This is a genomic window from Micromonospora sp. M42, from assembly GCF_000568915.1.
Classification (GTDB): domain Bacteria; phylum Actinomycetota; class Actinomycetes; order Mycobacteriales; family Micromonosporaceae; genus Micromonospora; species Micromonospora chalcea.
Genome location: NZ_KK037233.1, coordinates 5,137,333 through 5,178,465 on the forward strand (window position 1 = coordinate 5,137,333; position 41,133 = coordinate 5,178,465).

General features: G+C 73.1%; 37 protein-coding genes and 3 pseudogenes. 22 read left to right on the top strand and 18 right to left on the bottom strand.

What is annotated here, in order from left to right; genetic code table 11:
* Both MCBG_RS23740 and MCBG_RS34335 read right to left on the bottom strand, forming a co-directional pair.
* Window positions 1-184 (bottom strand): annotated as a pseudogene (locus MCBG_RS23740) (hypothetical protein); the annotation flags it as partial.
* A complete protein-coding gene (locus MCBG_RS34335; protein ID WP_223201309.1) occupies window positions 181-366 on the bottom strand; it encodes a hypothetical protein in 186 nt (61 codons plus the stop codon). The gene MCBG_RS34335 and the pseudogene MCBG_RS23740, both read right to left, overlap by 4 nt.
* Before the next feature lie 338 nt (window positions 367-704).
* On the opposite strand from MCBG_RS34335, the gene MCBG_RS23750 reads away from it, so the two are divergent.
* From MCBG_RS23750 to tsaE, 4 genes are all read left to right on the top strand, one after another.
* A complete protein-coding gene (locus MCBG_RS23750) occupies window positions 705-2,174 on the top strand; it encodes an NAD(P)H-hydrate dehydratase (protein WP_043328303.1) in 1,470 nt (489 codons plus the stop codon).
* 85 nt (window positions 2,175-2,259) lie between these two features.
* A complete protein-coding gene (gene alr / locus MCBG_RS23755; RefSeq protein WP_043328305.1) occupies window positions 2,260-3,378 on the top strand; it encodes an alanine racemase in 1,119 nt (372 codons plus the stop codon).
* Window positions 3,375-4,460, top strand: a complete 1,086-nt coding sequence (locus MCBG_RS23760; protein WP_043328307.1) for an alpha/beta fold hydrolase — start codon at window positions 3,375-3,377, stop codon at window positions 4,458-4,460. The genes alr and MCBG_RS23760 overlap by 4 nt, the downstream gene beginning before the upstream one ends.
* Window positions 4,457-4,939 carry a tRNA (adenosine(37)-N6)-threonylcarbamoyltransferase complex ATPase subunit type 1 TsaE gene (gene tsaE / locus MCBG_RS23765; RefSeq protein ID WP_043328309.1) on the top strand — a complete coding sequence of 161 codons (483 nt, stop codon included), beginning with the start codon at window positions 4,457-4,459 and terminating at the stop codon, window positions 4,937-4,939. Before MCBG_RS23760 ends, tsaE begins: the two co-directional genes overlap by 4 nt.
* A 1-nt stretch (window position 4,940) precedes the next feature.
* On the opposite strand, the gene MCBG_RS23770 is transcribed toward tsaE, so the two are convergent.
* Entirely contained in the window at window positions 4,941-6,311 is a 1,371-nt protein-coding gene (locus tag MCBG_RS23770; protein WP_043328311.1) for a lipase family protein, read from the bottom strand.
* A gap of 181 nt (window positions 6,312-6,492) precedes the next feature.
* Between MCBG_RS23770 and ung the strand changes: the two genes are divergently transcribed.
* Entirely contained in the window at window positions 6,493-7,191 is a 699-nt protein-coding gene (ung, locus tag MCBG_RS23775; protein WP_043328313.1) for a uracil-DNA glycosylase, read from the top strand.
* Here the strand turns inward: ung and MCBG_RS23780 are convergent.
* Entirely contained in the window at window positions 7,180-7,905 is a 726-nt protein-coding gene (locus tag MCBG_RS23780; RefSeq protein WP_043328314.1) for a helix-turn-helix domain-containing protein, read from the bottom strand. The genes ung and MCBG_RS23780 overlap by 12 nt on opposite strands.
* A 171-nt stretch (window positions 7,906-8,076) precedes the next feature.
* Between MCBG_RS23780 and tsaB the strand changes: the two are divergent.
* The 4 genes and pseudogenes from tsaB to MCBG_RS23800 form a co-directional block, all read left to right on the top strand.
* A pseudogene (gene tsaB / locus MCBG_RS23785) lies at window positions 8,077-8,548 on the top strand (tRNA (adenosine(37)-N6)-threonylcarbamoyltransferase complex dimerization subunit type 1 TsaB); the annotation flags it as partial.
* Between the two features lie 283 nt (window positions 8,549-8,831).
* Window positions 8,832-9,236, top strand: coding sequence for a ribosomal protein S18-alanine N-acetyltransferase (gene rimI, locus MCBG_RS23790; protein WP_043328316.1), 405 nt, complete (start codon window positions 8,832-8,834; stop codon window positions 9,234-9,236).
* A 5-nt stretch (window positions 9,237-9,241) separates the two neighbouring features.
* The gene (gene tsaD / locus MCBG_RS23795; RefSeq protein WP_030501550.1) at window positions 9,242-10,288 is read left to right on the top strand and encodes a tRNA (adenosine(37)-N6)-threonylcarbamoyltransferase complex transferase subunit TsaD; all 1,047 of its coding nucleotides are present in this window, start codon (window positions 9,242-9,244) and stop codon (window positions 10,286-10,288) included.
* A gap of 17 nt (window positions 10,289-10,305) precedes the next feature.
* Window positions 10,306-10,560 (top strand): hypothetical protein, encoded by a 255-nt coding sequence (locus tag MCBG_RS23800; RefSeq protein ID WP_030501549.1) that lies wholly within the window; start codon window positions 10,306-10,308, stop codon window positions 10,558-10,560.
* 13 nt (window positions 10,561-10,573) lie between these two features.
* Here MCBG_RS23800 and MCBG_RS23805 read toward each other — a convergent pair whose 3' ends face one another.
* From MCBG_RS23805 to MCBG_RS23835, 7 genes are all read right to left on the bottom strand, one after another.
* Window positions 10,574-11,311, bottom strand: coding sequence for a DUF4142 domain-containing protein (locus MCBG_RS23805; RefSeq protein WP_043328319.1), 738 nt, complete (start codon window positions 11,309-11,311; stop codon window positions 10,574-10,576).
* A gap of 98 nt (window positions 11,312-11,409) precedes the next feature.
* Window positions 11,410-12,585 (bottom strand): ROK family protein, encoded by a 1,176-nt coding sequence (locus MCBG_RS23810; RefSeq protein ID WP_030501547.1) that lies wholly within the window; start codon window positions 12,583-12,585, stop codon window positions 11,410-11,412.
* Between the two features lie 31 nt (window positions 12,586-12,616).
* Window positions 12,617-13,876 (bottom strand): sugar ABC transporter permease, encoded by a 1,260-nt coding sequence (locus MCBG_RS23815; protein ID WP_043328321.1) that lies wholly within the window; start codon window positions 13,874-13,876, stop codon window positions 12,617-12,619.
* Window positions 13,873-14,685, bottom strand: coding sequence for an ATP-binding cassette domain-containing protein (locus tag MCBG_RS23820; protein ID WP_043328323.1), 813 nt, complete (start codon window positions 14,683-14,685; stop codon window positions 13,873-13,875). Before MCBG_RS23820 ends, MCBG_RS23815 begins: the two co-directional genes overlap by 4 nt.
* Window positions 14,686-14,788: 103 nt before the next feature.
* Window positions 14,789-15,892 carry a sugar ABC transporter substrate-binding protein gene (locus tag MCBG_RS23825; RefSeq protein WP_043328325.1) on the bottom strand — a complete coding sequence of 368 codons (1,104 nt, stop codon included), beginning with the start codon at window positions 15,890-15,892 and terminating at the stop codon, window positions 14,789-14,791.
* Window positions 15,893-16,096: 204 nt separating this feature from the next.
* Entirely contained in the window at window positions 16,097-16,576 is a 480-nt protein-coding gene (gene ybaK, locus MCBG_RS23830) for a Cys-tRNA(Pro) deacylase (RefSeq protein WP_043328327.1), read from the bottom strand.
* 54 nt (window positions 16,577-16,630) lie between these two features.
* Window positions 16,631-17,863, bottom strand: a complete 1,233-nt coding sequence (locus MCBG_RS23835; protein ID WP_043328329.1) for a THUMP-like domain-containing protein — start codon at window positions 17,861-17,863, stop codon at window positions 16,631-16,633.
* A gap of 256 nt (window positions 17,864-18,119) precedes the next feature.
* On the opposite strand from MCBG_RS23835, the gene groES reads away from it, so the two are divergent.
* From groES to MCBG_RS35325, 3 genes and pseudogenes are all read left to right on the top strand, one after another.
* Window positions 18,120-18,434, top strand: a complete 315-nt coding sequence (gene groES / locus MCBG_RS23840; RefSeq protein ID WP_018222648.1) for a co-chaperone GroES — start codon at window positions 18,120-18,122, stop codon at window positions 18,432-18,434.
* A gap of 70 nt (window positions 18,435-18,504) precedes the next feature.
* Window positions 18,505-20,148 carry a chaperonin GroEL gene (gene groL, locus MCBG_RS23845; protein ID WP_043328331.1) on the top strand — a complete coding sequence of 548 codons (1,644 nt, stop codon included), beginning with the start codon at window positions 18,505-18,507 and terminating at the stop codon, window positions 20,146-20,148.
* A gap of 123 nt (window positions 20,149-20,271) precedes the next feature.
* Window positions 20,272-22,023, top strand: a pseudogene (locus MCBG_RS35325) (molybdopterin-dependent oxidoreductase).
* A 347-nt stretch (window positions 22,024-22,370) separates the two neighbouring features.
* Here MCBG_RS35325 and MCBG_RS23855 read toward each other — a convergent pair.
* A complete protein-coding gene (locus MCBG_RS23855; RefSeq protein ID WP_013288543.1) occupies window positions 22,371-22,754 on the bottom strand; it encodes a WhiB family transcriptional regulator in 384 nt (127 codons plus the stop codon).
* A gap of 252 nt (window positions 22,755-23,006) precedes the next feature.
* Between MCBG_RS23855 and MCBG_RS23860 the strand changes: the two genes are divergently transcribed.
* Window positions 23,007-23,819: a helix-turn-helix transcriptional regulator gene (locus MCBG_RS23860; protein WP_043328333.1), complete on the top strand. Its 813-nt coding sequence runs from the start codon at window positions 23,007-23,009 to the stop codon at window positions 23,817-23,819.
* Between the two features lie 12 nt (window positions 23,820-23,831).
* Here the strand turns inward: MCBG_RS23860 and MCBG_RS23865 are convergent, their stop codons facing one another.
* The gene (locus tag MCBG_RS23865) at window positions 23,832-24,236 is read right to left on the bottom strand and encodes a DUF5319 domain-containing protein (protein WP_043328334.1); all 405 of its coding nucleotides are present in this window, start codon (window positions 24,234-24,236) and stop codon (window positions 23,832-23,834) included.
* Between the two features lie 197 nt (window positions 24,237-24,433).
* Between MCBG_RS23865 and guaB the strand changes: the two genes are divergently transcribed.
* From guaB to MCBG_RS23885, 4 genes are all read left to right on the top strand, one after another.
* On the top strand, window positions 24,434-25,996 hold the full coding sequence (gene guaB, locus MCBG_RS23870) for an IMP dehydrogenase (protein ID WP_043328336.1): 1,563 nt from the start codon (window positions 24,434-24,436) through the stop codon (window positions 25,994-25,996).
* 30 nt (window positions 25,997-26,026) lie between these two features.
* Window positions 26,027-27,145, top strand: coding sequence for a GuaB3 family IMP dehydrogenase-related protein (locus MCBG_RS23875; RefSeq protein ID WP_043328337.1), 1,119 nt, complete (start codon window positions 26,027-26,029; stop codon window positions 27,143-27,145).
* Between the two features lie 98 nt (window positions 27,146-27,243).
* Window positions 27,244-28,638: a M1 family metallopeptidase gene (locus tag MCBG_RS23880; protein WP_043328338.1), complete on the top strand. Its 1,395-nt coding sequence runs from the start codon at window positions 27,244-27,246 to the stop codon at window positions 28,636-28,638.
* A gap of 89 nt (window positions 28,639-28,727) precedes the next feature.
* Window positions 28,728-30,185, top strand: coding sequence for a M1 family metallopeptidase (locus MCBG_RS23885; protein WP_043328339.1), 1,458 nt, complete (start codon window positions 28,728-28,730; stop codon window positions 30,183-30,185).
* 4 nt (window positions 30,186-30,189) lie between these two features.
* Here MCBG_RS23885 and MCBG_RS23890 read toward each other — a convergent pair whose 3' ends face one another.
* The gene (locus tag MCBG_RS23890) at window positions 30,190-31,290 is read right to left on the bottom strand and encodes an LCP family protein (protein ID WP_043328340.1); all 1,101 of its coding nucleotides are present in this window, start codon (window positions 31,288-31,290) and stop codon (window positions 30,190-30,192) included.
* Between the two features lie 140 nt (window positions 31,291-31,430).
* On the opposite strand from MCBG_RS23890, the gene MCBG_RS23895 reads away from it, so the two are divergent.
* The gene (locus tag MCBG_RS23895; protein ID WP_043328341.1) at window positions 31,431-33,113 is read left to right on the top strand and encodes an FAD-dependent oxidoreductase; all 1,683 of its coding nucleotides are present in this window, start codon (window positions 31,431-31,433) and stop codon (window positions 33,111-33,113) included.
* A gap of 119 nt (window positions 33,114-33,232) precedes the next feature.
* A complete protein-coding gene (guaA, locus tag MCBG_RS23900; RefSeq protein ID WP_043328342.1) occupies window positions 33,233-34,789 on the top strand; it encodes a glutamine-hydrolyzing GMP synthase in 1,557 nt (518 codons plus the stop codon).
* Between the two features lie 6 nt (window positions 34,790-34,795).
* Here the strand turns inward: guaA and MCBG_RS23905 are convergent, their stop codons facing one another.
* Window positions 34,796-35,107: a PspC domain-containing protein gene (locus MCBG_RS23905; protein ID WP_043328343.1), complete on the bottom strand. Its 312-nt coding sequence runs from the start codon at window positions 35,105-35,107 to the stop codon at window positions 34,796-34,798.
* 144 nt (window positions 35,108-35,251) lie between these two features.
* On the opposite strand from MCBG_RS23905, the gene MCBG_RS23910 reads away from it, so the two are divergent.
* The 3 genes from MCBG_RS23910 to MCBG_RS23920 all read left to right on the top strand — a co-directional run bounded on the left by MCBG_RS23910 (window position 35,252) and on the right by MCBG_RS23920 (window position 38,503).
* Window positions 35,252-36,199 carry an NUDIX domain-containing protein gene (locus MCBG_RS23910; protein ID WP_043328344.1) on the top strand — a complete coding sequence of 316 codons (948 nt, stop codon included), beginning with the start codon at window positions 35,252-35,254 and terminating at the stop codon, window positions 36,197-36,199.
* A 131-nt stretch (window positions 36,200-36,330) separates the two neighbouring features.
* Window positions 36,331-37,242, top strand: coding sequence for an NUDIX hydrolase (locus MCBG_RS23915; protein WP_043330938.1), 912 nt, complete (start codon window positions 36,331-36,333; stop codon window positions 37,240-37,242).
* A gap of 346 nt (window positions 37,243-37,588) precedes the next feature.
* Window positions 37,589-38,503, top strand: coding sequence for a CDP-alcohol phosphatidyltransferase family protein (locus MCBG_RS23920; RefSeq protein WP_043328345.1), 915 nt, complete (start codon window positions 37,589-37,591; stop codon window positions 38,501-38,503).
* Window positions 38,504-38,560: 57 nt separating this feature from the next.
* On the opposite strand, the gene MCBG_RS23925 is transcribed toward MCBG_RS23920, so the two are convergent.
* From MCBG_RS23925 to MCBG_RS23935, 3 genes are all read right to left on the bottom strand, one after another.
* Complete coding sequence (locus MCBG_RS23925; RefSeq protein WP_043330939.1) at window positions 38,561-39,808, bottom strand: phosphatidylserine decarboxylase; 1,248 nt, start codon at window positions 39,806-39,808, stop codon at window positions 38,561-38,563.
* A 159-nt stretch (window positions 39,809-39,967) separates the two neighbouring features.
* Entirely contained in the window at window positions 39,968-40,369 is a 402-nt protein-coding gene (locus MCBG_RS23930) for a hypothetical protein (protein ID WP_043328346.1), read from the bottom strand.
* Window positions 40,366-41,133 (bottom strand): LiaF domain-containing protein (locus MCBG_RS23935; protein WP_223201310.1); only part of this gene is annotated, 768 nt, incomplete at its 5' end. The genes MCBG_RS23935 and MCBG_RS23930, both read right to left, overlap by 4 nt.

The window sequence follows — 41,133 nt, forward strand, 5'->3', positions numbered from 1 at the left end:
CGATCCGGGCGGTCAGCGCGTCGGCGCGACGGCGCACCGGCCCGGCGAGCCCTCGCCAGGCCACCCCGGCCGTGGACCAGGCGCCCGGATCGGCCCGCCAGAGCTGCGCGTACCCGACGTCCGCCGGGCCCTCGCCGGGCCCTCCGGAGCTCGGATCGGGCCGCCCGGGAGCGCCGCCGGTCACCGGAGCACCCCGCTGAGGCGGCGCGCGGCGCGCTCGTCCACCGCCTCGTAGCCGTCCGCCCCGCGGCGCAACGCCCCGGCGGTGTCGGCCACCCGGGCGCCGAGCGCGCCGGACCAGCGCCGTACCGCGGACTCCAGGTCGGCCAGCGCCGCCCCGGCCCGCCAGCCGTCCGGCGCCGCCACCAGCAGCGCCTCCGGCGCCGCCCCCCGGCCCGGTGGCCAGCCGGTACGCGTCGTCGGCCAGCTCCCGTGCGACCGCGCGCAGCAGCTCCGGGTCGACGTCGAACGGTTTCTCCACCACGTGACCTCCCCACGTTGCCCGACGCCACCCACCGGCCCCGGACACCGGGACGCTAGGCCGCCCGGCGACCCGGCCGCCGACCCCTGTGGACAACGGCCGGGGTTTTCCACAGGGCGTTTCCGTCAGCCGGTCCCGGGTTCGTACCGCCGGTAGGGTGAGGCCGTGACCGGGGCAGCGGCGGGCGGGCGCTGAGCCGGCGCGACGAACGGGACGGGGTGGCATGAGACCGGTATGGCGCGTCGCGGACGTTCGCGCGGCGGAGGCGGGCCTGATGGCCACCCTTCCGCCCGGGGCGCTGATGCAGCGGGCCGCGGCCGGGCTGGCCCGGCGCTGCGCCCTGCTGCTCGGTGACCGGGGCGGGGTCTACGGCGCCCGGGTGCTGCTGCTGATCGGCTCCGGCGACAACGGCGGTGACGCGCTCTTCGCGGGCGCGCACCTGGCCCGCCGGGGCGCTGCGGTGGCCGCGCTGCTGCTGAGCCCCGGGCGGGCGCACGCGGAAGGGCTGGCGGCCCTGCGTGCCGCCGGCGGGCGCGTCGTCGACCGGCCGCCCGCCGGAGCCGACCTGGTGCTCGACGGGATCGTGGGCATCGGCGGCACCGGCGGGCTGAGGGAGACCGCCGAGCAGTTGGCCGCGAGCCTGACCGGGCAGCGCGGGCGCGACGGTGGGCCCGCTACGGTGGTCGCTGTCGATGTGCCGAGCGGCGTCGCCGTCGACACCGGCCACGTCCCGCTGACCGACGCCGGGCGGCCCCGCGCGGTCCGCGCCGACGTGACGGTGGCGTTCGGCGCGCTCAAACCGGCGCTGGTCGTCGGCCCGGCCGCCGAGCTGGCCGGCGAGGTCGAGCTGGTCGACATCGGGCTGACGCCGTGGCTGCGCGGCACCCCGGCGCTCCAGGTGATCGAGCAGACGGACGTGGTCGGCTGGTGGCCGGAGCTGGGCGCGTCGTCGGAGAAGTACACCAGGGGTGTGGTCGGCGTGGCCACCGGCTCGGCCACCTACCCCGGCGCCGCGGTGCTCTCGGTCGCCGGGGCGCTCGCCGGCCCGACCGGCCTGGTCCGCTACGCCGGGAGCGCCAAGGGCGAGGTGCTGCACCAGCACCCGTCGGTGATCGCCACCGGCCGGGTCGCGGACGCGGGCCGGGTGCAGGCGTGGGTGTGCGGCTCCGGCCTCGGTACGGGCGAGGAGTCCGCCGCCGAGCTGCGCGCGGTGCTTGCCGCGCCGGTGCCGGTGGTGCTCGACGCGGACGCGCTGACGCTGCTCGTCGACGGCAAGCTGGCCGACCGGCTGCGCGGCCGGGACGCGCCGATCGTGGTGACGCCGCACGACCGGGAGTACGCCCGGCTCTGCGGCGAGATGCCGGGGGAGGACCGGGTCGCCGCCGCGCTGCGGCTGGCCGCCTGGATGAACGCGGTGGTGCTGCTCAAGGGTGACCACACGATCATCGGCACGCCCGACGGCCGCGCGTACGTGAATCCGACCGGCACGCCGGTGCTGGCCACCGGCGGCACCGGCGACGTGCTGGCCGGGCTGCTCGGTTCGCTGCTCGCCGCCGGGCTGGCCCCGGAGCGGGCGGCCGCCGCGGCGGCGTACCTGCACGGGCTGGCCGGCCGGGAGGCGGCGCGCGGCGGTCCGGTCACCGCGCCCGACGTGGCGGCGGCGTTGCGTCCGGTACTGGCCCGGCTGGGCTGATCCGGGCGGCGACGCCCGGGTGGCGACGGGCACCGCCCGCACGGCTCAGGGCGCTGATGATCACTGACGGAAGTAGGCTGGGGACATGTGGCAGTCGGAGGTGCGCGTCGACCTGGACGCGATCCGGGAGAACGTGACCCGGCTCAAGGCCGGCACCAGCGCCGAGCTGATGGCGGTGGTCAAGGGCGACGGCTACGGCCACGGCATGGTGCCCGCCGCCCGCGCGGCGCTCGACGCGGGGGCGGACCAGCTCGGCGTCTGCACGCTGGACGAGGCGCTGCGGCTGCGCCAGGACGGCATCACCGCGCCGGTGCTGGCCTGGCTGCTCACACCCGGGCTGCCGCTGCACGACGGGATCACCGTCGGCGTCGACCTCGGCTGCGCCAGCCTCACCCAGCTCGACGAGATGATCGAGGCGAGCCGCCGGGCGGACCGCCCGGCCCGGCTGCACCTCAAGATCGACACCGGGTTGGCGCGGGGCGGCGCCACCGTCGCCGACTGGCCGGCGCTGCTGGAGGCCGCCGCGAAGGCCCAGGCCGACGGCCTGGTCGAGGTGGTCGGCGTGTGGAGCCACTTCGTGTACGCGGACTCGCCCGGCCACCCCACCACCGACCGCCAGCTCGCCGTCTTCCACGAGGGGCTGGAGATGGTGACGCGCGCCGGTCTGCGCCCTCGGTACCGCCACCTGGCCAACTCGGCCGCCACGCTGACCCGGCCGGACACGCACTTCGACCTGGTCCGGCCCGGCATCGCGGTCTACGGTCTGTCGCCGGTCGCGGGCGAGCAGTTCGGCCTGCGCCCGGCGATGACCGCCCGCGCCCGGGTGATGCTGACCAAGCGGGTCGCGGCCGGCACCGGCGTCTCCTACGGGCACACCTACCTCACCGAGCAGGAGACCAACCTGGCGGTGGTGCCGCTCGGCTACGCCGACGGTGTGCCCCGGCACGCCTCCAACACCGGCCCGGTGCACCTCGCCGGCAAGCGCCGGAACATTTCCGGCCGGGTCTGCATGGACCAGTTCGTGGTCGACTGCGGCGACGACGAGGTGGCCGCCGGTGACATGGTGACGCTGTTCGGCGACGGCGCGGACGGCGGGCCCACAGCCGACGACTGGGCCGAGGCGGTCGGCACCATCAACTACGAGATCGTGACCCGTTTCGGCGGCGTGCGGGTGCCCCGGTTCTACGACGGCGAGCGCGCATGAGTCTCCGGTTGCCGCGTCCGCGTACCGCCGCCGGCAAGGTCGCCGGGCTGGTCGGCGCCGCCGTCGGGGTGGCCGCCGCCGGGCTCGCGGCGGGCGTGGTCAGCGAGCGGGTGCTGGTCCGCCGGCTCAAGAACGACCCCACCGACAGGTACGCCGACGAGGTCTTCGGCGAGCAGCGCTACGACCAGGCGTACCGGCTGGAGATGCCGGACGGCACCGACATCCACGTGGAGGTGGTCGAGCCGACCCGCCCGGTCGCCGGGCACCCGACTGTGGTGCTGGTGCACGGGTTCTGCCTGGACATGGGCACGTTCCACTTCCAGCGCAAGCGGCTCGCCGAGCGCGGCGACTACCGGGTGGTCGCGTACGACCAGCCGGGGCACGGCCGTTCCGGCCGGCTGGAGAGCGGCGAGTACGACCTGACCGCGCTGGGCCACACGCTGCGCCGGGTGCTCGACGAGGTGGCCCCGGAGGGCCCGCTGGTGCTGGTCGGGCACTCGATGGGCGGCATGACGATCATGGCGCTGGCCGAGCTGTACCCGGAGATGTTCGGTGACCGCGTGGTCGGCACCGTGCTGATGGCGACCTCGGGCGGTCTGGCGGCGGAGACGAAGCTGGTGGCGCCCGCGCTGCTCGGCCGCGTCGGCTCGCCGGTGCTCTACATGATGAGCAACGCCACCCGGTACGGCGGCACGGTGATCGACCGGGCGCGCCGGTCGACCTCGAACGTGGCCTGGCTGCTCACCCGCAAGTACGGCTTCGGCACCTCGGCGCCGAGCCCGGCCCTGGTGTCGTACGTCGAGATGATGAACTCGCGCACCTCGGCCGACACGGTCACCCGCTACCTGCGGACGATCGCCACCCACTCCCGGTTCCCGGCGCTGGCCGCGCTGGCCGGCACGCCGGTGCTGGTGATCGTGGGGGACAAGGACATGATCACGCCGGTGACACACTCCGAGGAGATCGTCCGGCGGCTGCCGCACGCCGAGTTCGTGAAGATCGACGACAGCGGGCACGTGGTGATGCTGGAGCACGCCGACGAGGTGAACGCGGCTCTGGAGAGGTTCCTGGATTCGCTATGACAGTGGTCGTGGAGCTGAAGACGGTCGACGACACCCACGAGTTCGGGCGTCGGCTGGCCGGGGTGCTGCGCGCGGGTGACCTGCTGCTGCTCAGTGGCCCGCTCGGGGCCGGCAAGACCGCGCTGACCCAGGGCATCGGCGCCGGCCTGGGCGTACGCGGCGACATCACCTCGCCCACCTTCGTCATCGCCCGGGTGCACCGCCCCGACCCGGATCGGGGCGGCCGGGTGACGCTCGTGCACGCCGACGCGTACCGCCTGGGTGAGGCCGCCGACCCGCGGGCGGAGATCGACGACCTCGACCTGGACGCCTCGGTGGACGAGGCGGTGACAGTGGTGGAGTGGGGCGAGGGAATGGTCGAGCAGCTGGTCGACGCGCACCTGCGGGTACGCATCGACCGCCGCGACGACGACACCCGGGCGGTCACGCTGGAACCGGTCGGTGGCGACTGGGCCGCCCGGGTCGCCGAACTGTCCTGAGTCAGGGCTGAAGGGGCATCGTCCAGCAGTTGGAGTAGGCGGTCCGCCCGGCGAGCCGGTCGCTCATCCAGGCCACCGCGTCGCCCTGGTCGGTGATGAGCGGCACCAGGTGGTTGGTGAGGATCTTGTCGCCGAGGTTGGGCAGGCTGATCGCCTGGTAGGTCACGTTGCCGCCCCTGCGGCACCAGTCGACAGCCAGTTGACGGGCCTGCCGGTGGGGCACGATGTCGTCCTGGATGCCTGTTGCCACACGTACCGGGCCGGTGGGCTTGAGCGTGCCGATGCGCTGCCGGTCGAGGACGGCCTGGGCCTCGGGCGAGGCGGCGATGACGGCGGTGAGGGAGCGGCCGCCGGTGATCCACTTGCTGCTCCTGGTGAACGCGTACCGGAGGATCGCGTCGCCGACGCACATGGTCGAGGTGTCCTTCAGCGCCGCCCGGCCGGTGTCGTTGACGGCGGCCTCGATGACGTCCCGCAGCGCCGGGTCGGACTGGGCGAAGCCGTTCAGCGACCACCCCAGCGCCCCCACCAGCGCGCTGCCGTCGATGCCGCCGATGACCGCGGTGAGGTCGGCGGGCGGCGCGCCGACGTAGGTGCCGGCGAGCGGCACGTCGGGCGCGTAGGTGGACTGGAGTTCGGCGGCCGCGGCGCTGGCGCCCCCGCCCTGGCTGTAGCCGTAGAGACCGACGCGGGACTGGGCGGTGACCGATGCTCCGGGTACGGCGCGGGCGGCGCGGGCCGCGTCGAGCAGGGCGCGTCCCCCGTCGAGGCGGTTGACGTAGGTGTGCAGCCGGTCGGTCGTGCCCAGGCCGACGTAGTCGGTGACGACGACGGCCGCGCCGGTGGCGAGCAAACGATAGATCGCCAGGGCCTCGTAGCCGACGGACAGGGTGTCGCCGGTGAGCGTGAGCGGGTGTTGCAGCGAGAACGACGGCGCGCACTGGTCGCCCTGCCCCATGGTTCCGGAGGCGACGGCGACGAGCGGGCGCGGGCCGGCGCCCCGCCACACCGCCGACGGTTCGATGTAGGCGCCGGTCACCGCGACGGGCCGGCCGTTGGAGTCGGTGGACCGGTACATGAGTCGGGTGGCGGTGCCGGGCATCGGGCGGCCGTCGAGCCCGGGAATGCTCAGGCCGAGCGGCAGGGGTTCGGTGCGGATCAGCGTGCCGTTGGTGGCGGGCAGGTCGGCGGGCGGGTGGTAGAAGGCGGGGATGGTCACGCCGCGGGAGACCACGGGCGGGGCGTCGTCGGCGGCTGCGGCTGCGCCGGATCCGGCCAGGTAGGTGGCTGCCGCCGCGGCGACGGCGAGGATCCGGAGGCCGATCGCGCGGCGGGCGGAGGGCGTGCGGGGACGGGTGTTCCTGCTGCTCACGGGCACTCCTAGCGAGCATCGACGGTGGTGGATGCAAGCTAGCAGTGGTGGTGTGGCGTAAGTAACTTGCCAGTAGGTTACGCTCCGGTAACTTTTCCCGTCCAGTACCCGGCCCGGCCGCTGCCCGGGAGTGTCGGTCGCGGCTGGTAGGAAGATGGCGACCGACTAGGAGAGGTTGCCGATGCCCGACGCCCCCACCCTGGACCTGCCGGCGCTGTTGCCGGAGGCCTGGCGTGCCGTGCTCACCCCCCACCTCGACCCGGCCCGCACCGCCGCGCTGGCCGAGTTCGTCACCCGGGAGTACGCGACCGCCACGGTCTTCCCGCCGCTGGAGGACCTGTTCTCCGCCTACCGGCACTGCGCGCCGGCCGACACGAGGGTGCTCATCCTCGGCCAGGACCCGTACCACAAGGCGGGCCAGGCGCACGGGCTGAGCTTCAGCGTGCGCGAGGGGGTGGCGGTGCCGCCGTCGCTGCGCAACGTCTTCAAGGAGCTGAGCGAGGACCTGGGCGTGCCCAAGCCGCGCAGCGGAAACCTCGACGGCTGGGCCGCGCAGGGCGTGCTGCTGCTCAACTCGGTGCTGACGGTCCGGCAGGCCACCCCCGGCTCGCACGCGAACAAGGGCTGGGAGGAGTTCACCGACGCCACGATCCGGGCGCTGGACGCGCTCGACCAGCGCGTGGTCTTCCTGCTCTGGGGCGGCTACGCCCGCAAGAAGGCGGCGCTGGTGACCAACCCGCGGCACGTGGTGCTGGAGGCCGGGCACCCGAGCCCGATGAACCCGCGCGGCTTCCTCGGCAGCCGTCCGTTCAGCGCGGCAAACAAGGCGCTCGCCGACGCGGGGCTGCCCACCGTCGACTGGGAACGCTCAGCCGGCTGACCCGTCCGGCGCCTCGCCCGCCGCGGCGAGGCGCCGGCGGTACCGGGACAGCAGCTCGGCCGTACGCTTGTCGGTCACCTCCACCTCGATCAGCGGCTCCACCGGGTACGTACGTTCACCGAGGCGGACCTCGATGGGCTCAGGCAGTTCGTCGCACATCCGGGCCCGCAGCTCGCCGAACCGGGTCCGCCAGCGGTGCTCGCCCGGTTCCTCGGGCTCCGGGTGGCCCCCGCCCCACTCCTGCCATCGGGCATCCCAGCGCTGCGCGCGGCCCCGCTCCAGGAACGCCGTGAACCGCGGGGAGTCCCGCCACCGCACCGCGATCTCGACCGCGTCCACCGGCAGCGGCGCGCCCTGCAACAGGGCCGCCGTGCCGCCCGCCAGCACGTACGGCAGGTCGCCCAGCGCGTCCATGATCGGGTCCAGCCGGAGATGATCGATCCGCTCGGTCAGCGCGGTCCCGGCCATTTCGTCCAGCGCCGCGTCCAGGTGACTGTCCAGCGGCTCGACCTCGATCCGCAGTTGCCGATCCAGCGCGGCGAGCAGACGTTCCGCGGTGGTCAGGCTGGGCAGCCGGTCGCCGCGCTCGATCCGGGCGACGGCGGCCTGGCTGATCCCGACCCGCGCGGCCAGGGCCTGCTGGGTGAGTCCGGCCAGTTCCCGTTCGTGGCGCAGGGCGCGGGCGATCTCCTGGGCCAGGCGACTCTCCGTCATCTCCGGAGGATGGCAACTCGCCGTCGAGCGATATACCTGTGAGTCATATTTATGACCGAGAGGTATATCGCTCCCAGGTCACCTCTTCCGTCGGGACACTACGCACCGTGACCGGGTCAGCGGCGAGGGCGTGCCGAGGGCGGACGGGGCGGACGGCTAGGCTGGCTTACCGTGCTCGTACTCGTGGTGGACTCCTCGACGCCCGCGGTGACCGCGGCGCTGGCCGAGGTCTCGGCGGACGGCGTCGCGGTTCGTGCGTCCCGGTGCACCGTCGACGCCCGCGCCCACGGCGAGCTGCTCGCGCCGCAGGTCGACGCCGTGCTGGCGGACGTCGGCGCGCGGCCCGCCGACCTGGCCGCGATCGTCGCCGGCCTCGGCCCGGGCCCGTTCACCGGGCTGCGCGTCGGGCTGGTCACCGCCGCCACCATGGGTCAGGTGCTCGGCGTCCCCACGTACGGTGTCTGCTCGCTGGACGGGCTCGGCCACCCGGCGGCCGCCGGCGAGCCGGTGCTTGCGGCGAGCGACGCGCGGCGGCGGGAGATCTACTGGGCCGTCTACGACGGCGCCGGGTCAGCGCCTGGCCGGCCCGGAGGTGGCGGCCCCGGGTGGTCGCGCAGCGGGGCGGGCGCGCACTATAACTATGAAAGGGATCACACTTTTCCTGATGAATTATCATGGCAGACGCCAACTAGCTCCTTGTGCTCTTACCGCAGTGAAGACGAATACATAGGGACATAAACGCCCAACCGCGAGGTGTACTGTGGAGCAGCCCTTGTTTACATGGCCACCCAAAGGAAAATCGAACGAACACCTTACCAGGGGGGCCTCCTAGCATGGTGTTACTTCCCCGGACGCGGTCGCCGCCACCGGCACAAGCCGGTCCTACATGAGGCTGGGCCCGGTTCCGCTGGTGGCACGTCGAGGAGGTGCTGCCCATCGAGGCGGACCTGTTCGGCGCCGAGCAGTGGTCGGCGGCGATGTTCTGGAACGAACTCGCCAACGGCCACTTCTATCTCGCCGCCACCGACGACGACGGCACCGTGCTCGGCTACGCCGGGCTGGCCGTCTACCCGCCCGACGAGGCATGGGTGCAGAACGTCGCGGTCCGCCGGGACGCGCAGCGGCGGGGCATCGGCCGGCTGCTGCTGGAGGCGCTGCTCGCCGAGGCGGCCCGGCGCGGCGTCCGCAGCACGCTGCTGGAGGTCGCCGCGGACAACGCCCCGGCGCAGCGGCTCTACGCCGGCTACGGCTTCGAGCCGATCGGCGTACGACGCGGCTACTACCAACCGAGCAACACCGACGCGCTGGTCATGCAGCGCAACGAGGACTGACGCGCATGGCTGACGAACCACTGATCCTCGGCATCGAGACCTCCTGCGACGAGACCGGCGTGGGCATCGTGCGCGGGCACACGCTGCTCGCCGACGCGCTCGCCTCCAGCGTCGAGGAGCACGCCCGGTTCGGCGGCGTGGTGCCCGAGGTGGCCAGCCGCGCCCACCTGGAGGCGATCGTGCCGACCATGGACCGGGCGCTGCGCGAGGCAGGCGTCACCATCGCCGACATCGACGCCATCGCCGTGACCTCCGGGCCTGGCCTGGCCGGCGCGCTGCTCGTCGGGGTCGCCGCCGCCAAGGGGTACGCGGTCGCGGCGGAAAAGCCGGTGTACGGGGTGAACCACCTCGCCGCGCACGTGGCTGTGGACACGCTCGAACACGGCCCGCTGCCCGAGCCCGCCATCGCGCTGCTGGTCTCCGGCGGCCACTCCTCGCTGCTGCGCGTCGACGACCTGGCCCGCGACGTCGTACCGCTCGGCGCCACCATCGACGACGCGGCCGGCGAGGCGTTCGACAAGGTGGCCCGGCTGCTCGGGCTGCCGTTCCCGGGCGGACCGTACATCGACCGCGAAGCGCGTGCCGGTGACCCGGCGGCGATCGCCTTCCCGCGCGGGCTGACCGCCGCGAAGGACCTGGTCGGACACCGGTTCGACTTCTCCTTCTCCGGCCTGAAGACGGCGGTGGCCCGCTGGGTGGAGGCGCGGCAGCGGGCCGGTGAGCCGGTCCCGGTCGCCGACGTGGCGGCGTCCTTCCAGGAGGCGGTCTGCGACGTGCTGGTCGGCAAGGCGATCGACGCCTGCCGCACCAGCGGCATCGACACGCTGGTGATCGGCGGCGGAGTGGCAGCCAACTCCCGGCTGCGGGCGATGGCCGAGCAGCGGGCCGGCAAGTACGGCATCCGGGTGCGTACGCCCCGGCCGAAGCTCTGCACGGACAACGGCGCGATGGTGGCCGCGCTCGGCTCGCACCTGGTCGCCGCGGGCGTCGCGCCGAGCCGGCTGGACCTGCCGGCCGACTCGGCGATGCCGCTGACAGTGGTCAGTGTGTGAGCGGGGAGGAAACCGACATGATCGTCCGGATGTGGGAGGCCAAGGCCGAGTCGTACGGCTTCGCCGACCTGATCACCTGGGTCTGCGAGACCGCGCTGCCCGAGTTCGAGCACGACCCGATGCACGTCTCCAGCGAGGTGTTCTCCTCCACCGACCACCGGCTCGTGGTCATCTCCAAGTGGCGGAACAACCCCCGGGAACTGCCCGAGCCACCGGCGCGCCTGATCGCCCGCCCGCCGCACAGCTGGGACTTCGCCCAGGTCGACCGCTGACGCCGCCGCCCCGCTAGGAGCGGCGGGTCAGCCGCCAGGTGGCGTACCCGCCGGTGCCGAGCGCGATCAGGAACACCGCCCACACCAGTCCGGTGCCGACCTGGAGCCCACCGCCGCTGCCCACGTTGGCCTGGGCGGCGGCGACGAGCGAGTCGCTCTGCGCGGGCGGCAGCGCGGCCGGCGGCAACTGCTGCCAGCGCACCAGCCCGGTGCTCTCCAGCATGGTCATGTGGTCGTTGACGAACTTGTTGGCGTCCTCGGCCAGCTTCCGCACGATCGGGTCGCGGGTGCTGGCCCGGACCGCGCCGATCACCGGGAAGATCTTGCCGTGGGCGACCCGCAGCCGGGTGACGAAGATCTGGTCGAACCGGGCGCCGGTGGCGTTCCGCATCTCGGTCAGCCACCCCTGCTGCTCTGCCGTCGGATCCGTCGGCAGGGTGGCGCCGAGCTTGTTGGCCGCCTCGACCACCAGCTGGTCCAGCTCCGCGTGCTGCTTGGCGATCTCCGCGCCGACCTCGCGTACCCGGGCGGACTGGCCCTTCTCGGCCGCCATCTGCCCGGCCGGCATCTCCCACAGCCCGGCCAGCCGTACGCCGTTGAGCAGCGTCATGTCGGCGGCGTTCATCTGCACGCCGGGGTTGGGCGCGGCCTGCGCCGTCCCGGGAACGACGCCGATCCCCGCGCCCAGCGCGGCGAGCAGCAGTACCACCCGGTGCGCCAGCTTGCGGCGTGCGGATTCCAGCGATGCCATGGTTGCGGTGCCTCCTCGGTCCGGACCGGTACGCGGGGTCGTGGACGGCCGCGCAAGCCGGCCGCCCGTCCGCACACTGGTACGGATCACCGGGCCGATCAGTTCAGCGGATCGGCGAGGAGTCGTTCGAACGCCAGCTCGGCGGCGCCGATCAGCGCCGCGTCGTCGCCCAGCTTCGGGGTACGCAGCCGCACGTGCTCCAGGCACGCGGGCAGCCCGTTGGAGTTGAGCCGGCTGCGCACCTGCGCGGCGGAGGCCAGGTAGAGGTCACGCATGGTGCCGCCGAAGATGACCATCTCCGGGTTGAAGATGTTCACCAGGTTCGCGACGCCGAAGCCGAGCCAGTCGCCGGCCTGCCGTACCGCGGTCTGCGCGCGGGCGTCGCCCCGGTCGGCGGCGTCGAAGACCGCCAGCAGCGCGTCCCGGCCGCGCGCCTCGGACCGGCCGGCGGCGCGCAGCAGCCCGTGCTCGCCGATCTCGGTCTCCCAGCAGCCGCGCCGGCCGCAGTCGCAGCGCACCCCGTCGCGGACCACCACCATGTGGCCCACCTCGCCGCCGTAGCCGCCGTGCCCCCTCAGCCGCCGCCCTCCCGCGATGATGCCCGCGCCCACACCGACGTCGCCGTAGATGTAGATGACGTTGTCGCAGCCGACCGCCGCGCCCCGGGCGTGCTCGGCGTACGCGGCCACGTCGGCCACGTTGCCCACCGTGATCGGTACGTCTATCCCCAGCTCGACGGCGAGCGCCGCACCGATCGGCTCGTCCACCCAGCCGGTGGTGGGGCTGAGCCGGACCAGCCCGTCCTCGCGGCGGACCATGCCGCACACCGCCACGCCGGCGCCGACGCAGATCGCGTCCGGCGGCACCGACTGGTGCATCTCCTTGACCGCGCCGGCGAGCAGCGGGGCGGCCTCCCCGGCGACCAGGTTGCGCGGCCGGTCCATCTCCCGGCGGTCGAGCACCTCACCGCCGAGTCCGACCCGCGCGGCCCGCAGCCGGTCCACCTCGACGCTGTACGCGTACGCGTAGACCCGCCCCGACTCGGGCCGGACGACGAGTGACGGTCGTCCGGCCCGGCCGGTCTCCTTCGGCGTCCCCTCGCTGACCAGACCGGCGCCGGCCAGGTCCGCGGTCAGCGCGCCGATGGTGCTGCGGTTGAGTCCGAGCGCGGTGGTCAGCTCGGCGCGGGTGGTGGCCCCGTGGACGTGCACGTATCGGAGCAATGCGCCCAGGTTCTGCCGACGGATCTCGTCCTGACTGGGGCCCGCGCGCATTGCCACTGCCATGGTGTTTCCGTACCCCTGCTCAGCGGTTGCCGGTCGCGGCGGCCCGCCGACGCGAGAGCGCGTCGATGGTCGCCGCGGCGAGCAGCACCACGCCGGTGACCACGTACTTGACGCCCGAGCTGTATCCCATCAGTCCCATACCGTTGTCGATGACCGCGACCACCGCGCCTCCGAGCACGGCGTCGAGGACCCGGCCCTTGCCGCCGAAGAGGCTGGTGCCACCGATCACCGCCGCGCCGACGGCGTAGAGCAGTACGTTACTGCCCCCGGTGTTGGGGTCGACCGAGTTGCCCCTGCTGGCGGCCACGATGCCACCGATGGCGGCCATCGAGGAGCAGATGACGAAGACGGAGATACGGATCCGGTCGACGTTGATGCCGGCCCGGCGGGCCGCCTCGGCGTTGCCGCCGACCGCGTAGATGTGCCGCCCGTAGCTGGTGCGCTGGAGCACGAACGTCCAGACGATCAGCAGCACCGCGATGATCGGCACCACGATCGGCACGCCCTTGAGCGAGGTGATCAGCACGTTGCGGCTGCGCTCCAGGTTGAGGACGTAGACCGCCACGCCGAGGATCACGGCCAGGCCGGCGATCCGCGCGCCGACCACCGTGAGCGGGTCGGTGAGCAGGCCACGGGCGGCCCGGTTGCGGTACCGGAGCAACTGCACTGCCGCGTACCCGGCGACGGCCACCGCGGCGAGCGCCCAGCCCAGCGCCGGGGAGAGGTTGCGGTTGGCGATCGCGACGAGCACGTCGTCGCGGATCGCGATGTTGGCGCCCTCGTCCATCAGCGTCAGCACGACACCCTGGAAGGCGAGGAACCCGGCGAGCGTCACCACGAAGGACGGGATGCCGACCTTGGCGACCAGCAGGCCCAGCACGGTGCCGATCACCAGACCGGTGACGACGGCGGCGAGCACCGCCACGTACCAGGGGTAGCCGAGCACGGTGACCACGTTGGCCAGGATCGCGGCGCAGACGCCGCTGGCGAAGCCGGCGGAGAGGTCGATCTCGCCGAGCAGCAGGACGAAGACCAGGCCCATGGCGATGAGCGTGACCGCCGCGCCCTGGGTGAACAGGTTCGCCAGGTTGCCGGCGGTGAAGAACGACGGGCGGGCGATCGAGAAGCCCACCGCCAGCGCCACGAGCATGACCACCGCGGGGAGCGCGCCGATGTCGCCGCCGCGTACCCGGCGCCAGTAGTTGTTCACGTGGCTGTTCAGGGTCGGTGTCGGCGCGACGCCGGCCGGGCCTTCCTTCTTCACGACGATGGCGGTCATCGGATGGCTCCTGGGGTGGTGTCGGCGGGCGCGGCGCCGTTGCCGCCCGGCTCGCCGGTGAGGCCGAGGCCGCCGGATCGGCCGGCGGTGATCAGCTCGACCACCTGCGAGTGGGTGATGTCGGTGGTCTTCACCTGGGCGACCATCTGGCCGAGGTAGAGCGCGGCGATCCGGTCGGAGACGGCGAAGACGTCGTTCATGTTGTGCGAGATGAGCACCACGGCCAGGCCGTTGTCGGCCAGCCGGCGCACCAGCTCCAGCACCTGGGCGGTCTGCGCGACGCCGAGCGCGGCGGTCGGCTCGTCCAGGATGACCAGCCGGCTGTTCCAGAGCACGGCCTTGGCGATGGCGACGGTCTGCCGCTGGCCGCCGGAGAGGCTGGCCACGTGCTGGCGCAGCGACTTCACGGTGCGCACGCTCAGGCCGGCGAGCGTCTCGGCGGCCATCTGCTCCATGGTCGGCTCGTCGAGCACGATGCCGCTGCGCTTCTCCCGGCCGAGGAACATGTTCTGCACGATGTCGAGGTTGTCGCAGAGCGCGAGATCCTGGTAGACGACCTCGATCCCGAGCGCGGCGGCGTCCCGGGGGCTGTTGATGGTCACCGGCCGGCCGTCGAAGAGGAACTCGCCGGCGTCGGTGGGGTGGATGCCGCTGATGCACTTGACCAGGGTCGACTTGCCGGCGCCGTTGTCACCGACGAGCGCGGTCACCTCGCCGGGGTGCGCGGCGAAGGCGACGTCGCGCAGCACCTGGACGGGACCGAAGCTCTTGTCGATCCCGCGTAGCTCCAGCAGGGGGGTTGCGGACACGGGGTTCTCCTTTGGGCGGAGGGAGGTCTCGGATCCCGTCCGGCGCGGGCGCCGCCCGGCACGGGAGAACCCGTGCCGGGCGGCGCCGCCTGAGGCGGGTGGGTCAGCTCACGCCGGCGTCGGTGCAGAGCTTCGCGAAGGCACCGGTGCAGAGTTCTTCCTTGGTGACGTAGCCGTCGGCCACGACGTCCTTGACGTTGTCCTTGAAGATGGCCTTGGGCTCCAGCAGCACGGCCGGCACGTCCCGGTTGCCCTCCGGGTCCTTGACCGTCTGGCCGGTGTCCTTCCGCTCACCCTTGGCGAGCGCGATGGCCAGCTCGGCGGCGGCGTCCGCCTCCTTCTTGACCGCCTTGTAGACGGTCATGCACTGGTCACCGGCGAGGATGTTCTGCAGGCCCTCCTTGGTGGCGTCCTGACCGGTCACCGGGACCTTGCCGTTGAGCTTGTTCTTCTTCAGCACCGAGATGGCCGCGTTGCCGAGACCGTCGTTGGCGGCGAGCACGCCGTCGATCTTGCCGCCGGCCTTGGTCATCTGCTGCTCGAAGATCGTGGCGGCCTGCGCGTTGTCCCAGGCCGGCACCGGGTCGTCGGCGACCTTGGTGTACTCCTTCGAGTCGAACTTCGGCTTGAGCACCGAGTCGTACCCGTTCTTGAACAGGGTGGCGTTGTTGTCGGTCGGCGAGCCGTTGAGGTACGCGATCGACGGGTTCTTGACGCCCTTGTCGGTCAGGCACTTGCTCAGGCCCTCGCCCTGGAGCTTGCCGACGGCCTCGTTGTCGAAGCTGACGTAGTACTGGGCGGAGCCGCCCAGGGTCAGCCGGTCGTAGTCGATGGTCGCGACGCCCTGCGACTTGGCCTTGTCGAGCACGGCCTTGCCGGTGCCGGAGTCCAGGTTGACGATCATCAGGACGTTGACGCCGCTGGTGATCATCTGGTCGGCGATGGTCTGGAACGCGGTCTTGTCGTTCTGCGCGTTCTGGATGTCGGAGTCGACGCCGGCCGCGTCGAACGCCGCCTTGAGGTACTTGCGGTCCGCGCCCTCCCAGCGGGCGGAGGACTTGCTGTCCGGCAGGATCACGCCGATCTTCGGCTTCTTGGCGTTGGAGCCGCCGGCCTCGTCGGAAGAACCGCCGTTGTCACCGCAGGCGGCCATGCTGCCGGTCGCGAGGAGACCGACGGCCGCGAAGGTGAGGAAGCCCTTGCGCATGTGCAGGGTCCTTTCGGAGGTGGGGGAGTGGTGATGTTTTGTTGTGTCCGGCAACGTATTCCCCGCCTCCCATGCGCCGCAAGACTGCCGAGGTCAGAAGTTTGTTGGCGGCGGTAACAATTCAGCAACGCGGTTGTCACCCGCGGGACACCGCCGGGAGAGCGCGCTCCGGGAACGCTCCCACACGTACCGTCACGAGCCCGCTCAGGTGGCGGCGATCGATGCCGTGGCCGCCCCGGTGAGCGCCACCAGATCCGTCGGCGTGAGCTGCACCTGCAATCCCCGGCGGCCCGCCGACACGTACACGGTCGGGTGCGCCAGCGCCGAGGAGTCGACGACTGTCGGTAGCCGCTTACGTTGGCCGAGCGGACTGATGCCGCCCCGCACGTACCCGGTCGCCCGCTCGGCCACCGCCCGGTCCGCCATCACCGCGCGCTTGCCGCCCACCGCGGCGGCCAGCGCCTTCAGGTCCAGCTCGCCGGTCACCGGCACCACCGCCACGGTCAGCCCGCCGTCGACCTCGGTGACCAGCGACTTGAACACCCGGTCCGGTGCCACCCCGAGCGCCGCGGCCACGAGCGCGCCGTAGTTCGGCGCGTCCGGCGAGACGTCGTACGGGTGGATGCTGTGGGCGATCTTCCGCTTGCTCAGCAACGCGATCGCCGGAGTGCCAGGGCCCGCCACGGGCTCAAGCTAACCCGCGCGCCGCGACACCGCGAGCTGGAAACGTGAGCCGGGTCAGCCGCCGACCGGAACCGGCCGGCACACGAGCACCGTGGGGTCGCCCGCCACCCGGGTCAGCACCAGGTCGGCCGCCGCCTCGCCGGACAGCCGCAGGTCACGGCGCAGCTTCTCCGGCTCCAGCGCCGACCCGCGCTTGCGGATCTCCACCCGGCCGACCCGGCGTTCCCGCAGCAGGGCGCGCAGCCGCTTCAGCGAGAACGGCAGCACGTCGGTGATCTCCAGGCAGCGGGCGAACGGGGTGGGCCGGGCCTCGTCGGCGTACAGGTAGGCGATCGACGGGTCGGCGAGCGTGGCGTCGAGGTCCGTGGCCAGCTCGGCGACCAGGTGCGCGCGCACCACCGCCGGGTCCGGGTCGTAGAGGAAGCGCCGGACCGGCCCCACCGGCGCCTCCTGCGCGCCCGTGCCGGTGAGGTGATAGGAAGGGACCCTTTTACTACCGGAGGCGTTAAGAAGGGGCCCTTCCTTCTCGCGCAGCAGGGTGGCGCGGCGCGGTACGCCGGCCAGCTCGCCGCACCAGAGCGCTGCCTCGACCAGGTCGCCGTCCACGCTCACCCACTCCGCCTCGGCGCCCGCCGGGATCAGCGCGTGGTCCAGCCCCGGCGCGACCTTCACCACTGTGCGCGGCACCCGCGCGGCGAGACCGATGACGAAGTCCCACGGCGGCGAGTAGGAGTTCGGGTCGAAGACGCGCCGCCCGGTGCCGGCCCGCCGCCGCGCCGGATCGCAGAACGCGCCGTCGACGCGGCTCACGTCGAACTCCGTGGCGTCGCCGCACTCGACTGTCACCAGATCGGCGAGCCCGGCCGCCTCGGCGTTCGCGGCGGCCATCGCGGCGGTCAGCGGGTCGGCCTCCACCGCGTACACCCGGATGCCGGCGCGGGCAGCGGCGAGCGCGTCGGCGCCCAGGCCGCAACCCAGGTCGGCCAGCGTGGTCACGCCCGCGGCGCGCAGCCGTGCGGCCCGGCGGCCGGCGACCACCCCGCGGGTGGCCTGCTCCAGCCCGGGCCGGGTGAGGAACATCCCGGCCGCCGCCGCGCCGAACTTGCCTGCTGCCCGGCGGCGCAGCTCGGCCTGGGTCAGCGCGGCGGCGGCGAGGTCGCCCGGAATCCCGGCCGAGCGCAGCGCGGCCGCCGCCGCCAGCGGGTCGCCGCCGGCCCCCCGCCCGGCCGCGGCGAGCGCCGCCGACCCCTCGGGGGTACGCAGCACGGCGAGCAGGTCGAGATCCACGCGCCCATTCTCCCGGGCCGGTTCCGGCGCGACACGGAGGGCGACGCGCGTTGGCACTCTCCTTGACGGAGTGCTAGCCGAGGAATAACCTGCGATTAGCACTCTCACCCTGAGGGTGCCAACGCCCGAGCCTCGTGCCCGGGGGTTGAGCGCCAGGCGGACCGGCACCCGCGACGACGGCCCCGCCCGGTGGCATGTGGCAGATTGACGCTGGTCGGCACGCCGGCCGGCAACGACACCAAGTACCCGGGAGGGTATGCCCGTGACTACCGCGACCAAGGTTGCGATCAAGCCGCTCGAGGACCGCATCGTGGTCCAGGCGAACGAGGCCGAGACCACCACCGCCTCGGGCATCGTGATCCCCGACACCGCCAAGGAGAAGCCGCAGGAGGGCACCGTCCTCGCTGTCGGCCCGGGCCGGATCGACGACAAGGGCAACCGCGTGCCGATCGACGTGAAGGTCGGCGACACCGTCCTCTACTCGAAGTACGGCGGCACCGAGGTCAAGTACGCCGGCGAGGAGTACCTGGTGCTCTCCGCCCGCGACGTCCTCGCGGTCATCGAGAAGTAAGCAACCGATCAGTGTCGTTGCCCCGGTCCGGCTCGCCGGGCCGGGGCAACGTCGCTTCGAAGGGATACTGATGGCGAAGATCCTCAGCTTCTCGGACGACGCCCGGCACCTGCTCGAGCACGGTGTCAACGCCCTCGCGGACGCGGTCAAGGTCACCCTCGGCCCGCGCGGGCGCAACGTCGTCCTGGACAAGAAGTTCGGTGCGCCCACGATCACCAACGACGGCGTGACCATCGCCAAGGAGATCGAGCTCACCAACCCGTACGAGAACCTCGGCGCGCAGCTGGTCAAGGAGGTGGCGACCAAGACCAACGACGTCGCCGGCGACGGGACCACCACCGCCACCGTGCTGGCCCAGGCCATGGTCCGCGAGGGCCTGCGCAACGTGGCCGCCGGCGCCAACCCGACCGGCCTGAAGCGGGGCATCGACGCGGCGGCCGCCAAGGTCTCCGAGGCGCTGCTCGGCAAGGCCGTCGAGGTCGCCGGCAAGGAGTCGATCGCGCACGTCGCGACCGTCTCCGCGCAGGACGCCGCGATCGGTGAGCTGATCGCCGAGGCGATGGAGAAGGTCGGCCGCGACGGCGTCATCACCGTCGAGGAGGGCTCCGCGCTCACCACCGAGCTGGAGGTGACCGAGGGTCTCCAGTTCGACAAGGGCTTCATCTCGCCGAACTTCGTCACCGACCTGGAGGCGCAGGAGGCGGTCCTGGAGGACCCGTACATCCTGATCACCACGCAGAAGATCTCGGCGATCGAGGAGCTGCTGCCGCTGCTGGAGAAGGTTCTCCAGAACAACAAGCCGCTGCTCATCGTCGCCGAGGACGTCGAGGGCCAGGCCCTGTCGACGCTCGTGGTCAACGCGCTGCGCAAGACCGTCAAGGTCTGCGCGGTCAAGGCCCCCGGCTTCGGCGACCGCCGCAAGGCGATGCTCCAGGACATGGCGATCCTGACCGGCGCCGAGCTGGTCGCCCCGGAGCTGGGCTACAAGCTCGACCAGGTCGGCCTGGAGGTGCTCGGCACCGCCCGCCGCGTCGTGGTCGACAAGGAGAACACCACTGTCGTCGACGGTGGCGGGCAGGCCTCCGAGGTCGCCGACCGGGTCGCCCAGATCCGCAAGGAGATCGAGGCCTCCGACTCGGAGTGGGACCGGGAGAAGCTGGCCGAGCGGCTGGCGAAGCTCTCCGGCGGCATCGCCGTGATCAAGGTCGGCGCGGCCACCGAGGTCGAGATGAAGGAGCGCAAGCACCGCATCGAGGACGCCATCGCCGCGACCAAGGCCGCGGTCGAGGAGGGCACGGTCCCGGGTGGCGGCGCCGCCCTGGCCCAGATCCTGCCGGCGCTCGACGACGACCTGGGCTTCACCGGTGACGAGAAGGTCGGCGTCTCGATCGTGCGCAAGTCGCTCGTCGAGCCGCTGCGCTGGATCGCCCAGAACGCCGGCCACGACGGCTACGTGGTGGTGCAGAAGGTCGTCGGCAAGGACTGGGGCCACGGCCTCGACGCCGCCACCGGCGAGTACGTCGACCTGGCCAAGTCCGGCATCATCGACCCGGTGAAGGTGACCCGCAACGCGGTCAGCAACGCCGCCTCGATCGCCGGCCTGCTGCTCACCACCGAGAGCCTCGTGGTGGAGAAGCCGGCCGAGCCGGAGCCGGCCGCCGGTGGCCACGGCCACTCGCACGGGCACGGCCACCAGCACGGCCCGGGCTTCTGACCCGAGGAGTACGCCCGACGTCAGGGCACACCGCCGACCCGGTGGTGTGCCCTGACGCATATGTCCTTACGGATCGCTGACGAGATTGGCAGCCGGGCCCGCGGGGCGACCAGACTGGAGCCCGTGAGCACCCTCTCCCCCCGCCGGGCGGCGTCGGCCGGTGTCGTCGCCGCCGTGGTGGCGCTCGGCGCCGCCGAACCCGTGGCGGTCCTGACCGGCCCCCGGTCCGCTCCACTCGTCGCCGTCGGCGGACTCGTCGTCGACCTGGTGCCCGAGTCGCTCAAGCAGCTCGCCATCGACGTCTTCGGCACGTACGACAAGATCGCGCTGCTGATCGGGACGGCGCTGCTGCTGGCCGTCTTCGGCGCGCTGCTGGGCCTGGGAGCGGCCCGGCGCTGGTGATCGGCCTGGCCGGCATCGCCGCGTTTCGCCGCGCTCGGTGTCGCCGCCGCGCTGACCCGGGCCGGCGCGGACGCCTTCGAACGCTGCCCTCACTGGTCAACGTTACGCGCTTATGGACAGATGTTTGGAGTCAGCCTTGGACCACTGCATTAGCACAGTACGGCATGAGCGGGTGTTCATAAAGCATGGGGTCACCTTCCATTTTGGGTTCTTCCACAGAGCTTCACCAGGAGGTCAGTTCAGAGTATTTTCATCCTGGTACAGTTTTCGGGTAGCTTAGGATGTATGGGGGACAGCGAGCCGCCGTCCGCGTCGCCCCAGCCATCCGCCCCGCCTCCGGCGGTCGCCGCGCTGGCCCGGGAGGGGGAGACGCCGGGCGGCTGGGAGCCGGTCCGGCACGACGACGCGGAGTCGCGGCGGCGGTTCCTGCGTGGCGCCGGGCTGCTCACCGGCGCGGCGGCGGTGGCCGGGCTGGGCGGGCACTGGCTGGCCGGCCGGCGCGGCGTATCGGCGGCCCGGGACGCGGTGACGCTGCCCGCCCCGGTCGCGCCCGCCCCACCGGTGCCGGCCGGAGCGGACCTGTCGCTGTCCCGGCTCGCGCCGTACGTCACGCCGAACCGGGAGTTCTACCGGATCGACACCGCGCTGGTGGTGCCGCAGGTGGACCCGGTCACCTGGCGGCTGCGCATCCACGGGCGGGTCCGCAACCCGATCGAGCTGAGCTTCGACGACCTGCTCGCCCGCCCGCTGGTCGAGCGCTACGTGACGCTCGCCTGCGTCTCCAACGAGGTGGGCGGCGACCTGATCGGCAACGCGCGCTGGCTCGGCGTACCGATCAGGGAACTGCTGGACGAGGCGGACCCGGAGGACGGCGCGGACCAGGTGGTCGGGCGCGCCGTCGACGGCTGGACGTGCGGCACGCCCACCTCGGTGCTGCGCGACGGGCGGGACGCGCTGCTCGCGGTCGGAATGAACGGCGAGCCGCTGCCGATCCAGCACGGCTTCCCGGTGCGGATGGTGGTGCCGGGCCTCTACGGGTACGTCTCCGCGTGCAAGTGGATCACCGAGCTGGAGCTGACCAGCTTCGCCGACTTCGACGCGTACTGGGTGCCGCGCGGCTGGTCAGCGCAGGGCCCGATCAAGACGCAGTCCCGGATCGACACGCCCCGGCCCCGCAGCCGTCCCGCCGCCGGTCCGGTGACCGTCGCCGGTGTGGCGTGGGCGCAGCACAGGGGCGTGCGGCGCGTCGAGGTACGTGTCGACGGCGGCCCCTGGCAGGAGGCGACGCTCGCCCCGGCGGTGTCGGCGGACACCTGGGTTCAGTGGTCCTGGCGGTGGGACGCCACACCGGGCGAGCACACGCTCCAGGTCCGGGCGACCGACAGCACCGGCGAGACCCAGACGGAACAGCGCGCCCCGGTCGCCCCGGACGGCGCGACGGGATGGCACACGGTAAGGGTCACAGTCACCTGACCCGCACCGTCGCGAGGACCGCTCTCGGTGGGGAGATGGCCTGCCCGTGCCACTGGCGGGTGCCTGCCGATCGGGTGCGCGCCGCTTGGCTCCGGCCTGAGTCCAGACTCCCGAGCGCTCACGAAAGAGATCTTGGTATGAAACGGCCCCTATAAGGGCCGTTTCATACCAAGATCTATGTGGTGTCCTAGCCTCTGGAACGCCGATCCTGGTATTCGAAACGGTAGGCGAGTCGCCCAGCGGCGGCCTTCGCCGCGCCGGGGTGCGGGGGCCAGCGGATGCCCCGGGCCACGACACGACGCCGCGCCCCGGGATCCGGGGCGCGGCGTCGGGGGTCGTGAAGCCGGTCAGGCGACCTTGCGCTGGTCCGGCACGGCGGTGTTGTGCGGGCGGCCGAGGCGCGCCTCCAGCCGGGCGATGTCCACCTTGGTCTGGCGGCGGTCGGCCAGGTCCTCCCAGCCGAGCGCGAGCAGCCGCAGCCGCTCGGACTCGCTGAACCCGCCCCAGACGCCGTACGGCTCGCGTACGGAGAGCGCGTGGGCGGCGCACTCGGCGCGTACCGGGCAGGCGCGGCAGACGGACTTGGCGCCCATCTCGCGGCGCAGCCGGGAGGAGCCGCGCTCGCCGTCCGGGTGGAAGAACTGCGCGCTGTCGCGGCCACGGCAGGCCCCGAGCCGCTGCCAGTCCCAGAGCTCGTCGATCGGTCCAGGCAGCCTACGTACGTTCGACATCAGCACCCCTCCTCCCGCGCGGCACCGCGGAGAATGTTCGTGGCCAGCTACCGGGCGGCGGTCCGCGCGGGATGCCGGTTCCGGATGAACCCCTCGGTACCCGAGCGGTCCGCGCCTCACACATCTGTGATCGAAAACCTCGGACAGTCGGTGGCATATGCCCCATCTGTCGGAAAAGTTCGGATGATTGCCCGGAACCCCCTCCCGAGCCCACCTCCGCATGGTCTGCTCTGAGTCGGAGAGGAGACCACTGTGCGTAGTGTTCTTGTGTGCGTTCGGACACCATTGGCGGCCCAGCATCTGACCTCCGCGGCGGCGCGGCTCGGGCTGTCCGGCGTCGTCCGGACGGCCGTCTCCGATCCGGAGGTGATGTTGCGGCTCGCGGAGCGCCCGGTGGACGTGGTGCTCGCCGACACCGCGCTGACCCGGCCGGACAGCGCCGGTTTCGTGCGCCGGGTGCTGGCCCGCGCGCCGCAGGCGGCGGTGCTGCTGCTCGGGGCCGAGGAGTCGGAGTCGGCGGCGGCCACCATCAGCGCCGGAGCGCGCGGCCTGATCCAGAACGCCGACCACGATCTGACCAGCGCGGTCGCCAAGGCGCTGCTGCTGCTCTCCGCTCCCGGGCGGAGCAACAGGCACCGGGTGGCGGACACCGCCCGGGACGCGGCAGCGGTCGGCGGTCCGGCCCGGTCGGCGGGGCGTACCCCGGGTGGGCCCGGCTGGCCGGCGGCGGCGCCGGTGGACGCGGCCGGCCTGCCCACGGTGGTGCCGGTGCAGCGGGGTGAGGACGCGGAGGACCCGGCGGCGGCCGACGCGGCGGAGGCGGCCCGCCCGGGCGCCGGTCAGCGCCCGGCCCGGACGCCGCGCGGCGCCATCGGGCTGACCGAGCGGGAGCTTCAGGTGCTGCTCGGCATGGCCGAGGGCAAGAGCAACGCGGAGATCGGGCGGGAGTTGTTCGTCTCCGAGGACACGGTCAAGACGCACGCCCGACGGCTGTTCCGCAAGCTCGGGGCGCGGGACCGGGCACACGCCGTGGCGGCCGGATTCCGGGCCGGCCTGGTCGCCTGACCCGGGCCGGAGTCACTCCGACGCGGAGTCGTCGGTGCCCTCGGTGAGCGTGTCGTGCACGCCGTCGGCGTAGCCACGGGCGTAGTCCCAGCTCACGTAATGGTCCGGGTCCGGGTCGTAGGCCGGTTCGTGCACCCGGGGGCGCCCCGAGTTGAGCAGGTGGCGCAGGTTTCCGCGCAGCAGGTCCCAGTCGAAGTAGTGCGGCTCGCGGCAGTCCTCGCACTCGATCACCAAGCCGCGCACCCCGATCGGCTGGAGCAGCGCCTGGTAGATCTCCAGATCGGCGAGGTCCTCCAGCACGTCCTGGCGTTCGACGTCGGTCAGCGGGTCGAGCGCGTCGTCGTCGCCGGGATCGTGCAGACCGGCAGCCGGATCGGCAGGGTCGCCGTTGAACGGGTCGATGGGCTCGTCGTGCACCCCCTCACCGTAGTCCCCGGGCCGCCGGAAAGCCCGCCCCAGGCCGCGCTGTGGCCCGGCCTACCCCCGGGCCCGCCGCTGCCCGGACGGGAACGGGCCAGTGGGTACGATGAGGCGACGCGCCGTCACCAGGCGCCTGCCGGTGCCCCCGCGCGCCGCCTCGCTGCAGCCCGATCGACCAGCTCAGGGGAGCAATCGTGGAGAATTCGCCCAGCACCGAGATCCCGGCCGGCACCGACGGCGGGGAGTTGGGTGGCCATCTGCCCGAGCTGCCGGCCGGTTCGGCCCGGGTGGTACCGCTCGGGTTGACCTTCGACGACGTGCTCCTGCAGCCGGGCGAGTCGGACGTCGTACCCAGCCGGGTGAACACCCGTACCCGCCTGACCCGCAACATCGAGCTGACCGTGCCGCTGCTGTCCAGCGCGATGGACACGGTCACCGAGGGGCGGATGGCGATCGCCATGGCCCGCCAGGGCGGCATCGGCGTGCTGCACCGCAACCTGTCGGTGGAGGACCAGGCGCTCCAGGTCGACCTGGTGAAGCGCTCCGAGTCCGGCATGATCACCAACCCGGTGACCGCCAGCCCGGACGACACGCTGCGCGAGGTCGACGCGCTCTGCGGTCGCTACCGCATCTCCGGCGTGCCGGTGATCGACGGGCAGGGCCAGCTGGTCGGCATCGTCACCAACCGCGACATGCGCTTCGTCTCCGACCCGGCCACGCCGGTCCGCGAGATCATGACGCGCACCCCGCTGATCACCGCCCCGGTCGGCGTGAGCAAGGACGACGCGCTCGGCCTGCTGCGCCAGCACAAGATCGAGAAGCTGCCGATCGTGGACGCGGGCGGCAAGCTGCGCGGCCTGATCACGGTGAAGGACTTCACCAAGAGCGAGCAGTACCCGAACGCGACCAAGGACGACGCGGGCCGGCTCCGGGTCGCCGCCGCGGTGGGCGTGGGCGAGGACGGCTACAAGCGGGCCCGTGCCCTCGTCGACGCCGGCGTGGACGTGGTCATCGTGGACACCGCGCACGGGCACCAGCGGGCCGTGCTGGAGATGGTGGCCCGGCTCAAGCGGGACGTCAGCATCGACATCGTGGGCGGCAACATCGCCACGTACGCGGGCGCGAATGCGCTCGTCGAGGCCGGCGCGGACGGCGTGAAGGTGGGCGTCGGCCCGGGCGCCATCTGCACCACCCGGATCGTGGCCGGGGTCGGCGTACCGCAGATCACCGCGATCATGGAGGCGGCCCGGGCCGCCCGCCCGGCCGGCGTGCCGGTGATCGGCGACGGCGGCATCCAATACTCCGGCGACATCGCCAAGGCGCTCGTCGCGGGCGCCGACACGGTGATGCTCGGCAGCCTGCTGGCCGGCTGCGAGGAGAGCCCCGGCGAGCTGATCTTCATCAACGGCAAGCAGTACAAGGCGTACCGGGGAATGGGCTCGCTCGGCGCGATGCAGTCGCGTGGCCAGGGCAAGTCCTACTCCAAGGACCGCTACTTCCAGCAGGACGTGCTCGCCGAGGACAAGCTGGTCCCGGAGGGCGTCGAGGGCCAGGTGCCCTACCGGGGTCCGCTGTCCGCCGTCGCCCACCAGCTCATCGGCGGCCTCCGCGCCGCCATGGGGTACGTGGGCGCAGAGAGCATCCCGGAGCTGCACCGGCGTGGCCAGCTCATCCGGATCACCGCGGCCGGGCTCAAGGAGAGCCACCCGCACGACATCCAGATGACGGTCGAGGCGCCCAACTACCACTCCCGCTGACCCACCACCCCCAACCACCTGGAGTCCCTCATGCGTGACGTGGTCGAGATCGGGCTGGGCAAGACCGCGCAGCGCGGCTACCACCTGGACGACATCGCCATCGTGCCGAGCCGCCGCACCCGGGACGTCGACGACGTCTCCACGGCGTGGCAGCTCGACGCGTACCAGTTCGGCATCCCCTGCGTCGGCCACCCCTCGGACGCGACCATGAGCCCCGCCTCGGCGGTCCGGCTGGGCCAGCTCGGCGGCCTCGGCGTGCTCAACGTCGAGGGCCTCTGGACCCGGTACGAGAACCCGGCCAAGGTGCTGGAGGAACTGGCCGGTCTCGGCGAGGACGCGCGGGCGACCAAGCGCCTCCAGGAGGTCTACGCCGAGCCGATCCGGCCCGACCTGATCGCCGAGCGGGTACGCGAGCTGCGCGAGGGCGGCGGCACGGTGGCGGTGCGGGTCTCGCCGCAGCACACGCTCGCGCTGGCCCCGGTGATCCTCGACGCCGGCGTGGACATCCTGGTCATCCAGGGCACGCTCGTCTCGGCCGAGCACGTCTCCACCACCGACGAGCCGCTGAACCTCAAGGAGTTCATCGCCGACCTCGACCTGCCGGTCATCGTCGGCGGCTGCACCGACTACAAGACCGCGCTGCACCTGATGCGTACCGGCGCGGCCGGTGTGATCGTGGGCATCGGCGGCGACGACTGGTCGACCACCGAGTCGGTGCTCGGCATCCGGGTGCCGATGGCCACCGCGATCGCCGACGCCGCCGCTGCTCGCCGCGACTACCTGGACGAGACCGGCGGCCGGTACGTGCACCTGATCGCCGACGGCGACATGCAGACCTCCGGCGACATCGCCAAGGCGCTCGGCTGCGGCGCGGACGCGGTGATGCTCGGCGAGCCGCTGTCGCTCTGCGAGGAGGCGCCGGCCGGTGGCGCCTGGTGGCACTCCGCGGCCAGCCACCCGTCGCTGCCCCGGGGCGCGTTCGAGGTGGCCGGCGAGCCGCTCGGCTCGATGGAGAAGCTGCTGTTCGGCCCGGCCGACGAGCCGGACGGCCAGCTCAACCTCTTCGGCGGCCTGCGCCGCGCGATGGCCAAGTGCGGCTACCGCGACCTCAAGGAGTTCCAGAAGGTCGGGCTGGTCCTCGACCGCTGAGCACCGCTGAGCACCGGCTGAGCACCGCATGACGGCGCGGGCGGCGGCCCGGACGTGTTCCGGCCCCGCCCGCGCCGTCGCGCGTCTAGGCTCGCCGGGTGAGACGGGGGCGGATCTGGGCGGCAGGGCTGGTGGCGGCGGCGCTCGCGGTGAGCGGATGCACGGGCGGCGACGACAACGGGTTCCGGCCGGGCGCGGCGGACGCCGGTGACCCGTACGTGCCGGGCGCCGGCAACGGCGGCTACGACGTGGGCCACTACGCGCTCGACGTGCGCTACGACCCGGCCGGCGACAGGCTCGCCGGCACCGCCACGCTGACCCTCACCACCACCCGGGCGCTGTCCCGGTTCCAGCTCGACCTGGCCGGGCTGGACGTCGAGCGGGTCCGGGTGGACGGGGAGGCGGTGAAGCACCGCCACGACGGCGCCGAGCTGATCGTCACCCCGCCGCGCGGGCTGCCGCCGGGGAAGCGGCTCACCGTCGAGGTGACGTACGGCGGGGTGCCGCAACCGCTGCCGAACGCCGAACTCGGCGACGGCGGCTTCCACGCCACACCGGACGGCGCGATCGCGCTCGGCCAGCCGGAGTCGGCGAGCACCTGGTACCCGGTCAACGACCACCCGTCGGACAAGGCGACCTACGACTTCACGATCACCGTGCCGGACGGGCTCGCCGCGCTCGCGAACGGCGTGCCGCAGGGCAAGACGTCAAGCGGCGGCTGGACCACCTGGCGCTGGTCGGAGCGCGCGCCGATGGCCAGCTACCTGAGCACGCTGGTGATCGGCGACTACCGGGTCAGCACCGGCACGCACGCGGGCAAGCCGCTGGTCACCGCCGTCGCCGAGGCGCTGCCCGCGGACGGGCCGGCCGCCGCGTCGGTGGCCCGCACCGGCGAGATCGCCGACTTCCTGGCCGAGCGCTTCGGTCCGTACCCGTTCGAGGCGTACGGCGGGATCGTGGTGGCCGACGAGCGCATCCGGTACGCGCTGGAGACGCAGAGCCGGCCGGTCTACGGGCCGGGCTTCTTCCGGGGCGACCGCCCGAACACCGAAGTGGTCGCGCACGAGCTGGCCCACCAGTGGTTCGGCGACAGCGTCTCGGTGGCCCGGTGGAGCGACATCTGGCTCAACGAGGGCTTCGCCACGTACGCCGAATGGCTCTGGGCCGAGCACGACGGCGGCCGGACGGTGGCGCAGACGGTCGCCGAGCGGTACGCGGACACCGACTGGTCGAAGCCCACTGTCGACCCGGGCCGGTCCGGGATGTTCGGCGACGCGGTCTACCAGCGGGGCGCGCTCGCGGTGCACGCGCTGCGCCGCGCGGTCGGCGACGAGACGTTCTACCGGGTGCTGCGCGGCTGGCTGGCGCAGCACCGCAACGGCAACGTCACCACCGCCGAGTTCGTCGGGTACGCCGAACGCACGTCGGGGCGGCCGTTGCGGACGCTGCTGGACGCCTGGCTGGTCGGCGCGACGCCACCGGGACTGCCGTGACGTGGGCGTGACCGCCGCTGGGTAGGCTGCCGCGGGCGGAGCGGCCCGTGGGCGGGGCCGCTGTTCGGGACCCCGGAGGGATCGAGGCGATGACGCGGCGCGGCGGACGACGACGGCTCGGGCTGCTGGCCTGCACGACGCTGCTGGTAACCGGCTGCGGCTCGGCCGAGCCGGACCCGGGACCGGCGTCTCCCACCACTGCCGCCCCGGCGGCCACGCGCAGCTTCGCGGCGGGCGCGGCCGGCGCGGGCGACCCCTACTTCCCGAGCTACGGCAACGGTGGCTACGACGTCGCGCACTACACGGTGAAGGTGCGCTACGACCCGGAGACGGACAAGCTCAGCGGCACCACCACGATGCGGGCCACCGCGACCGCCGACCTGTCCGCGTTCAACCTGGACCTGGCCGGGCTGACCGTCCGCTCGGTGACTGTGGACGGCGCCGCCGCCCGGCACAGCCGTACCGGCAACGAACTGGTGGTCACCCCGGCCACCGGGCTGACCTCCGGCAACGGGTTCACCGCCGAGATCCGGTACGACGGGCGGCCGGAGCCGCTGCGTACCGAGTCGCTGGGCGAGGGCGGCTGGCTGCACACCTCGGACGGGGCGATCGCGCTCGGTCAGCCGGAGTCGGCGAGCACCTGGTTCCCGGTGAACGACCACCCGTCGGACAAGGCGACCTACGACTTCGAGATCACCGTCCCGAAGGGACTGACGGCGGTCTCCAACGGCGTGCCGAAGGGGAAGTCGACAAGCGGCGACTGGACCACCTGGAAATGGTCGGAGGGCGCGCCGGCGGCCAGCTACCTGACCACCGTGGCGATCGGGAAGTTCCGGGTCACCACCGGCGAGCACAAGGGGCGGCCGGTGTACAGCGCGGTCACCACCCAGCTGCCCCAGGGCGCCCCGGACCGGTCGATCGCGCGTACCGTCGAGGTCGCCGACTACCTGGAGAGCGTCTTCGGGCCGTACCCGTTCGACTCGTACGGCGGCGTGGTGATCGACGACGACCGGATCCGGTACGCGCTGGAGACGCAGAGCCGTCCGGTCTACTCGGCCAGCTTCTTCCGGCAGGGCGACAACACCGGCGTGGTCGCGCACGAGCTGGCCCACCAGTGGTACGGCAACAGCGTGTCGATCCAGCGCTGGCAGGACATCTGGCTCAACGAGGGGCTGGCCACGTACGCCGAGTGGCTGTGGGCCGAGCACAGCGGCTCGACCACAGTGCAGCGCACGTTCGAGCAGAAGTACGCGAACGCCGGCTCGCAGGTGTGGCGGACGCCGCCGGGCAAGCCGGGGGTGGAGAACCTGTTCAGCCGCTCGGTCTACGACCGGGGCGGGATGACTGTGCACGCGCTGCGGGTGGCGGTGGGCGACACCGCGTTCTTCACCGTCCTGCGTACCTGGGCGGCGGAGCGGAAGAACGGCAACGCCACCACAGCTGACTTCGTCGCGCTGGCCGAGCGGGTCTCGGGCAAGAAGCTGGCGAAGGTCTTCGACCCGTGGCTGTACGGCACCGAGCGCCCGCCCGCCCCGAAGCCGCTGTAGGTCCTCAGTTCTTGACGCGCAGCGACGGGTGGGCGGTCAGGAAGGCGTCGGCCCGCCCGTCGCGCAGCGCGGTGAGGAAGTCGCGGCCCAGCGGTTTGAGCTGCTCGCCCCGGTACGCGCCGCCGCTGCTCACCCCGGCGCCGGGCAGCACGACGAGCGTGAGCCGGTCGGCGGGCAGGCCACCGAGGGCGTACGCGAAGTCGACCAGGTTGCGGCCGCCTCCGGCGTACACCAGGGTCTTGCCGAGCGCGGCGACCACCTGCTCGACCCGCTGCGGGTCGCGCGCGGTGCCCTGGTCGACGATCTTGCGGGCCAGCGCCCGGAGCAGTTGCTGCTGGTGCCGCTGCCGGGTGTAGTCGCCGCCCGCGGTGTAGCGCTGCCGTGCGTAGTCCAGCGCCTGCCAGCCGGTCAGGTGGCGGGTGCCCTTCTCGTAGACCATCTGCGGCCCGGTGTAGCCGCCGCCGGTCAGCGTCCGCATGGTGCCGTCGGGGCGGCGGTGCCGGGACTCGACCCGCTGGTCGACGTAGAGGTCGACCCCGCCGAGCGTGTCCACCAGCTTGTCGAAGCCGCCGAACGTGATCACCGCGCCGGCGTCGATGCGCAGCCCGGTGTAGCGGGAGACGGTGGTGCGCAGCAGCTCGTACCCCTGGGCGGTGCTGGGGTTGCCCTTGTCGCCCGGCACCCGGCTGCCGTAGCTCATCGCGTGGGTGAGCTTGGTCCGGCCGCCCGGGTAGCGCGCCTTCGGGTAGGCGGGGATGTCCACCACCAGGTCGCGGGGGAGCGAGAACAGGTACGCCCGGTCCAGCCCGGCGGGTACGTGCAGCAGCAGCACCGCGTCGGCGTGCGGCTCCCAGCCGGGGATGCTGACCCGGGTGTCGACGCCGACGAGCAGCAGGTTGAGCGGGCCTTTCAGGTCGGCGCCGGGCGGCGGCGTCGGGCTGGCGGTGGTCGGGGCGGGCGTCGGCGAGGCCGGTGGCGTGGTGCTCGGGCCGGCGGCCGGGGCGGCCGGACGGTTCGCCACCAGCCGGGTGGTCACCACCGCTCCGGTGGCGACCAGCAGCGCGGCCACCAGCGCGGCCAGGCCCAGCAGGCGTCGTCTCGTCACGTTCGTGCCTCCCCGTGTGATTCGACGCGCCAGGAGGGCCCAGAGGTTGCAGTGGTGGGAATCCCGGCGATCGAGCGCTCTGCATGATGTGCGAAAAGGTCTCGTTGGCGCTATAGCTACTCGTCGGTAATGATGCGTCCATGCGCTACGACGTGGTCGTCATCGGGTCCGGGTTCGGCGGCAGCGTCACCGCGCTGCGGCTGGCCGAGAAGGGTTACTCGGTCGGCGTCCTGGAGGCCGGGCGGCGGTTCGCCGACGACGAGTTCCCGCGTACGTCCTGGCGGGCGCGACGGTTCCTCTGGGCGCCCCGGCTCGGCTGCTTCGGGCTCCAGCGGATCACGCTGCTGCGCTCGGCCGACCGCAAGGCCGGCGGCGGCGTGCTCGTGCTCTCCGGCGCCGGGGTGGGCGGCGGCTCGCTCGTCTACGCGAACACGCTCTACGAGCCGCTCGACGCGTTCTACGCCGACCCGCAGTGGCGCGACATCACCGACTGGCGCGACGAACTGGCCCGCCACTACGACCAGGCGAAGCGGATGCTCGGCGTCACCACGTACCCGATCGACACCCGCGCGGACCGGGCCGTCCGCGCGGTGGCCGAGCGGATGGGGGTGGCGCACACCTACCACCCGACGCCGGTCGGCGTGCACATCGGGCGGCCGGGCGAGCGGGTGGCCGACCCGTACTTCGGCGGGGCCGGCCCGGACCGCACCGGATGCAGCCACTGCGGGTCGTGCATGACCGGCTGCCGGCACGGCGCCAAGAACACGCTCGTGAAGAACTACCTCTGGCTGGCCGAGCGGCTCGGCGTGCAGGTGCACCCGCTGACCACCGTGACCGCCGTCCGCCCCGACCCGGCCGGCGGCTACGCGGTGCACACCGAACGCACCGGCGCCTGGCTGCGCAAGCGGCGCGAGGTGATCCACGCCGACCAGGTCGTCTTCGCGGCCGGCGCGCTCGGCACCCAGCGGCTGCTGCACGAGATGAAGGCGACCGGCGCGCTGCCGGCGCTCTCGCCCCGCCTCGGCGAGCTGACCCGCACCAACTCCGAGGCCATCCTCGGCGCCTCGGTGGCGCCCGGCGCGGCCCGGAAGCGCGGCCTCGACTTCACCGAGGGGGTGGCGATCACCAGCTCGTTCCACCCCGACCCGCAGACCCACATCGAGCCGGTCCGGTACGGCAAGGGCTCCAACGCGATGGGCCTGCTCCAGTCGCTGCTCGTCGACGGCGGTCCCCGCCGCGCCCGGCGCTGGCTGGGCAGCATCGTCCGGCAGCCCCTGCTGGCGGCGCGGATGCTGTCCGTACGCCGCTGGTCCGAGCGCACCGTGATCGCGCTCGTCATGCAGTCGGTCGACAACTCGCTGACCACCCGCTACCGCCGGGGCCGGCTGGTCTCCGGCCCCGGCCACGGCGCGCTCAACCCGACCTGGATCCCGGCCGGCAACACGGCGGCCCGGCTGCTCGCCGAGGAGATCGGCGGCACCCCGGGCGGGGCGGTCACCGAGCCGTTCAACATCCCGGTCACCGCGCACATCCTCGGCGGCGCGGTCATCGGCGCCTCCCCGGACGAGGGCGTCATCGACCCCTGGCACCGGGTGTACGGCCACCCGGGGCTGCACGTGGTGGACGGCGCGGCGGTCTCGGCGAACCTGGGCGTCAACCCGTCGCTGACGATCACCGCGCAGGCCGAGCGGGCCATGTCGTACTGGCCGAACAAGGACGAGGCGGACCCGCGCCCGGCGCTCGGCTCGCCGTACACCCGGGTCGCGCCGGTCCCGCCGCGGCGGCCGGCCGTCCCCGCGCACGCCCCCGCCGCCCTGCGGTGAAAGGAAGGGCCCCTTCTTAACGCCTCCGGTAGAGGAAGGGGCCCCTGTTAACACATTCACCCCGCCACACCGCCGGGGCGCGTCCGCGCGCCCGGTGACTGTCGGTAGGCTTTGCGCACATGAGCACGCCTCGCCCCGTCCTCGTGGTGGACTTCGGAGCCCAGTACGCCCAGCTCATCGCGCGCCGCGTCCGCGAGGCGAAGGTCTACTCGGAGATCGTCCCGCACTCCATGCCGGTGTCCGAGATGCTGGCGAAGAACCCCGCCGCGATCATCCTGTCCGGCGGTCCGGCCAGCGTGTACGCGCCGGACGCGCCGCAGATCGACGCCGGCGTGTTCACCGCCGACGTGCCGGTCTTCGGCATCTGTTACGGCTTCCAGGCCATGGCCCAGGCGCTCGGTGGCACCGTCGCGCGCACCGGCAACCGCGAGTACGGCGGCACCCCGCTGCGCCCGCGCCTGACCGAGCCCGGCGTGCTGCTGCGCGACCTCCCGGCCGACCTGCCGGTCTGGATGAGCCACGGCGACTGCGTCACCGAGGCGCCGGAGGGCTTCACCGTCACCGCCGAGTCGGCGGGCGCCCCGGTCGCCGCGTTCGAGGACCTGGCCGGCCGCCGCGCCGGCGTGCAGTTCCACCCGGAGGTCGGGCACACCGCGCACGGCCAGGAGATGCTCACCCGCTTCCTGTACGACATCGCGGGCATCGAACCGACGTGGACGCCGTCGAACATCATCGACGAGCAGGTCGCCCGGATCCGCGAGCAGATCGGCGACAAGGAGGTCATCTGCGGTCTCTCCGGCGGCGTCGACTCGGCGGTCGCCGCGGCGCTCGTGCACCGTGCCGTGGGCGACCAGCTCACCTGCGTGTTCGTGGACCACGGCCTGCTGCGGGCCGGTGAGGCCGAGCAGGTCGAGAAGGACTACGTCGCCGCCACCGGCATCAAGCTGAAGGTGGTCGACGCCCGGGAGCGGTTCCTCGGCGCGCTGGCCGGGGTGACCGACCCGGAGCAGAAGCGCAAGATCATCGGCCGGGAGTTCATCCGGGTCTTCGAGGCCGCCGCCCGGGAGATCGCGGCGCACGGCGACGTGGAATACCTGGTGCAGGGCACGCTCTACCCGGACGTGGTGGAGTCCGGCGGCGGCACCGGCACCGCCAACATCAAGAGCCACCACAACGTCGGCGGCCTCCCCGAGGACCTGAAGTTCTCACTGGTCGAGCCGCTGCGCACGCTGTTCAAGGACGAGGTTCGCACGATCGGCCTGGAGCTGGGCCTGCCCGAGGCGATGATCTGGCGGCACCCGTTCCCCGGCCCGGGCCTGGCCATCCGGATCATCGGCGCGGTCGACGAGGAGCGTCTCGCCGTGCTCCGCAAGGCCGACCTGATCGCCCGGCAGGAGCTGACCACTGCCGGCCTGGACCGGGGCGTCTGGCAGTTCCCGGTGGTGCTGCTGGCCGACGTCCGCAGCGTCGGGGTGCAGGGTGACGGGCGCACCTACGGTCACCCGGTGGTGCTACGCCCGGTCTCCAGCGAGGACGCGATGACCGCCGACTGGTCCCGGCTGCCCTACGACGTGGTGGCCCGGATCTCCACCCGGATCACGAACGAGGTCGCCGAGGTCAACCGCGTGGTCCTGGACGTGACGAGCAAGCCGCCGGGCACCATCGAGTGGGAGTGACGCCGCTCAGGCCGCGGGCGGCGGTCCGGCGTCCGGCCCGGTCGGCGGGACCGGCGGCCACCCGGGCGCGGTGCCCGGCGGGTGCGGCCAGGCGGGCGCGCCGGCCGGCTCCTCGGGCATCAGGAACCACATGATCGGGTACGCGAGCGCGGCGAGCCCGCCGGTGAGCACCGTGGCGGTCGCGAAGATCACCCGGATCAGTGTGGGGTCGGCGGCGAAGTAGCGGCCGAGGCCGCTCGCCACGCCGGCGATCATGCGGTCGCTGACCGGGCGGCGGAGCTGCTTGTACGGGGCGTGGGAGGGATTCGGAGAGGTCATGTCTCCACGGTCCCGCGCGCCGCGGCGGGCGACCTCGGTGACCGCCCGGAGCCCTACCCTGATGCGTCCCTGAGACGCCAGCGAAGAGTCAGGAATCTGACTCTTTTCGATCCCGGTAACCCGCTCCGGGGAGAATTTGATCCCGTGACCACCTCGCTGGAGCCGCTCCGCAGGATCGCGGCATACGCAGTTTGTGCTGATTCAAACGGCCGAGTGTTGCTGGTCCGCGCATCGGAGCGCTCCGGCACCCCCGGCACCTGGTCGCTCCCCGGAGGAGCGGTCGACCACGGTGAGGACCCCAAGCACACAGTCGTCCGGGAGACCGCGGCCGAGACCGGGCTCTCGGTCGCCGTCGCCGGCCTCCAGGACGTGCTCGCCGACATGCGGGCCCTGCCCGAGCGGCGCATCACGATCCACACCGACCGCCTCCTCTACACCGTCTCGGTACGCGGCGGGACGCTCACCGAGCGGATCGACCGCCCGACCGACCTGGCCCGCTGGTTCACCCTCGACGAGGCCCGGGAGCTGCCGCTGCGGTCGTTCACCGCGCGTGCGCTGGGCCTGCCCACCTCCACCGACGACATCGTGCCGGAGGAGGTGCCCGAGTTCCCCTCGTTCTACGCCGTGCCCGGCCCGGACGGGCTGCACCGGGCGCAGCGCTTCGCGGCGTACGCGGTGGTGACCGACCCGGAGGAGCGCGTGCTGCTGACCCGAGTGTCCGACGGCTACCCGGGCGCCGGTTGCTGGCACCTGCCCGGTGGCGGCACCGACTACGGCGAGCAGCCGGGCGCGGCGCTGATCCGGGAGCTGGTCGAGGAGACCGGGCAGACCGGCCGCCTGGTCGAGCTGCTCGGCGTGGCCAGCCACCGGGACGCCGCCTCGCTCGGCCCGGAGGGCTACCCGATCGACTGGCACGGCGTACGCGCCTTCTACCGGGTTGTGGTCGACCAGCCGGCGCCGCCCACGGTGGCCGACGTCGGCGGCTCCACGTGCGAAGCCCGCTGGTTCCGGCGCGAGGAACTCGGCGCCCTGCCCACCGACCGCCTCACCGAGGTGACCGCCGAGGCGGTCCAGGCCGCCCATCTCCTCTAGACCCACCCGACCCGCTCACACCCGCGCCCCACTCCGGCGATCATGAAGTTGACGGCGGGAAATGTCCGCCCCGGTACCGCTAACCTCATGATCGACGGAGTGGGGCGCTCGGGTGCGGGGGAGTGGTGCGGGTGGAGCAGCAGCGGCGGGTCGGGGCGTACGGGATGCTGCGGGACTCCGAGGGGCGGGTGCTGCTGGCGCGTGGCTCGGCGCAGTGCCCGTACCCGGGGGTGTGGCAACTGCCCGGCGGCGGCGTCGAGCACGCGGAGCACCCGGCCGACGCGGTGGTCCGCGAGTTCGCCGAGGAGACCGGGCTGACCGTCGCGCCCGGCGCGATCCGGGCCGCCGTCGCCGACGTGACCGCGTTCCGCGCCGAGAACGTCGCGATGCACACCGACCGGCTGATCTTCGACGTCGAGGCGCGCGGCGGGCGGCTGCGACCCGAGCCCGCCGGCGGCACCGACGAGGTGGGCTGGTTCACCCCGGAGGAGGCGGCGAGCCTCCCGCTGATGGTGTTCACCGCCGAGCTGCTCGGCCTGCCGGTGACTCCGCTGCCGGCCGACATGCCCCGCGGGCTGCCCGTCGACCCGGCCGGGCCGGCCGTCGACCGACGGCAGCGCTTCGCCGCGTACGGGCTGGTCACCGATCCGGCCGACCGGGTGCTGCTCACCATGATCGCCGACGGTTACCCGGGCGCGGGTCGCTGGCACCTGCCCGGCGGCGGCACCGACCACGGCGAGCAGCCGGCCACCGGGCTGCTGCGTGAGCTGGTCGAGGAGGCCGGACAGCTGGGCCGGGTCCTCGACCTGATGGCGGTGGACAACCTGCACAACCCGGCCGCGCTCGGCCCGGAGGGCCGGCCGCTGGACTGGCACGGCATCCGGGTGATCTACCGGGTACGCGTGGACGCGCCGACCGAGGCGGTGGTGACCGAGCTGGCCGGTGGCTCCACCGCCCGGGCGGCCTGGTTCGCGCCGGAGCAGGTCGGCGGCCTGTCGATGACCGATGTGGCGGCCCGCGCCACCGGGCAGCGGGTGAGGTGAATCGCTCGCCGAGCCGCCCTGGGTGACCTCCGGTACAGTCGGAAGGAAGGGTTGGCCGACAAAAACGGACGTTGAAGCCCGAGATGGGAATGATTGAGCGGTTCGTGCGGTTAAGGGAGATATAAGTACCGCCGGCAGCTATCGCCAAGCCCCTGTTCCCTGTGCAATGGTGTACTCCGCAAAAGGGCTGCCGGACCCGAAAGGTCCGGCACGAGACAGCCGGACACCCGCCCCGTCGAGGGCGGCCAGCCGATCCGGTGATGGAGGAAACGTGCCGAGAGCCCCATGGCGCCGGCGTCGTACGACTGACAGTCCGCGCCCCGCAGGGCGTCGCTGGGCGGGCCGGTTGCGCCGCAGCAGCACGTTCGCCCGCCAGGTGCTGCTGGTCCGGGTGGGCCGCCGGGACGGCGCGGCCGTTCCGGGGACCGACCTGGTCACCCCCGACCACCGTTACGCAGACCGCCAGCGTCTCCGCTACGGCCGGCTCGACACCGACATCGAGGTGGTACGCCCGGTCAGCCCGGCGCTCGCCCCGGCCGCCCCGGTCGACGACGAGTCATCGGCGATGTCGATCCCGCTCCTGCCGGGTGAGCGCACCGCCGCCCGCCGGGTCAAGTTCGCGCTCGTCAACGCGTGCACGCTGAGCAGCCTCATGCTCGGCATGCTGGCCATCTTCCTGGCCATGCGCGGTGACGTGCAGATCGCCGCGATCTGCCTGATCGCGTGCGTCGCGTTCGACGGCCTCGACGGCGCGCTGGCCCGCAAGCTCGGCGTGGCCAGCCCGTTCGGCGCGCAGATGGACTCGCTCGCCGACATGTGCTCCTTCGGCCTCGCCGCGCCGGTGGTGGTCTACGCCTCGCTGGCCGGTTCGGTGCCCCCGGCGGCCGCCGCGGTCTCCTGCGCGCTCGTCGCCGCCTGCGCGGCGATCCGGCTCGCCCGGTTCAACGTCTCGCCGAAGGACGGCCGCTTCTTCTGCGGTGTGCCGACCACCATGGCGGCGGCAGTGCTCGCCCTGACCGTGGCCATCGGCGTGCCGGTCCCCGGCCTGGTGATGGTGGCCGGCGTGGCGCTGCTCGCCTTCGCCATGGTGTCGAGCTTCCCGTACGCCAAGCTCGCCCGGCTGCTGAAGCTGCCGCCGTGGCTCTGGCTGGCCCCGGTGATCGGCGCGCTCGTCGACATCCGGCTCACGTTCGCCCTCGTGGTGGTGGGCTACCTGGTCAGCGGGCCGCTGCTCTGGCTGCACCAGCGCCGTACCGCCTGATCCGAGAACGACAGAAGGGGCGCCGCCGCAGCGGCGCCCCTTCTTCGTGTCCGGCGTTCAGCGCCAGCGGGCGATCACCGTCGCGCCGCCGACCACCTTGTCGCCCGGACCGACCAGCGGGTCCGCCGCGTCGGCCGGCAGGTAGACGTCGGTACGCGAGCCGAACCGGATCAGGCCGAAGCGCTCACCCCGGGCCAGCAGCGAACCGACCGGCGCCCGCTGCACGATCCGGCGGGCGATCAGCCCGGTGCGCTGCGCCACGACCACGGTGCCGTGGTCGGTGTCCAGCACCGTGTACGCCGCCACGTTGTGCTCGGCATCAGGCTTCATGGCGTTGACGAACCCGCCGTCGGCGACGAAGTAGTCCACCACCTTGCCGGCCACCGGGGCGCGGTTGACGTGCACGTCCAGCACGGACAGGAACACCGCGATCCGCAGCCACTCGCCGTCGCCGAAGCGCTCGTCCTGCAGGCGCTGCACGGAGAGCACCTGGCCGTCCGCCGAGGCGACCACTGCCGACGGGTCCTCCGGCACGTCCCGCTCCGGGTCCCGGAAGAACGCGGCCACCGGCGCGGCGGCCAGCGCCGGAAGCAGCCAGAGCTTCGACTTCGGGCGGGCGGCCCGGGCCAGGGCGGCCAGGCCGAGCGTGATGCCGGCGGCGGCCACCCCGTTCGAGTCGATGTGCATGCCCCGGGTCAGCGGCACGCTCGACGGCCGGTACGCCGGGGACAGCGAGGCCGCGAGCGCGACCGGCGCCGGGGTGAACCGCAGGTGGTGCACGCGTACCGGCGGGGTGTTGCGCAGCACCAGGTCGGTGCGTACGCCGTGCAGCACGCCCTGCCGGTCCAGTTCGCCGTCCGCGCCCTCGGTGCGGAACAGCGGCGCGGCGACGCTCAGCACCGCGCCGTCGGCCAGGTATTTCGTCAGCCCGTCCACAGCGGCACGCGCCTGCTCGGCGGTGCCGGTGAACGGCTCGGCGACGACCACCACGGCGGCGGCGTCCGCCTCGGCGAGGGTGTCGACCACCCGTACCCGGTCGGCGACCCAACGGCCCTGCGCGGTGACGTGCTCCCGCAGCGCGGCCGCCGCGGCGCCCTCCGCCGGCACCACTGTGAGCCGGTCGCCGGGTAGCAGCGCCTCGATCGCCGCGGCCAGCACCGCGGACTCCGGAGTCGCGCCGACCAGCAGGCCGGCCTTCGGGTCGTTACGCCGGGCGAACTCGCTGACGAGCGTGCGGGCGGCGCGCTCGCCGATGCGGACCGCACCGGAGGGACCGGTGACGCGCACGGCGGGGGACTGGGTCATGTCGGGCGGGCTCCTGACGAGGTAGCGGACGGACGGGCGGCGGCTCTCCGGCGACCCGACCGGCGGCTCCGGCGTGGTCGGGTGCGCGGGCCGGCCGGCGGAGGCGAGATCTCCGCCGACCAGCATAGGCCGCGTTCCGAGGGCCCCGCAGTGGCGCGGTCAGGCCGGGTCGCCCGGCGTACGCCGTTCCTCGCGTGTCTCGTCCGCCGGCGGGTCCACCGCCGGCATCTCGCGGGTGGCGGGCCCCGCGTCGTCGGTCGTCGCCTCGGTGGCCCACTCGTCGGCCACGTCGGACGTCGTCTCGCCGTCGCCGGCCGGGCTGTCGTCCCGGTACGGCGCGGAGACCGTCGCCTCCGGCGGCGCGGGCTGCTCCGCGGCCCGCCCCGAGCGCAGCGCGCCGATCAGCCCGAGCAACCCGATCAGGACCAGGCCGCCGGCCAGGAACCAGCCGACCGGAGGTACGGACAGCCCGAGGATGCGGGCCAGCAGCCACCAGACGGACAGGCCGAGGAAGACGAGTCCGAAAGCAAACGACACGATGTCGGTGCGGTGCGCCTTCATCGGGTCACCTCCAGCTTGCCGGCGTTCACGTGGATGTAGAGGCGCAGCTTGCCCCCGCCGGGGCCGTCGGCGCCGGTGTCGGTGCTCTCCCACTGGCGGTTGCCGAGCCCGCCGCTGCGCTTGCCGAAGACCGAGGCGTCACCGGCGTTCACCTCGGCGACGGTTGTCACGTCCACGTCCGGCGGTACGACCACTGTGGCGTTGCCGAGGTTCACGTCGAGGGTCACCTGCACGTCCTGCTTGTCGAAGTTGATCCCACGCAGGTCGAGCACGGCGTCACCGAGGTTGTTCTCGTACCGGTCGGCCAGGTCGCGCAGGTCGGTCGGCGCCCAGGTGACGTTGCCGTCGATGCCGCGCACCCGGTCGTAGGACTCGGCGACGGTGGCGATGCCGAGCGCCGCCGCGGTCACCAGGCCGAGGGCGATGAGCCAGCGGGCCCGGCCGAACCAGGTGCCCACGAGCAGGCCGAGGCCGATGGTGGCGAGTACCGCGGCGAAGTAGCCGGCGGCGCCGACCGGGAAGACGTCGAGCAGGTCGAGCATGGCCACCACGCCCAGCGCCAGGAAGATCAGCGAGAACGTGATCGCGCCGAGCGGGGACCGCTCCTTGGGCCGCTTCGGCGGTCGTGGCGGCCGGCCCGGCGGTGGCGAGGGCGGCGACCCGGCGTACGGGCCGTGCGGGGCGAACGGCGGGCGGTATCCGCCGGGCGGCAGCGGCGAGCCCACCGGCGCGGGGGGCGGCACGGCGGCCGGCTCACCCAGCGG

Coding starts and splice junctions, on each gene's coding strand:
- MCBG_RS23750 (WP_043328303.1), top strand. CDS start 705: ATGAGACCGGTATGGCGCGTCGCGGACGTTCGCGCGGCGGAGGCGGGC.
- alr (WP_043328305.1), top strand. CDS start 2,260: ATGTGGCAGTCGGAGGTGCGCGTCGACCTGGACGCGATCCGGGAGAAC.
- MCBG_RS23760 (WP_043328307.1), top strand. CDS start 3,375: ATGAGTCTCCGGTTGCCGCGTCCGCGTACCGCCGCCGGCAAGGTCGCC.
- tsaE (WP_043328309.1), top strand. CDS start 4,457: ATGACAGTGGTCGTGGAGCTGAAGACGGTCGACGACACCCACGAGTTC.
- ung (WP_043328313.1), top strand. CDS start 6,493: ATGCCCGACGCCCCCACCCTGGACCTGCCGGCGCTGTTGCCGGAGGCC.
- MCBG_RS23780 (WP_043328314.1), bottom strand. CDS start 7,905: ATGACGGAGAGTCGCCTGGCCCAGGAGATCGCCCGCGCCCTGCGCCAC.
- tsaD (WP_030501550.1), top strand. CDS start 9,242: ATGGCTGACGAACCACTGATCCTCGGCATCGAGACCTCCTGCGACGAG.
- MCBG_RS23800 (WP_030501549.1), top strand. CDS start 10,306: ATGATCGTCCGGATGTGGGAGGCCAAGGCCGAGTCGTACGGCTTCGCC.
- MCBG_RS23805 (WP_043328319.1), bottom strand. CDS start 11,311: ATGGCATCGCTGGAATCCGCACGCCGCAAGCTGGCGCACCGGGTGGTA.
- MCBG_RS23810 (WP_030501547.1), bottom strand. CDS start 12,585: ATGCGCGCGGGCCCCAGTCAGGACGAGATCCGTCGGCAGAACCTGGGC.
- MCBG_RS23815 (WP_043328321.1), bottom strand. CDS start 13,876: ATGACCGCCATCGTCGTGAAGAAGGAAGGCCCGGCCGGCGTCGCGCCG.
- MCBG_RS23825 (WP_043328325.1), bottom strand. CDS start 15,892: ATGCGCAAGGGCTTCCTCACCTTCGCGGCCGTCGGTCTCCTCGCGACC.
- groES (WP_018222648.1), top strand. CDS start 18,120: ATGCCCGTGACTACCGCGACCAAGGTTGCGATCAAGCCGCTCGAGGAC.
- groL (WP_043328331.1), top strand. CDS start 18,505: ATGGCGAAGATCCTCAGCTTCTCGGACGACGCCCGGCACCTGCTCGAG.
- MCBG_RS23855 (WP_013288543.1), bottom strand. CDS start 22,754: ATGTCGAACGTACGTAGGCTGCCTGGACCGATCGACGAGCTCTGGGAC.
- MCBG_RS23875 (WP_043328337.1), top strand. CDS start 26,027: ATGCGTGACGTGGTCGAGATCGGGCTGGGCAAGACCGCGCAGCGCGGC.
- MCBG_RS23885 (WP_043328339.1), top strand. CDS start 28,728: ATGACGCGGCGCGGCGGACGACGACGGCTCGGGCTGCTGGCCTGCACG.
- MCBG_RS23895 (WP_043328341.1), top strand. CDS start 31,431: ATGCGCTACGACGTGGTCGTCATCGGGTCCGGGTTCGGCGGCAGCGTC.
- guaA (WP_043328342.1), top strand. CDS start 33,233: ATGAGCACGCCTCGCCCCGTCCTCGTGGTGGACTTCGGAGCCCAGTAC.
- MCBG_RS23905 (WP_043328343.1), bottom strand. CDS start 35,107: ATGACCTCTCCGAATCCCTCCCACGCCCCGTACAAGCAGCTCCGCCGC.
- MCBG_RS23925 (WP_043330939.1), bottom strand. CDS start 39,808: ATGACCCAGTCCCCCGCCGTGCGCGTCACCGGTCCCTCCGGTGCGGTC.
- MCBG_RS23930 (WP_043328346.1), bottom strand. CDS start 40,369: ATGAAGGCGCACCGCACCGACATCGTGTCGTTTGCTTTCGGACTCGTC.